The sequence below is a fragment of the Rhizobium sp. 2YAF20 genome (assembly GCF_052114685.1).
GTDB lineage: Bacteria > Pseudomonadota > Alphaproteobacteria > Rhizobiales > Rhizobiaceae > Rhizobium.
In genome coordinates, this window is sequence record NZ_JBFRFF010000040.1 from 1 (window position 1) to 52,551 (window position 52,551).

Below are 52,551 nucleotides of genomic sequence, written 5' to 3' on the forward strand. Positions count from 1 at the left end.
ATAGATAGTTCGCGTTGTTCGAGGATCTCAAGCATAGCAGGGTCGAACGCGCTTGCGCGACCGCGCCCTTCTTTCTTTGCAGCATAAAGCGCGACATCGCACGCCTTCATGAGCTGTTCGGGACTGGCACCATCGTGGGGAGCCACAGATATCCCGATGCTGGTACCCACGAAAACCGCGATGCCATCAATCGTAAAAGGCCTTTTGAAAGCCTTGACTAAGGCTTCCGCAAGCCGATGCCCTTTGGCGGGCTGTCCGTGCCCCATCGAAATGATCGTGAATTCGTCGCCTGCCAAACGATAGGCCCTGTCGTCGTCGTCGAGGCACCCTTTGATGCGAATTGCAGCGAACTGCAGCAGCTTGTCGCCAGCGAGGTGGCCGAGGGTATCGTTCACGGGTTTGAAATCATCAAGGTCGAGCTGCATCAAGGACAGAATGTCTTCAGTGCCCTCAATTTCCTGCAAAGAGGCCGTTAGATCATCGCCGAACTGGCGGCGGTTAGGCAGCCCAGTGAGCGCATCGTGGGTGGCTTGATGCAAAAGTGTTGCGCGCTCATCATCAGGACCATTATGCACGGACTCGATGACGGCGATAAGATCTGCAATCCGATAGATCGTTAGGTTGGAAAATTCGCTTCCGTCCACATTGTGCGTCACCCGAAGAGGCGGCGCATTCTCACTAATGGAACGAATAGCGAGCTCGATCTTCGGTCTATCCAGGTTGGGGAAATGGTCCCAAAAAGATTTATCAGTTTTGACCGAGACTGGTAGCTTTATGTCCAACAGATTTTCAACTGGTTTGAAGTCGCGATCAAAAAGGAAAAGCTTTACTGCAGAGACCGAAGCCGCCGCCTTTATTTTGTCAAAGGTCGGCAAACCCTCACGACTTTTCCTCATATTTAGCGCCTTCCGTAGTCAAACGATTGCCCCGTCTACTGCGGGTTCTTCCTCTGGCACGACCTAAGCGATTTAAGCTCTTCATTAGCAAATTCTGATTAACAATCCGAAAAAGAATCGGATTGCGTCATGATACACCATGCGACTATTGAGTGTAACCAGGTCAAGCGTCTCAAGTTCCGAACAGTTCGTGGGTTATGTGGCGGCCCAAGTCAGAATGCGCGACGCGGCTTTATTTTGAGCAACGACCAATCTTGGCACGGTGTAGTCGCTGCCACCATAGCGTTCGGCCCATTCCGCTCTGAGGAAAGAACGGTCTGTTAAGTCTCGTGTCTTTTTGACCATTTTCCCGTTCACAGCGAACCACGACCGATATGAATAAAGCAAACTGTCGTAAGGGTTCCCGCCGATTTTGATGGGTCATCGCCAAATGAAACTCCGGGTGAAATGGCATGGAACTCAACGCCGTTAGCTTCTAAAGGATTGAATCAGCGCAATGCCCCGCCTCGACCTCATTGACGCAGCCATTGTCGTTTCCTATTGACTAGATCTACTTCTTCTGAGCCCGATCAAGCAAGATGCGCATCTCGGCGAATCGTCGCTTGCGATCGGCATCGCCGTCGTCAGCGGCATAACAGGTGGTAGAGGCGCAAAAGCGCGTCAGATTGAATGGCGGCTCCGTCGATTGAAATTCGCACGCGAAGGTGTCGGACATGTCGCTCTTGGGAGTGCCCTGCCGAAGTCCGTAGGTCATCCTGACGCCAGGTGGTTTTAGCTCCGGAAAGGATTGCACGATGCCGACGTTGAGATTGTCGGTAAGGAGAAAATTCTTCGCGACTGTCGTGCAAGCATTTTCGATCTGCGAAGATTGTGCGGCTGCCGGCGAAGCCAACAGCATCAAAAGAATCCAAGATGTCTTCACATGCCCCTCCGATTGTTTGGCCCGGTCCAACATCAGATAGAGCGCGGGAGCGGCAAGCCAAGGGCGAACCGTTCTGTCTGTTCGGATCACACGGTTGGGTCGCTGCGTCGCGTTCAAAGTCGAGCAGCAGTCGGCGGAGCCGAAAGCCGGGAGGGCCATCAGATGTCCGGCTGGCTTTGGTCTTGGCGCAGCCGGATTCGGCGTCCTTTGGAACTAATGACGCGCGAAACTGTTCATATTTAACTTTGATACGACGCTGACGTCGTGCCAGGCCGGCTGGGTAAGCGGCGCTCTTGAGGAGTATCTCATCATGAAGATTTCGTCTGGATTTCGTTCTGTCACGGTTGCCGTTGTCGCCGCTGCGGGAATTAGCTTTGCCAGCGCCGCGCATGCCGACAGCGGTACGATCCGTTTCGCCGTTTACAAGGCGGCCTTCTTCGTCGGTGGCTCCGGAGGCGAGGGCACGCTGACCTTTCATGGTCACCGATATCCCCTCTCGATTGGCGGCATCTCGGGCGGCCTCGCCTTCGGGGCCTCCAAGACCTATTTCCAAGGTAGCGTGCGCCACATTCGCCGCGCCGGAGATGTGACGGGGGTATACGGTGCAGCGGGCGGTGGCGGCGCGGTCGGCAAAGGGGCTCAGATGATCGTTATGACCAATGACAAGGGCGCCCAACTCGAACTCACAGGCAGGCAGGTAGGCCTGCAAATCAACGCCGATATCAGCGGTATGAGCATCACGGTGAAGTAAGGTCCATCAGTCCGTTCGTCATTCCATGGATGGGCCGGATTTGCTAAATTTAGCGATAGCGCCCCTCCAGGAAAGGCACACCGGGAGTGCCGTGCGATTGAAGAAGCGAGCCCCTATGGTTCGGTGGGGTTAGGGGATTGGTAAAATTGGGGGCCGGTGCTCTTCAGCGATAGTGCGTGCACTATGAAGTCGCCCCACCCCCCAACCTCGGGGCAAGCCCGGCCCGAAATACGGTGTAAAAATTGATGACGACTAGGACCGTCTCCATACTCGCGCGACATCTATTTCGATAAGCTGGTTGAACAAGTGGGCCGGACGTAGACGGTCCATGTGGTGGTGGAGTACAATGAGCTCCGATCTTGCCACAGTCGATGAGGTGGCCGATTGAGCCTCTCCCGTCACGACGGCAGCGCGACGAGGAAATGGACCAAGAGCGATGTGGGAGCATCGTGGAAGGAGGCCGAAATGATCAGTTCGTCCGTGCGTGGCAGCAAAACGAGACCACGGCTGGACGATGCCCACATCATGTTCGCCGACCATGTCCGAGAGCTGACCGTCCACGCTGATGTAATCGCCTTGCTGCCAGATCCGCCAACCGTACGGCTTTGCCTGGATATCGCCGAAGACGCGGCGCGTGCGATTCAGGGCACCATGGCCGCCGCCCACGTCGGCGCGGATCCGCAAGGAATGTTCGCATCGGCGGAGGAAATGGATCTGCAGATGCTGAGAACCCGTGACGAAGGATCGCCGCTGCAGCGGTTGGAGCGGGTCGCGCGTGCCTTCGAGGACTGGAAGCGGGACAGGCCCGACAGAGCGGACCTCTTCCTGGACGATTGCCGCGGCGATCTTGATCGCTGTGTGACGGCCGAGTGCCACGATACGGCGCTCGTTGTTGCCCCATGCCACGGCAATATGGACGCCCGCGACGCATTTCACGACGTTCTATTCAACGAACGCAAGTTGGTGCTCGTACCGCCTCCCGCCGCTTACGACGGTAATCTTCTGGGTCATGTGGTGATCGGCTGGAAACCACATGACCACGCACAACGGGCCGTGGTCGCGGCCAGACGCTGGCTGGCGGCTGCCGATCGCGTCACCGTTGTGTGCGTCGATGACAAATCTGACAGAAGGTATCAGTTCACGGCCAGGGAACTGCTCAACCAGCTTGGCCTTAAAGGCGACGTCGTCGCGATCAATTCGAAGAACCGGTTGGTTGGGGAGGCCATCCTCGAGTTCGCCAGATCCGCGAAGGCCACCTGCCTGCTGATCGGCGCGTTCAAGCACGGATATTTCCTTGAACTGCTACTCGGCCGCGTCACCCGTTATCTGCTGACCCATGCTACGCTTCCCCTAATGATGAAGCACTAACTGCGTTGGCCGAACCATCATTGGCGGTTAGGATTCCGTTGCGCATCTCATCTATCCTTCTTCATCACAAGCGCCGGTTGGCCAATCTGCGCGATCGGATTGAAAGTCGGTTAGAACCAGCGTCAATCGCGTTTGCGAACGCATTTTCAGAGCGTTGGTGGCAATGTTTAATCTCCCAAGATAGCTTGGTCTTCCATTCGCAACCACACGGGGAACTGAAATCGTGAAGCCTCAGATTGTTGGCGCATTGTTGCTTGCCTGATACTTGACCTCCGGTCGGGAGCCTGTGGCGTATGTTCAAGTTCTCCAGAACTAAAGGTTAAAGGCCATAGGGCAGCCATGTACGGTTTTCTAAGTCCCCAATCAGCGTGGCAAAGTTGACGGCAATGTCGGCGGGCTGACACTGCTGGCATCCACATTCGTTCACGCTTCCATAGTTTAAAGCGAAGGCTACATCTCGCAATTGCGCTTCAGGTGGCGCCAAGCCTTCCTTCCGGCAGGTGTGAGCCAGACCTCAGCGAGCCTGTGCGAGCGGCCGGCCTCATAGCTCACCGCGATGTAGCCACGCTCTTGCAATTGCTTCTGGATGTCTGGGCTAAAGTTCATCAGATAGCGCCAATGGACCCGCACATGCGCGCCCTGCTTCACCAGAAATTCAATCGCGCCCTGTTCGCGTTCATTGAGTGGAAGCGAGATCGCAGGAGGCGGCGCGTCGGCCGGCGCTATGATGGGCGCAAGCTTGCCACCATCAACCACCGATCGCGCCGCTCCAAACGCCTCGTCGCCGGCTTGGTAGGTTTGGTGACCTTCGATTTCATCGTCGAAGTCGCTCTCGACATACCGGGTTGTCCGCAATTCTCTGCCTACCTGTCATGCGCTATAGATGTTTGGGCCAGGCGCAGTATCTGTGAGGGGGCACACACTGCACCTGGCAGTCCAACTGTGCAAAGTGCGCGGTTTTGTGCGAAGCTGGACGATATGTAATCCCTAGATCGCCTCAAGGTTCCGTTACGTCAGTCGATCCCCTGCGCTTCCGGCTGTGCGATGCGGCGGGGCAATCAGCCTCGATGAGAAAGCCGCGCCATCATCCACATGTCGGAGATCGACGTCAGCGAAATCAAGTTACACGCCCAAGGCGATGATAGAGGTTCGAATACTTGACCGCTTCCGGGCGATCCTTCACCTCGCTGAGATAGTGCTCGATTGCCGCGCGCATGAGGCCAAAATCCTCTTGTGAAAAGACGGCACGCGAGCGCTGCGGCTCGTTCGAAACTCTCTCACTATTCTCCGACATTTCTTCCTCCTGTTTGAAAGCGAGCGGGCAATCGTGCCCAGACCTTGTGTTGCACTTATGCAGCGAACTGGTTCATCGTGTTGTGTTCGCCGCTGGCCTTGAGTGCGGCTTCGCCGGCGAAATATTCCTTGTGATCATCGCCGATGTCCGAACCGGCCATGTTTTGATGCTTCACGCAGGCGATGCCCTGGCGTATCTCCTTGCGCTGGACGTTCGCGACGTAGCCGAGCATGCCTTGTTCGCCAAAGTATTCCTTCGCAAGATTGTCCGTCGAAAGTGCTGCCGTGTGGTAGGTCGGCAGCGTGATGAGGTGGTGGAAGATGCCGGCCCGAAGCGCTGCGTCGCGCTGGAACGTGCGGATCTTCTCGTCGGCCTCTATCGCCAACTGCGTGGCGTCATACTCTTCGCTCATCAGCCTTGCGCGATCGAAGCCGGAGACATCCTTGCCGCTCATCTTCCAGGCGTCGAAGACCTGCTGGCGGAAATTCAGTGTCCAATTGAATGAAGGCGAGTTGTTGTAGACGAGCTTGGCGTTCGGGATGACCTTGCGAACCCTGTCGACCATCCCGGCAATCTGGTCGATGTGCGGCTTTTCGGTTTCGATCCATAAAAGATCGGCGCCATTTTGGAGTGCGTTGATGCAATCCAGGACACAGCGGTCGGCGCCCGTACCCTCACGGAACTGATAGAGGTTCGATCGAAGCCGCTTCGGCCGCAGGACCTTCGAGCCTCTCGTGATCAGCACCTCGCCGTTGCGCCGCTCTCCTTCGCCGACCTCTTCGCAATCCAGGAACGAATTGTACTGGTCGGCGATATCGCCTTCGTTGGCGCTGAACGCAATCTGTTTGGTCAGACCCGCGCCAAGCGAGTCGGTGCGTGCGACGATGATGCCGTCATCGACACCCAGTTCGAGGAAGGCGTATCGGCAGGCGCGGATCTTAGCGACAAAATCCTCGTGCGGAACGGTGACCTTGCCGTCCTGGTGCCCACACTGCTTCTCGTCGGATACCTGGTTTTCGATCTGAAGGGCGCAGGCACCAGCCTCGATCATCTTCTTTGCGAGCAGGTAGGTGGCTTCGGCGTTTCCAAAGCCGGCGTCGATGTCGGCGATGACAGGAATGACATGGGTTTGGTATGTGTCGACCGATTGTTGCAGCTGACGTGCGCGGGCAACGTCACCCGCTTCTCGCGCGCGGTCGATTTCCCTGAAGATCATCCCGAGTTCACGGGCATCAGCCTGGCGTAGGAAAGTGTAGAGCTCTTCTATAAGTGCTGGAACACTTGTCTTTTCGTGCATGGATTGGTCAGGAAGTGGCCCGAATTCGGATCGCAGCGCTGCAACCATCCAGCCGGACAGATAGAGGTATCGGCGCTCGGTTGAACCGAAATGCTTTTTGAGGGCAATGACTTTCTGCTGGCCTATGAAGCCGTGCCAGCAACCCAGCGACTGCGTGTATTGGCTCGGATCCAGGTCGTAGGCGGCCATGTCCTTGCGCATGATCGCCGCTGTGTGGCGAGCGATATCGAGACCCGTGCGGAACCGGTTTTGCAGGCGCATGCGGGCGACCGCTTCGGCGGCAATACCCGTCCACTTTTCGTTGGCCCCGACAAGTCTGTCGGCATCTTCAACCAGGGCTTGGTACGACATGGTTCCTCCAAAAATCTCGTGCGGCGATGCAAAGGGGATAATCGAGGAGGTACGAGGCGTGAAGGCCTGTTAATGTCATGTTGTCAAGCTTTACAAAAATTTGATGTAATGTTGTAATGTCTTTATGGAAAAGCAGGGTGTCTATCTTGGGCCGCGCTTGCGACGGCTGCGGCGTGATCTCGGTCTTACGCAAGCCAATATGGCGGCGGACCTCGAGATCTCGCCATCGTATATTGCCCTGATGGAGCGCAACCAGCGCCCGGTGACCGCCGAAACGCTGTTGAAATTGGCCAGAGCCTACAAGGTTGATTTTTCCGACTTTGCCGACGAGACCGGTCCTGATCTGATCGCTCGGCTTCAGACCGTCATGCGCGATCCGATCTTCGCCGATATCGACATCCTGCCGCTGGAGATCGCTGACGTCGTGCACAGCTTCCCCGGCGTTGCCGAGGCGATGCTGCGTCTACACACGGCTTACAGAGAAGAGCAGTTTGCTCTTGCCGACCGCAGGCAGGAGGGTTCTGGGAACAGTGTCGAGATATTATCTGATCCGGTTGCCGCCGTGCGCAGCTTTCTGTCTGCACGCCGCAACTGTTTTCCGGTGCTTGACGCTGCCGCCGAAAGGCTGGCGGCCAAGGTTGCCGAGGCGGGAGGTCTCGTTTCATACTTCAAGCAGCGTCATCAGTTGCGGGTGAGACGACTGCCGGCCGATGTGATGACCGGCTCACGTCGACGGCTGGATTGGCACAGAAAGGACCTGTTGCTCGACGACAGCCTGGATACGGCAAGCCAGAATTTTCAACTGGCCCAGCAGCTCGCCTATCTCGAATTCGACCAGGACATCCGAAATGCAACTCAGGAAGGGAATTTTGAAAGCGAGAGTGCGCGTCGCCTGGGCCACCGGGCACTCGGCGCCTACTGCGCCGCGGCGATCATCATGCCCTATGCTGCCTTCGCAAAGGCAGTAGAGGCCCGTCGCTATGACATCGAAGCACTGTCCCGGCAGTTTGGAACGAGTTTCGAGCAAACGGCGCATCGCCTGACCACGCTGCAAAAGCCTGGACAGGAGCGAGTGCCGTTCTTCTTTATCCGTGTGGACCCCGCCGGAAACGTCTCCAAGAGGCTGAACACGGGCACATTCCCCTTTGCCCGGCACGGTGGCGGCTGTCCGCTCTGGAAGGTCCACCAGGTTTTCAGAACGCCGCGCAAGGTCGTCACACAGTGGCTGGAACTGCCCGACGGCCAGCGCTTTTTCTCAATTGCCCGGACCGTCAATTCCGGCGGCGGCGGATTTGGTGTCCCGAGCGTCGAACGCGCCGTGGCACTGGTATGCGAAGCGCAGCACGCTGAACGGCTGATCTATTGCAACGATCCGGATCGAGCCGGTGGCCCTACGCCGATCGGCATCACATGTCGGCTCTGTCATCGGACGGAGTGCACGTCGCGATCGGAACTACCCATTGGTCGTCAAATCCTGCCGGACGAATATCGTCGCACCGAAGCGCCGTTCGGGTTCTCCGATTCATGAAGGGCGTGCCGCCTCCGACCACGCAGCCGGCGCGCCAAACATTCATGAAACGGCGTTGGGGCAGATCACCGCGAGTTGCGGTGATCTGCCCACACTGTCCGGTGTGTCAGAACTCTTCCCAATCCGCCGACGCGGCTGCAGCGGCCTGGCCCTTGCCGCCGGAGAAAGCCGACGATACTCTTTTGATCATGGCAGCAGCCGGAGAGGGTCGCGGTTGCGATGTGGGGCCGGCGGGCCTGATCGGATTTGCCTCGGCTCCGTCGAAACTGAATTGTGCAAGCTGAGCCGAGAGGGCAGCAGCTTCATTTGCCAGTTTCTGCCCGGCAGCCGATGTCTCCTCGACCATGGCGGCGTTCTGCTGGGTTGATTGATCCATCGTCCCGACGGCTTTGTTGATTTCCCTGAGCGCCGTCGATTGTTCATTTGCCGATTCGACGATCGAATTGACGTGGCGGTTGATCTCCTGCACCTCCGAAACGATTTCGGTCAGTGCCTTGCCGGTTTCATCGACCAAGGCAACACCGGAGCGGACCTGCTCTGCGGACGTATGGATCAGTTGCTTGATTTCCTTGGCAGCCTTTGCCGAGCGTTGCGCTAATTCCCGCACTTCCTGAGCAACGACAGCAAAGCCCTTGCCGGCTTCGCCCGCACGTGCGGCCTCGACCCCTGCATTGAGGGCCAGCAGGTTCGTCTGGAAAGCGATCTCGTCGATGACGCTGATAATATTGTTGATCTCGTTGGACGAGTTTTCGATCTGTCCCATCGCGCCGACCGCCCGCTTGACGACTTCGCCGGAACGTTCGGCATTTTCGCGGGTCTTGGCAACGACTGTGCGGGCCTCCTCCGCCCGTTGGGTCGATCCGGTGACCGTTGCCATGATCTCATCAAGTGCGGCGGCCGTCTCTTCGAGCGAAGCTGCCTGCTGCTCCGTCCGGCGGGCAAGGTCGTTGGATGCTGTGCTGATCTCTCTGGCGCCGGCATCGATTGAAAACGCGTTGCCGCCGATAGCCTTCAGTGTCGATTGCAGCTTGTTTGCGGAATTGTTGAAGTTGACGCGTAGCGTGTCCAGTGTCGATCCAAAAGAATGTGCAAGACGGAAGGCGAGATTGCCGTCGGCCATTTCTTCGAGCGCCTTGCCCAGCTGATCGACCGCATCGTTGGTCTGTGCGGCCACCGCTTCACGCTCTCTGGCGGTCTTTTCCAGCTGCTCGCGTTCGACTGCTGCGCGCTTTGCGTCACTTTCAGCCTGGCGCTCGGCTTGTCCGCTGAGGGCGCTGCGCACAGCACCGACGGCGCGCGCAAGGCTACCGATTTCGTCACGGCGCACGTCGAGAGCCAGATCGCTTTCCGCGCTTTCTCCCTCTGCCATGCGCTGCAGGGCGATCTGGAGTTTTGCAATCGGCCTGGTGATCGAGCGGCTGGCCAGAAAGGCCGCGACAATTGCCAAGATGATGGCGCCGGCCAAGGAACTGAACGCAAGTGTCTGATACCCGCTGGCGGACGAGCGGACGTTGCCGCCGATCTTCTGGTTCAGAGCTTCCTCGTAGTCGATAAACTTGTTGATCGCACCCAGCCAGGCGACAAACAGGGGACGCGCCTGCTCAAGCAGGATTTTCTTTGCCTGCGCCGCATCTCCATGCGTCTGGAGATCGATGATCTGGGCGACCAGCGGATTGGTTTTGGATTGAATATCGGCGATCTCAGCGACGATTGCTTTTTCCTCGGCGGAAGCCCCGACGGGCGAGGAAATCATGTCAGCCATCTTCTTCTCGTTGATGGCATAGTTATCGGCAAGTTTCGCGATCCGGTCCACTGCCGCCTGTCGTTCCTCGGCGGTTTCGACAAGAGTGACATCGCGGATCGCAATGGCACGATCGTGGACGCTGCCGCGGAAATTGATCGCGAAGCGCTGCTTGACGCTGTTCACGTCGTTGATCTGCCCGAGGTCGAGATTGATGTCATTGACCCGTGTCACAGACAGCTGCGTCAGCACCAGCATGAGCACAACCAGAAAGCCGAAACCGATGCCGAGGCGTGTTCCTATTCCGAAGCGAATTGAGGATTGCATGAGGGATATCTCCGAAGACGACATTTTGCGATGTGCCAGCACTGGCGTTCCCGAAGACCGTCCTCATGTCGGATGTGGAACTAACCGCTCTCACTCGGATCGCTAATATTGGGACGCGTATGGTTTAGAAAATGTAAATGGCATCGATAGACTGCAAATCACGTCGCGCGCACCGTATATCCGAGCGCTTTTAGTGTTCGGTGGCCAAAGTGCTATTGACCCGATCTATTCTGATCTCGATCGAGCGTTTCTTCAGCAATCTCAAACAAGTTCGAGGCATCGCCGCGCGCTGCGACAATGACCCGCAAGCCTTCTTGCCGCCGTCGAACTCGCCGCCGCCGGATTTCGGATCAGGTCATTATCAGCCTACGACCTAATACTTTCGGACAGGGCTTGGGTGAAGGAGAGAGGATCGAGGGCGAAATGCCTACACCCCTTAACCCTTAAGACCTTCACCGATCCGCTGCGGTTATCACAATGATCAACTGGCGATTTTCACACGGCATGGAATTCTGCAGGCGGAAAAAGCGCACTGACGCATCTTTAGACGGCGAACGTCGCGTGAGGAAACATTGATGACTGATCTCTATCCGAAAACGGTGAACCGCCAATCGGTGGTGATACAATTCGATCGAGACCGAAATCTCCAAAGTATGGTTCGCCAGCAGGCAGAGGCCGCGCCTGACGCGATCGCGATCGATTTCGACGATCGGTCGATGACATATGCCGAGCTCGATCGTCTCTCGGAAAATTTTGCTGCCCACCTTCAGAGGCTCGGCCTTGTCAAAGGCGACACAGTTGCTCTGATCTTGCCGCGTGCACTCGTCACGGTCGTCGCCAAGCTGGCGATAGCAAAGTCGGGTGCGGCCTATATTCCCCTCGACACGGCACTTCCGCCCTCCCAAATCGAGCAGATCCTCGTGGAATGCCGGCCTAAGCTCATTGTGACCGGAGCCGGGTACGCCACGGCGCTCCCGGCGCACAGCGCGCCGGCCGTCAATATCGAGGATGCGCTTGCTGCCGTGTCATCGATCCCTCTTGCCGAGAAAAGCGCAACCGATGTTGGCGGCGGCGACACCGTCTACGTGATGCCAACGATCGGTCCCACCGGCCAGATCAAGCGTGTCGCGGTGACACACCGCGCCATTTCACGTGTGATTCTGGACCAGAACTACATCAAGTTCAATCAAGGCGACGTGTTGCTGCAGACCTCGGCAACCTGGTTTGATGCTGAAGCCTTCGAGATGTGGGGCGCGCTTTTGACGGGCTGCTCCCTGGTCGGCCTGCCTGTCGGGCCGTTTTCCATTAGCAGACTGTGCGAACTCATCCGGAAGTCGGGGATCACCACCATGTTTCTGACCACCGATGTCTTCAACCGCCTTGCTGACGCGAGCAGCAAAGGCCTGCAGTCATTGAAGCACGTGATCTTCGGCGGTGAGATCGGGTCTGCGGAACATGTCGGCCGCTTTCGCAAGGAGTATCCCGACTGCAAATTGACGAACGCCTACGGGCCGAACGAATCCAGCGCCTTCGAGGCGACCATCGCGGTTCCGACGACGCCTGTCGACCGTGATGTGGCCGGGCGGGCATTCGCCCGCGCTGCGGCCGCACCTTCACGCCGGGATCCAGGCCGCAATGACGCCCCCGCCGGGATCGATGGAACCAGCGCGGAACTTGCCGAGATCGAGGCGGCTCTGCGCCAAGATCCGCGCCTGAGCGACAGCATCGTCGTCTGCCACGATCACGGATCGCCGGCCAGGCGGATCGTCGCCTATCTACGCCCGCATCGCGCCGATGCCGGCAAGGATCCACATTTCGTGCGGCAGGTCATGGCAAATCTTCGTAGCACGTTGCCGGCCTACATGATCCCCGACTGTGCCGTCGTGCTTGACGAATTTCCAATGGACCAGGCGGGTGAGATCGAGAGCGAGAAACTGCCGGTTCCGGCCAATGCTTCAAAAGCGGATGACGTTTCATCCGCGCCCGCCGTGCAGACTGAAGTCATATTGACCGAGCTGTGGCAGGGCATACTGGGGCGGTCGAACATAGGGCTCGATCGAAATTTCTTTGATCTCGGCGGGACCTCGTTGCAGCTGATCCATGCTCACGCCCGACTTGAAGCCAGGCTCGGCCGGGCGATCGATGTCGTCTCCCTGTTTACCTATTCGACCATCCGCGACCTGTCCCGCTTCCTCGATGGCAAGACGGCCGGATCGGCACGTTCGATGTCGGCGACCCAGCGCGCGACCTTGCAGAGACAAACCAGATTTCAATTTCGTAGGAGTGCTCTATGAGCCACGGCGATGAACGCGATGAGCTGATCGATAGCAATGCCGTCACCGAAGGAATGCAGGATGGCGGTATCGCCATCATCGGCATGTCCGGACGTTTCCCCGGCGCGCCTTCGGTCGATGCGCTCTGGAGGATGGTGTCAGAGGGTCGCGATGCCTTCGGAAAATTCGCCCCCGACGAGATCGAGGACGCTTTCACCGACACCGAACGCGCCGACGAAAATTATGTCGCTGCCCGTCCTCACGTCGACAAGGCCGAGATGTTTGACGCCGAATTCTTCGGCATGTTTCCGAAAGAAGCTGCGGTTACCGATCCACAGCACCGCATATTCCTCGAGATCTGCTGGGAAGCCCTGGAATCGGCTGGCTGCAACCCGGCAACCTACCCAGGGCTTGTCGGCGTTTTTGCCGGCGCCTCGATGCCGACCTATCTGATCAACAACGTCCTTACCGATCGCGTCAAGGCCGAGGAATTCACGTCCAATTATCAAGTTGGCTGTTTCAACCAGCTGGTCGGGTCGCTGAGCGATACGCTGGCGACAAAGGTTGCCTACAAGCTCAATCTGCGCGGGCCAGCCTTTACCATCCAGTCTGCCTGTTCGACGTCGCTTCTGGCCGTCGCCCAGGCCTGCCAAAACCTTTTGACCTACAGCTGTGATCTGGCCTTGGCCGGCGGCATTTCCGTGACTTTCCCGCAGAAGCGCGGCTACATGTACCAGGAAGGCGGCATGGCTTCGCCGGACGGCACGTGCCGGCCGTTTGATGAAAATGCAGCTGGAACCGTGTTCAGCAGCGGAGCAGGCGTCGTCCTGTTGAAGAGGGTCGAGGACGCCCTTCGCGATGAAGATCGAATCTACGCCGTCATCCGCGGCTATGGCGTCAATAATGATGGCTCGAACAAGGTCGGCTTCACCGCTCCGAGCGTCGAGGGCCAGGCCGATGCGATCGCCGCGGCAATCGCATCGGCGGGTGTCGATCCCTCGACGATTGGCTATCTCGAATGCCATGGAACCGCCACACCGCTCGGTGACCCGATCGAATTCGGCGGTTTGAAGAACGCCTTTGCCGACATCGCCGGGCTGCGCCGCAACTGCGCTCTCGGCTCGCTCAAAGGCAATGTCGGTCATATGGATGCCGCAGCCGGCGTGAGCGGCCTCATCAAGACGGCGCTCGCATTGCAGCACGGCAAGATCCCGGCGATGGCCAATTATGCTGCGCCAAATCCGCGGATCGATCTGGCCGGCAGCCCGTTCTATATTCCGACCGAGATGGTCGACTGGCCGACTTCCAGTACCCCTCGGCGTGCAGGCGTCAGTTCGTTTGGCGTCGGCGGAACCAACGTCCATGTCGTCCTGGAAGAGCCGCCGGCAACGAAACCGCAGCCTGAGGCGAAGAGCGCTGGCCCGTACATTCTGCCGCTTGCCGCCCGCAACAACGGCGCTCTCTCTGATATGCGCGCCAACCTTGCAGACCATCTGAGCGGCCACCCTGAGATCTCGTTGCCGCAACTTGCCCACACGCTTCAGAACGGCCGGCAGGAATTCAATCATCGGCTGGGCTTCTCCGCCTCCAGCGTTGAAGAGGCAATCGAGCGCCTGCGTGCCGATCGCTTTCAGCCCGCCATTGCCGCCGATAGCCCGCCGCCGATCGCTTTCATGTTTCCGGGGCAGGGCGCCCAATATGTTGGCATGGGCGCTGCCCTCTACAGCCGTGAACCGCAGTTTGCCAGATGGATCGACCGTGGCGCCGAGCTCGTCAAGATGCAGCTCGGTCTCGATCTTCGGGATTACATCTGCCACACGGGACCGGTGACCCCGGCCATGGCGGAAGAGCAGCGCGAGACGCGAATTGCCCAGCCTTGCCTCTATCTTGTCGAATACGCCATGGCTCGCCTTTGGCTTAGCCGCGGCGTGAAGCCTTTCGCCATGATCGGCCACAGCGTCGGTGAATTCGTCGCGGCCACCATCGCCAATGTCATTTCGTTCGAGGATGCGCTTCGGCTCGTCGTCGCGCGGGGCCGACTGATGCAGGGCCAACCGCAGGGATCGATGGTATCGGTTCGCGCGGATGTCGATACGGTATCCGTCCATCTCCGCGACGGGGTCGAGATCGCCGCGATCAACGCCCCGAAGCTCTGTGTCATCTCTGGGCCATTCGACGGTGTCGATGCGGTCTGTGCGGCGCTCGCCAAGGCCGAGATCGCCTTCAGCAAGCTCCATACCTCGCATGCCTTCCATTCGCCGATGATGGACAACGCTGCAGAGGCGCTTCGCGACGAAACCGCACGGGTCACCTACGGAACGGCGACGATCCCCTATATCTCGGGCTTGACAGGAGATTGGCAGACCGGCGAGCGCGGCGTCTCTCCTGACTATTGGGCAAGGCACTGCCGCGAGACGGTGCATTTTTCCGATGGCCTTCAGGCCCTTTGCCGCGATCGCAAACCGGTCCTCATGGAAATCGGGCCGGGAAGGGCGCTCTCAGTCTTTGCCTCGCAAACCATCAGCCGCGACAGCCTTGCCGCAATCATCCAGACACTTCCGGAACATGACAGAGCCTCCTTTGCCGGAGAGACGCTTGCTGATGCCACCGCCAAGCTGTGGATGTCCGGCTGCGAGATCGAGTGGCCAGACCTTGGTCTCTCTTCCAAAACGCCGCTGTCGCTGCCGACCTATCCGTTCCAGCGCAATCGCCATTGGATCGATGCGCCTCCCTCCGCACGTCGGACGCCGGCGCCGGAGTTTAGTCCGGTGCAGGTTCCGGTCCAGCAATTAGTCGTCTCTCAGGTGCAACCAGTCGATGAGATCAAAGCTATGAATGTTGTCACAACAGTATCCGCAATCAACCGCGTCCCTTCGCTTGAAAGCTCTCTTCTGGCGCTTCTGAGCGAGATGTCGGGGGAAACGCTCGATACCGGCGAACGCTCGGCTAGCTTTCTTGAGCTTGGGTTCGACTCTCTGTTCATCGGGCAGTTCGCTCAGCGAATAGAAAAGACCTACAAGGTCAAACTCTCATTTCGCGAACTGCTGAGTAATATCACCTCTGTGGCCGAGCTGGCACTGCACCTCGATCAGGAAATGCCGGCCGAACCGGCTCCTGCGGAAGTGGTCGCGGTACCTCTGCCAATGGAAGCGATCCCCCAGCCCACCATTCAGCTTGCAGCCGTTGCCGCAGCACCTCAGTTGGCAGCCGGGCCGGCGCTTGCCGCCGCCGCGGCAACCGGCTTTGAATCCGTCATGCAATCGCAGCTGCAGCTTGCGCAGTCGCTGTTCTCCCAGCAGCTTCAAATCCTGCAGTCGCTGAAGGGCGATGCCACGCAGGCGCTTGCTGCGGCCACTATGCCTGCCATTCAGGCGATGCCGGCACAGCAGACGGTTACCGCCGCCGCTGCCCCGACATCATCTGCAGCCGCACCGGCTGCCGATGCCGAGATCGGCACGGCGCGCATAAAACTCTACCGGCCCGGCGCCAAGGGGGCGGAAATTACGCCGGAGAAGCAGGCATTCATTGCCGCGCTCGTCTCGGCCTATGAAACCAAGCATGCAAAATCGAAGGCCTTTGCCAACAAGTACCGGCCGCAACTTGCTGATCCGCGCACTGCCGCAGGTTTCCGTGCCGACTGGAAGGAGATGGTCTTCCCCATCGTCTCCGATCGATCGAAGGGCTCGCGTATCTGGGATGTCGACGGCAACGAATATATCGATCTGGTCAACGGCTTCGGGCAGACGGCATTCGGCCACGCGCCCGATTTCGTCATAGAAGCGATGCGGGTGCAAATGGAGGCCGGCTATGCGATCGGTCCGCAGAGCCCTCTCGCCGGCGAAGTGGCCGACATGATCTGCGAGATGACCGGCCACGAGCGCATGACGTTCTGCAACACCGGCTCGGAGGCGATGATGGCGGCGATGCGCGTTGCCCGCTCCGTCACCGGCCGCGACAGGGTCGTGATGTTCGCCAATGACTATCACGGCCAGTTCGACGAAGTCCTCGTCAAGGGGCGCAACGGTTTCGACAAGCCGGTAGCGCTGCCGATCGCCTCGGGCATCCCGGCAAGCTCGGTCGGCAACATGGTCGTATTGCCCTATGGTTCACCAGGCAGCCTTGAGTGGATCAAGGCCAACGCCGACACTATCGCCGCCACGATCATCGAGCCAATCCAGAGCCGTCACCCCGAATTGCAGCCGATCGAATTCGTCCGTCAATTGCGGGATATCGCAACCGAGTGCGATTTTGCGCTGGTTTTCGACGAGGTGGTCACCGGTTTCCGGGTCGATCCCGGCGGCATCCAGGCCCTCTGGGGCATCCGCGGCGATCTGGCCGCCTACGGCAAGGTCGTCGGCGGCGGCATGCCGATCGGTCTGCTTGCCGGCGACGCCCGCTACATGGATGCGCTTGATGGCGGCCGGTGGAACTACGGCGACGATACCGTGCCGATGACTGCGCCGACATTCTTTGCTGGTACTTTCGTTCGCCATCCCATCGTGCTGGCCGCTTGCCGCGCCATCCTGCATCACATCAAGGGCGAGGGTGCTGCCCTCTACGGTCAAGTCGCCGATCGCACGCAGAAGCTCGTCGCCGAGATCAACGCCGATCTGGGGGCTCGCGGTATCGACAACGCGGTACACGGATACAAGAGCTGGTTCTATGCCGATTTCAGCAGCGATCCGCTCGGTGCGCTGATGTATCCCCTGCTTCGCCAGAGGGGCGTCCATGTCCAGGAACACTATCCCTGCTTCGTCACCACAGCACATAGCGAAGCGGACTTCCAGGCGATCGCGGCCGCATTCAGGGAGAGTGCTGCAGCACTTCAGTCGGTCGGCATTCTCGGGACGAGCGCTGCTCAGCCGCTTCGCATCGAGACGCAAGTAGTACCGGTTGCCGCCCGAGCCATATCGGCCCCGTTGACCGAGGCGCAGACCGAGGTTTGGCTGGCCGCACAGGCCGGAGACGAAGCCTCTTGCGCGTTCAACGAATCCTTCTCGCTGACGCTCGAAGGCGCATTCGACGAGGCGGCGTTCCAAAAGGCGATCGACACGGTCGTCGCCCGTCATGACGCGCTGCACATCCGCTTTGAACGAAGCGGCAAGAGCTTTGAATTCATTTCCGATTTCAAGCTCGATGCTCCCTTGCTGGACTTCTCCAACGAGAGCGACGGCGAGGCGATGCTTGGCCAACTTCTCGACGACGAGGCTCGGACGCCCTTCGATCTGGTCGACGGACCGCTCGTCCGCACGGCGGTCGTGCGTTTGGGGCCGCAAAAGCACGTCTTCGTCTTCACCGCGCATCACATCATTTGCGACGGCTGGTCGATTAACGTCTTCATAGACGAGCTGGCGACCGCCTATTCGGCTATCATCGCCAATGAGACGCCTGCGTTCGAGACGGCGCTTTCCTACGCGACCTATTCGACGGACTTCGCGCCGAAGGCCGAAGCTTCGCCAAAAACCGAAGCCTTCTGGCTCGAATGCTTCAAGGACGTGCCGGAACTGCCGGAGTTCCCGCTCGACCGATCGCGTCCGGAACGCCGCACCTTTGCCGGCGGAACGCGTACCGGATTTATCGATGCCGATGTTTACAAGGCTTTGAAGAAGGCCGGCGCAAAATCCGGAGCGACGCTGTTTTCGACCCTGCTGGCAACGCTGCAAGTGATGGCATCGAAGCTTTCGGGCCAACACGATCTGGTAGTCGCCATTCCCTCTGCCGGACAGACCCTGATCGGCGACAGGATATTGATGGGACATTGCGTCAATCTTTTGCCTGTCCGCCAGTCTATGGCGTCGGCCGACAGCTTCAGGAAGCATCTGAAGACGACCCAGCAGCATGTCCTGCAGGCGTTCGAACACCAGGATTACACCTATGGCACGCTTGTTCGCAAACTTGGCATCAAGCGCGACTCCCGCCGCCTGCCGCTGACGGAAATCCAGTTCAACCTCGAAAGGGTTGGCAGCGGATCGAACTTCGGATCGCTCAAGGCCTCGGTCGAGCCGAACGCCAAGGCATTTGCGAACTTCGATATGTTTTTCAATATGATCGAAGGCAATGACGGCATTCGCATCGACGTCGACTACAACGCCGACGTCTTCGATCCCTCAACGATCGATCGCTGGATCGGCCACTTCAAGACGCTCGCTGCTGCCGTTGCCGAAGACATGGGTCGCTCCATCCACGAGCTGCCGCTGCTCGACGAGAAAGAAAGGAACTGGATCGTCAGCGATCTCAATCAGACCACGAGCGAGTATGATCATCACGAATTCGCCTTCTCGCTCTTTTCTCGCAAGGCGGCGGAACAGCCTGAGGCCATTGCTGTCGAATTTGCCGGCAACAGCCTGACCTATCGAGAATTGGATGCCAGATCGAACCAGTTGGCGCTCTTTATCCAGATGAAGATACCGGAGCCAGGCCAGCGCGTCGGCCTCCTCGTTGATCGGTCGCTGGACATGCTGGTGTCGCTGCTTGCGATTATGAAGGCCGGCCATGCCTATGTGCCGATGGACCCGACGCATCCCGAACAGCGGCTGCGCCAGACATTCGATCTCGTCCGGATGGGCGCCATGGTTTGCGACAGCCAGGAAGCAGCCCGCCTTGCGCCCGCCGATATGCCGGTGATCCGTCTCGATGAGGATGCAAAGGCAATCGCCTCGATGACGAAGGCTGCGTTGCGCGGACTGCCGACCGATACGAAGGCGCCCGCCTACATCATCCTGACATCCGGCTCGACCGGCTTGCCGAAGGGGGTCGAGGTTCCACACCAGGCATTGACCAACTTCCTGCTCTCGATGGCGCGTGAACCCGGATTTACCGCCACTGACACGATCGTCGCCGTTACCACCATCTCGTTCGATATCGCCGCGCTGGAAATGTACTTGCCGTTGGTATCGGGAGGCAAGGTTGTGATCGCCACCAAGCAGCAGGTCCAGGACGGCTTTGCCCTGGTAAAGCTCATTGATGATTGTGCTGCGACCGTCATACAGGCAACGCCGACGCTCTGGACCATGATGATCGAGGCGGGGCTCCGTGATAAGGCCGGCTTGAAGATGCTGTGCGGCGGCGAGCCTTTGCCCAGGGATCTGGCGAAATCGCTGCTCAAAGTCGGATCCGAACTCTGGAACATGTATGGTCCGACCGAGACGACGATTTGGTCATCGGTCGCAAGGATTATCGACGCGGACGCACCGATCACGATCGGTCATCCCATTGCAAACACGCAACTCTACATTCTCGATGCCGAAAGTAATGTTGCTCCGATCGGGGTCACCGGCGAGTTGCACATCGGTGGCGATGGCCTTGCCAACGGCTATTTCGACCGCCTCGACCTTACGGAAAAGGCCTTTGTCCCGATCTCGGTTGGAACCGGCAAGCCCAAGCGGCTCTATAAGACCGGGGATGTCGGCAGGCGCCTGGCGGACGGGTCGTTGCAACTGCTCGGCCGGCGTGACCAGCAGATCAAGTTGCGCGGCTTCCGCATCGAGCTCGGCGATATCGAATCCGTCATTGCAAAGACGGCAGGGGTGCGCCAGTGCGCCGTTGTCGCCGCCACCAACGACAAGGGTGACAAGTCTCTCGTCTGCTACATCGTCACTGACGTTCCCGGGTCGGAAATCTCGCCAAGGGCACTCTCCGAACACGCCAAGGCCGATCTGCCTGGATATATGGTGCCGACTTTCTGGGTCTTTGAAGATGAACTGCCCCAGACCCAGAACGGCAAGCTGAACCGCAAGAATCTCGAAGACCGGGGCGTGCCGGCACGCGAGACCAATGTGATCAAGCTTGCGCCGCGCAATGCAACGGAAGAACGGCTGATGCAGATCTGGCGCGAAGTGCTGAGCCTGCACGACATGGGCGTCGACGACAATCTTTATGCACTGGGCGCGGATTCGCTGACGATATTTCGCCTTGCTGCCCGCATGATCGATGCCGGGCTGCCTCTCGAAGCCAAGCACCTGCTGCGCCATCCCTCAATCGCGGAGCTGGCAATCTTCGTCGAACAACAGAATGACATGAAGGAAACCGCCGTCCAATACAGCGTTCCGTCGCTTGCGGACTTCCGCAATGGTGCCCGTCGCGGATTGAGGGGAGCACTATGAATACCATCGAAACCAGCTCCACCAGGCAGGAAGACGATCTGGCTCTCATCGGGGAATTTCCCTGCACGCAGACGCAACTGCGTTGCTGGATCCTCGATCAGCTTAACCCCGGCAACCCGGCGCTCAACGTCGCCGTGCGTTGGGAGATCCGCGGGGCCTTCAAGGCCGCGAATGTCGAGGCTGCCTTTCGCAAGGTCATTCAGCGCCACGAGGTCTTGAGAACAAGGCTTGTCGAGCGGGACGGCAGACCGATGCAGCAGGTCGTCGAACAGATCGATTTCAAGATGGCCGAGATCGATCTTCGAAATGTGGCGACGGAACAGCGCCAGAAGCGGATCCTCTCAATTGGAGAGGAAACGGCACAGGCACCGTTCGATCTGAGCAAGGCTGGCCTCTTTCGCGCTTCGTTGCTGATGGTGGAGAATGATTTCGGTGTGCTCTTGATTACGGCGCACCAAAGCTGTTTCGACGGATGGTCAATCCGTGTTCTCGGCCGAGAGGTCGGCGAAATTGCTGCCGCCATCGACGCCGGCCGTCAGGCGGTCCTGCCAGAACTCTCGCTTCAATATGGCGACTATGCCCTTTGGCAGCACGAATATCTGGAAAGCTACGGCTTCGAAATGGAAAAGACATTCTGGCGCGAAAAGCTGGTCGGCGCGCCCTATTTCGAGGTGCCGCCGGACCATCCTCGCGCCTCGGTCAAGACCAACCATGGTGACATCGTTTCGGTCGGCCAGCCACTTGCGTTCAGCGAACGAATGGACGCGGCTGCGCGCAAACATCGGGTGTCGCAATATGCCTATGGTGCGGCGATTGCAAGCGTCGTGCTGCGCCGCTTCACGCAGGCCCAGACGATCCTGTTCGGTTCGCAGGTCGCCGGTCGCGAACATTCGGATCTGGAAAACCTGATCGGCGTCTTTATCAACAACCTGGTCCTGCGGTTCGATTTTGACGCAGACATGAGCCTTGCCGACCACATCCAGTCGGTTCGCGAAACCGTCGAAGCGGTTTTGAACCATCAAAAGATGCCGTTCAACAAGCTTGTCGAGCTGGTCAATCCGGTGCGGGACCCGTCCCGTAACCCATTGATTTCGGTAAATTTCAATCTCCAGAAAGCGTTCCTGGAAGACCACCAGTATGGCAGCTTCCAACTTATAAGCGCACCTTCCCAGTCGCCGGGCGTGATCTACGACCTGAGCTTCATCATGGTCGGGCGTCCCTCCGGCTGGAGGATGTCCATCGAGTACAATTCCGATCTTTTCGATGCTGCGACCGTCAAGACGCTGCTGGCGCTTTGGCAGGAGACATACGAGATCGCGCTCGAAAATCCCGACATGTTGCTGTCGGCGCTTTCGGTCCCCGCGCGCAAGGCAAGCGTGCCCGCAGTGATCGACGAGCATTCGAGCCCGGTGGAGCAGTTGCTGAAGAGCCATGCTTCGCTAAGCGATGCCGCTGTTATCGAGCGAGACGGGCGCACCTATGCCTTCGTGACGCCCAATGCCGATCTGAGCGAGCCGCTGGATCGCCTCCCCGGCATCCTGATGCAATATCTGGCCGAGCGGCTGGCCTCCGATGCCTTGCCGGTAGGCGTAAGCGTTCTGCTTGCCCTGCCGAAGACGGAGGGCGGCAGCGTCGATCGCGATAAACTGCGCATTCCGGCGCCGATGGTTGCAGCGCCGCAGGCCGCCAAATCTGCGCCGGCCGAGGTTCAGGGTTTTGATGGGCTGCAGGAAAAAGTGGCGGCGCTTGGGGCAATCTGGAGCGATCTTCTAAACGCTTCGTCTGTCGGTCCGCAGGATGATTTCTTTGCGCTCGGCGGCCATTCATTGCTGGCGCTCAGAATGCTTTCGGCCGTGCGGGCCAGATTTGGTGTCAAGGTGAACCTGGAAACTCTCTTCAAAGAGCCGACACTCGGCGGGTTTGCGGCGAAGATCTTCGACTTGCCAAAGCCGGTCTCAGCCCTCCCATCGCCTGTCGTCGAAGCGCGATCGAATGCCTGGGAGCTGGTGACGTGCAAAGCAGGATCGGGCGGCCTTACCGTCTATACGCTGAACCATCCCTTCCTGTTTTACCGCCTGGCAAACGAATTGCCGGAGGCGGTCTCCGTCTACAACGTCAATATGTTCAACGCCAATCTCGACGACGGGTTGCGCGGCATGGCCTTCGGCCAGATCGCCAAACAGGTGATCGAGGCAATGAACATCGATGACAAGGCGGGGCCCGTTGCAATCGTCGGCCTTTGCGTCAATGGCATCCTTGCCATGGAAGTGACGCGGCAGTTGCGCGAGACGGGCACAGACGTGAAATTCACCGCCCTGATTGATGCCTGGGCGCCCGGCTTCGTTCGCTCTCAACCAAAACTACGTCAGAAGCTGTGGAAAATCGAACGACGAACCAAGCGGCTACACTATTTCACGCGGAAGCTTCTTTCCGGCCGGATGAGCATTCTCCCCTATCTGAGAGAATTCAAGCTGACGCTTTGGCTCGTTCAGAAGTTCGGCGTCAGCGGCAGCGAATACACTGCGGAGGAAGCGGCCAACGCGTCGGTGACCGAACTGCTGGTGGCTGCTGCCCGCGGCTATCGCGCAGCCCAGGTCAAGGACGAACGCGTCATCCTGCTGCGCAGCGAAGCGCAATCGTCAAGCGCCCGCAAGCTGCTGTTTGGCTGGGGAGACGCGATTGCGACAACGACACCGGTGCTCGACATCAATGGGTGGCACGAGGATTCTTTGACAAGTGACGGCATCCGCCAGCTCGCGACTGCCGTCTCTGAAAAGCTTGAACAAGCCTAGATCTGCGAAAGCCGGGAAGGAAAGCACTGCGATGGACATCGTCAGGCCGCCTATGAGGATCGGCATTCTTGCAGGGTCCAGGGATGAGTTCGAGAACTGGGAGTTGATGGCGCTTGATCGGATTCTGAACGATCCTCGCTTCCTGCTTGTCACGATCCTGGTGCATCCGAAGCCTTTCGCCGACCGCCGCGCCTCCTCGCTGTTCGGGCTCGGGTCACGGCTGGAGCGGAAGGTGCTTGCCCGACAGGCCGGATACACTCCCAGCCACTTTGACCCAGCCCATCAGCGCTTTGACGATCTGAAGCCAACGTCGGGTGACGGCAGCTTGGGAAAAACCCCGGTCCAGACGCTCGTCGGCAGGATGGGGCTTGATCTGGTCATCCGGTTGACGGTGGAGGGCCTTCCAGATGACGCGGTTGGTTCGCTTGCCTTTGGTGAGTGGGCGTTCAATTTTTCCGATCAAAGATCGGAGCGCGCGGATTGGTACGGCTATAGCGACGTCATTGAAAAGCGACCGGCGACAAAGCTGGTGCTTTATACACGCCGTGGAAACGATGCAAAGGGCGTGGAAATCTCATCGGCCTCCTTCAATCTCAAGATCAGCGCGGCACGCAACGCGGCTTTTATCAAGGAACGCGCGGTGACGCTGTTATTGCGTGAACTCGGCCGGCTGGCAGACACACGCAAGCTTGTGACCGTTCCACTGCTGGACAAAACTGTCGCCCCGCCGTCCATCTTTGAACTTGCCCGCTATGCCGGTGGTCTTTCGGCCCATCTTGCCGTACGCGTTGGCAAGGCCGCGAAAGCAAAGGCGCGTTCGGGGTCGGCGGTCTGGACGCTCTATACGGGGCAGGGGCGTATCGACGAATTCGATCCGACGCTCTCGGTCGAAATCCCGCCGATCGCCGGCGATATCAAGGCTGACCCCTTCCTGTTTCAGCACGAAGGTGAGTGCTACCTTTTCTACGAAGCCTATGCCAACGGCGACGCCAAGGCTCATATCGCAGTCGGGCGCTTCAACGGCGACAAGGTCGAGCCACTGGGTGTCGCGCTCGACTGCGACCATCACCTGTCTTACCCCTTCATTTTCCGCGATGGCGAGGACATCTTCATGATGCCGGAGGCGCATCAATCGCAGCGGCTCGAAATATGGCGCTGTGTCGATTTCCCGTTGAAATGGGAGCTCTATTCGACCGCGCTCGAGGGCCTCTCGGCTGCCGACAGCATTCTCACCCAACATGGCGGCAAATGGTGGCTTTTCACCAACGTTTCGGACTTCCATGCCTATGAAGACCATTGCAGCGAGCTCTACGTCTTTGAAGTCGACGGACCCAAGCTCAATCGCGTAACCCCTCACAAACGCAATCCGGTCGTGATGGGAAGCACCGATGCGCGCAATGCAGGTCGCATTTTCGAGCGCGACGGTCGTCTCTACCGCCCGTCGCAGAGAAACGCCTATGGTGTCTATGGCTATGGCCTGAACATCATGGAGATCGAGCAACTCGACCTCGAGACCTATCAGGAAACCTGTATCCGCACGATCGCACCGGACTTCAAGGCAGGTCTGCTCGGCTGCCATCACTTCGATGCCGCAGGCGGCAGATATGTGCTGGATGCGCGCCTGACCGTATGAGAACTCTCAGCGGTATCGCAAGCGCGCCGTGTTGCCGAAAGTCTGTGCGGCAACTGCGCCTGCGAAATTCGGCGGTGTCTGCATGTGGAATAGGCTCCAGGTGACCGGCGCCTCGGGGTCGCCTTCAAGTCGCTCGAGGCGGGGAGCGTCTTCTTCCCCAAATGTGACGTCAAAGGCATCGAGAGGGAGGGAGAGGCCAGCCCCATGCGCTTTGACGAAAGCCTCCTTTCGCGTCCAGCACCGATAGAAATGGTCGAGATAGCGATCGACGGGAACCTCTTGCAGGCTAGCTCGCTCCTTGGCAGAAAAGAAATGGGCTGCGACATCTTCCTGCAGCGCCTTCTTTTCTTCGATATCGACACCAAGCTCGTAGTGCAGCGACACCGCAAGGACCGCCAGATCAGCGCTGTGGCTAAGGTTGAAATGCAGCCCCAAGCCATGCCGCTCGCCGATCCGCGGCTTGCCATGACCGTTATAGTCAAAAGTAAGCTCGCAGGGATCAATCCTTTCGCCGTAGGTCGCAAGGATTTCCCTGAGCCGGCCCCGCCCGACGATGAAGAAGCGCCGGTCGCGGTCATGGATGAAACGTGCCGAGCGCGCCGTCTCGTCGTCGGAAAGCAGTTCGCTAAAGCTCGCGAGCTGGCCTGTATCGGCGTCCAGGCTCCAGGTCCAGATGTCAATGGCGTCGGTGGCGATTTGATCAGGTTGCATAGGAAAGCGTACGGTCTGGCGTCGAGCGCTTTGTTGCCATGCGCCGTGCAAAATAGGCCATGAGCGCCAATGGATAATTCTCGCCGAGACCGATACGGCAGGTCCGTTTCAAGATATCCAGCGACTGCGCGCACATATCAGGCGAATACTCGATTTTTCGATCCGTCCACTTATATGGGTTCATGTCCGGGTGGGCCGTGCGCTGTTGAAGCACCGATTGCCAATTGGTGTAGACATGACGGCTTGAATCGTAGAGCCGATAGACACCCCGCTTGTTCTGCGCGGCAAAATCATTGGCCTGCTCGGCGGTCTCGAAGATGACATGCAATCCTGCTGCGGCCGCAACGTCGTTGTGCGGGCCGATCCGTATGTCGTCGCGTGCCGAGAGGATTTCCTTCATGACCTCGTAGCGCCGACGCATGCGGGCGATCATCGGATCGAGCCGTTTCAGCTGTACGTTGAGCATTGCGCCTTGAATCTGGCTTGCCTTGAGGTTTATGCCGATGAAGGGCGCCTCGTTGGCATTGTCGAGGTGCCCTCGAAACATCGATCCGATGTCGTGATACATCCGCGCGCGGGCAAACAAATGTGGATCGTCGGTGACAAGCGCACCGCCTTCGCCGATGTTCATATTCTTGAACTGATTGAAACTGTAAGCCCCGGCATTGCCGATCGTGCCGGTGCGTTTACCCTTGTAGGTCAAACCCACGGACTGGCAGGCATCTTCTATGACGAGCAGATTATGCTCGCGGGCGATCCGCATGATGCTGTCCATGTCGCAGACCAGATTGGCCATGTGAACCGGAATGATGGCGCGCGTGTTGGGCGTGATCTTGCGAATGATGTCGGCCGGGTCCATCGTCAATGTCTGGTCAATGTCGACGAGAATAGGAACGGCGCCCGCTGCCAACGGCGCGCCCGCGGTCGCAATCCATGTATAGGCGGGAACCAGGACTTCGTCACCGGGACCGATGCCTGCGGCGACCAGAGCCGAAACCAGGGCACCCGTGCCGCTGCTCATCGTCAAGGCGTGCTTGACGCCAAACTTGGCGCTGAAATCGGCTTCGAACTGCATCAACGGACCGCCGCCCGCGTCGCCGTATCGGGCCAGTTTACCCGAGGCAAAGACAGGTGCCAGTGCCAACCATTCTCTTAAGCCCACATGCGCCACAGCGTGCCCCCCCGGTGCAACACGGCGGTCGGCCAGAGCTGAACCTAGCCGCGCCTTTTTGGGCGATCTGGCCGTTTGGGTCGGCGGATCGCACACTCAGAGACTAGACCGGATCGGACGTGTATTTCAGTTGGCCTTTCAGCTAGACGGGATGGCGTTAGATTGGCGGGTGACTATCCGAAATCGGTAGAGAGCCGAGGCGGCTATGTACATTGGACGATTTTCGCCTGTGACGGTATTTTGCTATCAACCTATTAGACCGCAAGGATTTTATGTGAATGACGATTCGAGACCTCCGCCATGCTCCGCATAATTCGATTTTGCGAGCCGATGTCGCCATCATCGGCGGCGGGCCGGCAGGATTGACCATCGCTCGCGAGCTGGCCAATACCAGGATCAGGGTGCTCGTCGTCGACAGCGGCGGTCTTGAATATGACAGCGAAACGCAAACTCTGAACGCCGTCGAGAATGTCGGCGAACCGGTAAAGCGCAGTGGCGCTGAGGAGATTGGCCGCGGATACACCGACGCGCTCTCCTGGCTCAACGATATCCCCGCATTCGAGCTGCGCAATCGCCTGTTGGGTGGCAGCAGCCACACCTGGCTTGGCAAATCCGCGGCCTTCGATGACATGGACTTCGCATCGCGCCCTTGGCTGCGCCATACGGGCTGGCCCTTCAAGCGTCGCGACATTCAAACAGCGCTTGATCGCGCTTCCGAACTGTTGAATCTCGGGCCGAATATCTACGACGAAGGCCTGGAGCAACTATTGCGCTCGCCCCCGGCCGACCTCGGGATAGACCGCCAACTCCTGCGCAGCTTCTTCTGGCAATTCAGCAAAGAGCGCGATCGCGGCAGGCAACCGATGCGGTTTGTCAATCTCGCTCGTGACGCGGATGCAGCCAATGTCGATTTCCTCACCTATGCGACGGTGACCGAGATCAATCTCGACCCCTACGGGCGGCGCGCCCATTCGCTCGACGTCAGCAGTCTTGACGGCCAGAGTGCCAGGATTCGCGCCGATACGATCGTCCTTTGCGGTGGTGGCATCGAAAATGCGCGGCTGCTCCTGTCATCGAATTCTGTTGCTAACGAAGGGATCGGAAATGACAGGGGCGTGGTCGGGCGTTATCTGGTCGATCATCCAAGGGCGTCGTTGATCCGCTTTACTGGAACCGGAATAAAGGCTGTTGCTTCGCAGTTCAATTTCTTCGGTCTGACGGATAAGGGCAAGGCACGCTACTACTTGCGTGGCCTATCCCTAAGTCCCGATGTCCAGGCGAGGGAAGGTCTGACGAATTGCGCCGCTTACCCCGCGCAGGTCCATTCCCAGAACAATCCTTGGGCCGCACTCGCGCGGCTTTCGCGCGGCGAGAAGCGGACAGCACTTGCAGACGTTTCCTGCGTGCTGGCGTCGTCGGGGATGATCGCATCCGGGCTCTATAACCGGCTGGTTCACAAGCACGGGCTGCCGCATAAGTCCGTCGAATTGCGTTTCGATGTGATGGCGGAGCAACAGCTCGATCCTGACAGCCGCATTACCCTGTCGGAAAGTCGGGACCCTTTCGGCATCCCGCGCGCGCGGGTCGACTGGAAGATCGGCTCGGTAGAGGTCGAAAGCATGAAACGGCTGGGCCGTCTGCTGTTTGCGGAGTTCAACCGCGTTGGACTGCCCGGATCCCAACTCGCCGAGTGGATCGAGCAGGATGATCCGGGCAAGGCCACATTCATCGACATGGCCCATCCTTCATGTTCGACGCGCATGGGCAATGACCCAGCAAATAGCGTCGTCGATGCCAATGCGATGGTTCACGGCATCGACGGTCTGTTCATCGCCGGCAGTTCGGTCTTTCCAACCGGCGGGCACGCCAATCCGACCTTGATGATGCTGGCGCTGGCCATCCGTCTTTCGGATCACCTGAAGACGAGGCATAGAACCGGGATGACCATGCCTCAACCCCTTGTCGATGTGGAAGCATCCGAGGCCGACCTCAGTGGAGTTTAGCTGTTGATGGAACCTACCTTGTCGGATCGAACCGCCAGAGCCAGTATTTGGACGGTTGGCAGCAAGCTTGTTTCGAAAGCGATAGATCTCGTCACGCTGCTGTGTCTGGCACGAATGCTCGGTCCATCGGATTTCGGCCTGGTAGCGATGGCCATGACGTCGGTTCTCATAACCGAGGCGATATTCGAGCTGCCAGTGGGGGCGGCGTTGGTCAGGCTTCCCGATATCACCAAGGACATGTTCGATACTGCGCTGACCCTCGGGATTCTGAGAGCCATCTTTATCTCAGCGCTCCTGTGTCTGCTGGCCTATCCGCTGGCGCTTTTCTACCAGGAGCCGAAACTTACGGCGTTGGTCTGCGTGCTGTCGCTTGCCCCCGTCCTGCGCGGGCTGAGAAGCCCTCGGATGATCCTCTTTACGAAGCGGCTCGATTTTCGTCCGGATTTTGTCATGGACCTGACCGCCAAGCTCACCTCCTTGATTGTGGCCGCGGGGGCCGCCTGGATGACGGGAAGCTATTGGGCGATTGCCGCCGGCACCATTGCCGGGCCGGCGCTGACAGTGAGCATGTCCTACGCTTACTCGCCGCTACGGCCGCATCTGACGCTGAAGGAACTGCATCGCTTTGCCCAGATGATCGGATGGAACATGGTCTCCCAGGTTCTCCAGTCATTGAACTGGCAGCTTGAAAAGCTGCTGCTTCCGCGTTTCGTCGATCTGGCGTCGTTCGGCCATTACTCGGTCGCAAACGACATTACCGGAGTCCCGTTTCAAGCAATCGTACAGCCGCTTTTCCGCCCATTCCTTGTCGCCTTTGCGCATATGGGTACCACTGAAAAATTGGGAGAAGCATATCTCAAGGCCTCATCCGCCATCGTTCTCCTCGTCGCGCCGGTACTGCTGTTGATCTCCATATTGTCGGATGTGGTGGTCGATGTGCTCCTCGGGCCATCCTGGACCAACACGGCCTACCTTCTTCGGTATTTGCCGTTGATTGCCATCCTCGCGCTCCCGACGATCCCCATTCCCTCGCTGGCGATGACGGTCAACCGGATGCATTTCGTCACGATCAAGAACATGTCGGATCTGGCGAGCAAGGCGGTTCTGGTCATCGTCCTCGGCTATGTCGCCGGCATGCAGGGAATAGTCGTTGCCCAGGCGCTTGCAGCGACTATCAGCCTGATCGTTTCGATGTTGATCATCAAGTCGATGATCGGCCTCAGCCTCATGCGTCAATGCAAAGAGCTGACTCGCCATTTCCTGCCGATGTTTTTGATGGGCCTCTTCATCATTCCGGCAGTGTATATCAGAAACTACGACCTTGGCTTCGTACGTTTCACCTCGCTCGCATGCCTGATGGCTGCAATGTCGATCATCGCCTACCTCGCAGGCATCGTCCTGACATTCAAGATGACCAACGCGAGGCGTCCTGCGGAATACGATCTCCTCGTCAGGCTATTCAAGCACAAATTCAGGCCCGCCGTATGACGGCAAGGGAGGAATCATGAGCACCGTCCCTGTGACAACAAATTCCCAAACGATTGCGGCCAAAGTCATCAGCCTTAGCGGAAGTTTTCGCAGGCGTGACGCGGTTTCAGCGAATTTAGAGGGTGCTAAATCGTTAAACTGGGAGTTTTTCGATGCAGCGACGTCGGAACGGCCCGTCGCCCTGACCATTGAGCCCAAGAGGCAACTTGCCAAATGCGGGCGCATATTGAGCAATGCCGAGATCGGCTGCTTCAAAAGTCACTTCGAGGTCTTGAAGCAATTCGTTGAACGCAGCCAACACAGGTGGCTCCTCGTCCTTGAGGACGACGTCTGGGTGGATCCTGAATTCGACTTCCATCTTTTGACGAAGGAGCTGGAAAATCGGCAGATTGACTGCCTCCGTCTTTTCGCGCGCAGGATTAAGCGGGCCGACGTGATTGGGTATTTTGGTGAGCAGCAGGTCGTCCGCTTCAGGAGCGATCCCTACGGGACGCAGGCCTATGTCATAAGCCGGGAAGGTGCGACCCGATTCCTTGCCACGATCAAAGCCATCGACATGCCCATTGATGTGGAACTCGGACGCTTTTGGAACCACGGGCTGGCAATCTATGCGATCTTTCCGTTCCCGTGCGTCGAAAGGGCGTTCACATCGACAATCCTACAGGATCGGGAGCACAGCAAGGGCGCTGTCCAGACTAGCTCGCTGCAACACTACATCTTCCGAATCGAGAACAAGTTTCACAAGGAAATGGCCAACCTGCTGTTTTTGTGGTCGCGCCTTTGGAAACGTGCGGAGTGCTGATCCGTCGTCTTTCTACGAGCTGCAAGCCTGTTTCCAAGGCTGCTTCGCCCGGCAAAATAGTTGGCAGTGGGACAATTGGGAATTTGAACCAATACGGGCTTGCATCGAGAGGGAAATCATTTATATGACGTCCTCGTCAGCGAAAACGACCCGCGCACTTTGGCGGTGCGCCGTTTGGGGAATAGTTCAACGGTAGAACGACGGACTCTGACTCCGTTAATCTTGGTTCGAATCCAGGTTCCCCAGCCAATTCTCGCTAAATCCCTCTAATTTCTTGATTTTCCAGTCGTGCCGGATCCCGTTTTGGCATCAATGGCGACCTGATGCCCAGAACTGTAGCCCACAGGTGATGCCCACGCAGAAATGAATGCGCGGCGTCGCAGGTGGCAGGCAAGGGCGAACGCCTGCGCAGGCCCGTTGGCGAGCAGGCTCCATAGATTGCGTAACTAATCGGAACAAGGCGCCGGGTCCGCTTAGGGGCCGGAAGGGGAATGCCGGCTTTCAGTGTTCGATTGGGCGAAGCCGACATTCACCCGTAGTGTTCACGCCAGCGCTTACGGCCCGGAGCGGGAGATCGTCTCGAGGAGGAGCGGCTCGTGCAGCACGCCTGCGATATGCAACTGTAATGCATCGAGCGTCACGTGAACTGGGGCAAGTCGTCGTGTATGTCGTACCACTCGGCCTTCGAGGCGACGAAATAATGCGCGGTCGGCGGCGCCGGCAACGGCGTATCGAGGGTCCCTAGCCGCAAGCGCACGACATCCGGCATCGAATCGCGGCGACTAATGATCGGCGAACCGCAGTTGGAACAGAAGAGGCGATGAACGCCTGGCGAAGAATCGAATACCGTCAGCGCCGACTCGCCCTCAATGAAGACGAAGTCACTGGTCGCGACGGGCGCATTGGTCGCGAATGCGGTAGCGGTCGCCTTGCGACAACGCGAACAGTGGCAATAGATCGCCGCACCTAGCTTGCCGCGAACTTCGTATTTCACTGTGCCACAGAGACAACTGCCTTTATGCATAAATGCTCCCGTCATTGATCCGCCATCACGGCGTGAAATTAGTATCGAGGATACTAATCTTCGCTCACGCGGTCCCGGCGCGGTTTTGGGCTACGATGTCATCGTGAGTAAGGCTGCTGCCTTTTTCCATGAAGACCTTGACCAGCGCCTCGCGGTTACCCGCAGAGCGGATTTTGTCAGCTTTTTCGAGCGCCGATTGCAGCTCACCAGCAGTCAGTTCCGTGCAATAGGCAAGGGTGCCTGGCTGTTGTCGCCAGGAGGTCACAAGACCCCCGGCATCAAGGGCGTCGAAGCCCGTTGCCTCTACCAGTTGCATGACAAGCGACTTCTTTTCGAGGTCATCACCCGCTACCGGAAGGGCAATGCGGCCGGGTTGCGACTTCTCTACGCCCTTTTCCGCAAGGGTCGCAGCAAGCACCGCGTTCCAGGCTTTGATGATGGGTCGTTTGATCTGCTCGGTGACCCACACCGCTTCCGGTTTGCCACCATCGACGTCGCTGATCGCCCCGTCACGGAACGGGTAGTAGTTGGACGTGTCTACGACGACGACGTTATCGGGAACATCTTCAAACAACCCGGCAAGGTCGCGATAGGCTGAAAACGGGATGGAGAGGATCACAGTATCCACCCCTGTCACGGCATCTTCCTTGGTCATAGCCGTCGCACCAACTTCAGCAGCGAGGTCGCGGATCGATTCCGGGCCTTTGGAATTGGCGAGCTTGATCTCGTGGCCTGCGGCTCCGAGTTTGCGTGCGAGTATCGCGCCGATGTTCCCTGCGCCGATAATTCCGATCTTCATATCATTTCCTTGCGGTGAGTATGGAATTCACGCGCACTCGTACGGAGACGTGATTTGTTGTACTCCGAAGAATAGGTATAGCTATCCGATACGGCAAGAACCGACTAATAAGTGGGTAACCTACCTTGAGGTAAGTATGGCAATTGAGCGAGACTGGCGCTGTGACGACCCCAAGCAGCGAATGGTATGGGCGACGGCAACCCGGGATGCTCTGCGGGTCCTTGAAGGGAAGTGGAAGATCGTCATCATCTGCCAGCTTTTCGCCGGAAAAGGTCCGCTAAGATTTTCGGAACTCGAAAAGCGCGTAGAGGGCGTGAACCAGAAGATGCTGATCCAGCAACTCAAGGAGTTGGAGAAGGACGGTGTCGTGACAAGAACCGTCTATCCACAGGTCCCGCCAAGGGTCGAATATGCACTGAGTGAGATGGGAATCGCACTCGGTCCATCCATGGCGGAACTAATCGACTGGGCGTTCATGCGACGTGACGCGCGTGCCGCGGTGCCGCAAGATTCGCCGTAAGCGATGAAACCATTTCGGTGACTGCCCGTTGTGCATCGCCTGATCACAAGGAAGCCGCTGCCTCGAGCGACGCTGGCGCCGGGGCCGTCTACCCCACTGTGACACGAACTTCAGGTTTCAGACGACGAGATCAACGCATTCTCGAGCAACACTCTGGCTGCATCGCGGGTTGTCTTAACAAGTCCTGGATCGGGCGTCGATTGCGCCATCACAATCGAGCCCTGGATGAGCGACAGGATCTGGATCACGGCTTTTTCGGGGTCGCTCAATGCCAGGGGCTCAATGAGTGAGGCAACAAATTCATGTAAGCCCTTAAAATAGAAGGCGATGGTTGCCTGTACGTCAGGGGAGTTTGCCTCCGGTCCGAACTCGGCCAGTCCTTTCACGAACGGACAGCCACGGAAAGAAGGCGCACGGAAAGGTTCGTCTAGCGCGTCAAAAATAGCGAGGACGCGCTCCAGCGGCGATAGTCCGGTTCTTTCAGTGGAGGTTGCGAGCATCTGAAACCAGATGTCACTTTTGTAACGCAAATAGGTGGCGATCAGGTTGGCCTTCGACGGAAAGTGTTTGTAGAACGTCATCTTGGCCACGCCGCTTTCGGCAATGATGCGATCGATCCCGACAGAGTGGATGCTGAACCGGTAAAACAAGTCCGATGCCGTCTTTAGTATACGGTCTCGCGGGGCGAGGGCGTTAAGCGGTTGTCCCTCCACATCCACAATTTCAAGCACGCTGCGCGTTTGCATTTTCCAAACCTCAGATTCTTCGTTCGCATCTAGACAGACTATTCTGTAAATTTTGGGATTGCAAATACATACAGGTCTGTCTATTGATAATCGCACCCAATGGATTTCAAAGAAAGGTCTTGAGATGAGCGGAAAAGTCGTTGTTGTGACAGGCGCGAGCAGTGGTTTTGGAAAACTCACGGTATTGGAGCTTGCAAGGCGGGGTCATACCGTTGTTGCGACCATGAGAGACGTCGAAGGACGAAACGCCCAAGTGCGGAGCGAGCTCATCGACGCGGCGAAAGCTGAGGGGCATGGGCTGCAAGTCTTTGAAATGGATGTCGCCGACGAGGCCTCGGTCAATTCCACGATCGACCAGGTCGTTATGCAGCACAAAAAGATCGATGCCTTGATCAACAATGCCGGAATAATGCCCGTCGGGGTCACGGAAGCCTACACGGTCGCGGACGTCGAACGGCTCTTTGCGGTCAATTTCTTCGGCGCGGTGCGGGCCGACCGCGCCGTGCTGCCGCATATGCGTGCCGCCGGCAGCGGTCTCCTGGTTCATGTGACATCCCTGATGGGGCGGGTGGTCTTTCCGTTCTTCGGCACCTACTCCGCGAGCAAGTTTGCGCTCGAGGCGCTTGCCGAGGCCTATCGGTATGAACTGAAGGGCTTTGGAATCGACTCCGTCATCGTCGAGCCAGGGCCATTCCCGAGCAACCTCATCTCGTCGAGCCCGGAGCCATCCGATCAGGCCGTGCTTGCATCCTACGGCGAAGTCGCGGTGATCCCGGGTCAGATCAAGGCCAATGCCAACGCCGGACACGACGAGGCCAATCCCCCGCGGCCCCAGCGCGTGGCCGATGCCATCGTGCAACTGGTCGAGGCCACGGAGCGGCGTCCATTGCGGACGGTCGTCATGCCTGAAGGCATGGATTTTGGTGTTCAGCGACTGAACGAGGCCGTAAGCCCAATTCAGAACGACCTGCTCAGCGCGCTCGGCATGTCGAGCATGATCTGACACTCTGCGGTTGGCGGGTGGTGCCAGTGCCGCCTTTTGGGCGGAGCGCTGTGGATCCGTTTGTGCGCTAACGTCGTCGCATATAGCTTCGCTGCCGCGTATAGTGTCCGAGGCCACTGCTACCGCCGCAAGGCGCAGATGACACCCTGCGCCAAAGCGCGCGGGATCGACAACGCACAGCCTGCGGCCAAAGGCGATAACGAGCGGCCAATCAATTGAGTTTTTCAACGATATCGGCGCACAGATGTCATGGCTTCAAACATCAATGCGATGGCCGCTTTCGGGCAGATGCAACAACTGCCTCTATGACTGAGAAGAAGGCGCTTTGCTGCCGTTCGAGGTCGATCCGAGGAATGTGCGGTATGTGCTAGAATGCGGCCCGAAGGCGGAATGCGACAGAGGCACTGCGAGGGGCGGTGTGATCGTACCGGAATTCGCGCGACCGAGAGCCGACGTTGTGCTCTTGAAAGGGGAGACGAGGACGATGCCGACACCACAGCAACCCAGTCTAATAGTTCGACAGAAATCCCCACAGAACATCGAGTTTCCGTTTGCGTCGCTCTCCGATTGGCTGATCCCAACCGAGCTGTTCTTCGTGCGAAACCATTTCCCGTCGCCGGACCTCGATGCGCGAGACTGGAGATTGCGCGTTGGCGGGGCGGTGGAGCGGCCGATCGAACTTGACCTCGACAGCATCAAGGCGATGCGGAGCACGACTTTCACCGCCGTCGTCGAGTGTGCAGGGAACGGGCGCGTCTACTATGTGCCGCCGAAGGAGGGGTTGCAGTGGCAGAACGGAGCCGTCGGCAATGCCGCGTGGACAGGTGTTCTTCTGCGCGAGATTTTGGAAATGGCGGGCGTTAAGCGAACCGCACGTGAGGTTCTGCTCGCAGGCGCCGACAGCGGCGTCGTCGACACAAACAAGAAAACGGCTTCTCCCGGCCCCATCGCTTTTGCGCGCAGTTTACCGCTTGAGAAGGCCATCGCTGACAGCACGATCCTTGCCTATTCGATGAACGAGCAGCCGTTGACGCGCGATCACGGCTACCCGCTACGCGCGGTCGTGGGTGGCTGGTTCGGCATGGCTTGGGTCAAGTGGATCACGCATATCACGGTTGTGGAGCAACCGTTCCTTGGCTACTGGCAGGCGCGCGACTATTTCCGTTGGGAGCGCAGCCTCGGGGAACCCAGGCTGGTCCCCCTTGCGGAGATGGAGGTCAAAGCGCAGATCGCGCGTCCCGTACACGGGGCGCATCTCATCGCCGGCCAACCGTACCGGATTTTCGGAGCCGCCTGGAGCGGAGAGGCTGTTATCCGGCAGGTGCAGGTCTGCACCGGAGATGGCAGGGGCTGGCGCGAGGGAAGGCTCCTCGAAACAGAACGTCCCTTTGCTTGGCGCTTGTGGGAGTACATGTGGACCCCTAAAGAAGTGGGGCGATATATACTGCGATGTCGCGCGATCGATAGGGCGGGGTGCGTGCAACCCGACCTCCAGCGTTCCGACTGCGAGAGCTACGCGGCCAATTGGATCGTTCCGGTGGAGGTTACAGTCGTTCCCGAGCCACAGACGTACGAGGAGGAATTCGTGATCTAATCACCCGCATGGGGCGGAATGGCGGCTTTTGGCGCAACTGCGACCCGCGTTGTCACTGCGTCATGCCCGCTTTGCAGCAACAGCGACGGTTGGCTCGATGATCACTATGAGGGCGCAGAGCGGCCATGCATGCGGTGATCCGCCATACGGCGCCTTTGGCCCCGGTAGCGGAAATAATTGCCACTCGACCCCTCCCGTTGACTGAGGCCCAAAGCCAGGGCACAAAGGTGGCATCCACGGCCGCTCGCGATGGAAAAGCACCGAGAATTTCAAGGCAATTTCAATAAGCCATTGAAATAACGTTGGAATCTAGATTCCTCAGCCAAAAACATTGTCTTCTTTCCAATAATTTGCGTCCAGTCGTCGGTGTTGGGAATAACCCCACATCACCCACCAGCCATCTTGTTGATTAGTGATAGAAAGACGACTTTCTGGCCAGTATTTGCTGTTCGAAACCACGCACACGATTGGCCGGAAATTGTCTATTGCGGAACCGAAGTCAGTCGACTCCGCGTAGCACCGTGTCTCCCCACCAGAAATTATATATCCATTATAATCATCAATTTAGTAGAAAATGCTTTCTAACCGCGGAACCCCGAGGTTAGAAGGACCTCCCGGGACAGAGGCCTTGCGGCGCCTCATCGATATAGCATCTCAAACAGCGGAATTTGACGCGTGAAATGCATGTCGGGCCAGTACTCGCCCATCATATCGCCCGTAAATTAGGCAGATCAAACGACGCATCAAAATTAATCTTTCTCGCTTGACAGATATCAATTTTGGATGAGATGATCTTAATCATACAAAAATCGCATAAGAGAGAAAATGGAAACTCGCGATCTCCAGACCTTCCTCGCAGTTGCTGCCAGCGGTAGCATCACCAAAGCTGCTGATATGCTCGGGCGTTCCCAGCCGTCGGTAACCCGCACCATTCAGGATCTCGAGGCCGAGCTCGGCTTCGAGCTGCTCCATCGCGTGGGTCGTCGCGTGCAGCTTTCGGAAGAGGGTGTAGCTTTCGAGGAGGAGGCGCGGCGTTTGCTGATGTCCTTCACCGAACTTGCCGCGCGGGCAAAGATGATTGCTGCCGGTAAGGGTCGGATCCTGCAGATCGCCACGACATCTGCAATCGGCACCGGGTTGATCCCTAAGGCCATGGCAGAACTGAAGGACGTCGAACTGCCGCACGAGACGCATATCGGCCATTTCCTTGCGTCAATCGTGGCACAGGAACTGCGAAGTGGGCGCGCCGACATCGGTTTCTCCAGCCTGCCACTCGATCTACCTGGCCTTGATGTTCTGCGGCTTTATTCGGCGCCGACCGTGATTGCTCTTCGCGAAGACGATCCGCTCGCAGCGCTTGATGTCGTGCCACTGGCCGCCTTTGGTGGCCGTCGTCTCGCCACGATGCTCAATCCGCTGCGCTTCCAACTCCATATTGCTCGGGCGCTGGCAGCCCGCGGCATCGAAACCGGCCCGGTGATCCGGACCAATATTTCCTACGGCGCGTTGCAGATCGTGCGTCAGGTAAGTGGTGTCGTGGCAATCATCGACCCCGTCACCTCGTATGGCGTTAGCATGCCCGGCGTCGTTATCCGCCCGATTGATATAGACGTCCCATTCTATTGGGGCGTCCTGGCGGCCGAAAAACGGCCGCTTCGCCCCGTTGCGCAGGCGTTGATGGACGCGGTCGAAGTGGTGGCGGAACGGTCGATCTCCGGTTTCAAGAGGCTCGATCCGGCCACGGCCGGCCAATTGGTGACCGGGCAGCCATCGGGCACAGATCACGGAACTAGACTATGAAGCATACGCCCACCCACTCAATGTCAACCGGACTTGCCGCGCTGGAAGCCCAGCTTGCGCAGGATCTCGACTATCTCGAAATGCCCGCAAAGCCTTGGGTCCCCGAGCGCATGCATCATGGCGCACCTGTCCGGGATGTCGTCGTTATCGGTGCCGGCATGTGCGGACTTGCGGCCACGGCAAAGCTGATGCTGACGGGGATGAGCAATGTCGTCGCCTATGATGCTGCTCCGGAGGGGTTCGAAGGGCCGTGGATCACTTTCGCCCGAATGCAGACGCTTAGGTCGCCGAAGACCCTGCACGGTCCGGCGCTCGGCCTACCGCAACTGACATTCCGTGCCTGGTTCACCGCGCAGTGGGGCATCGACGCCTGGCAAACTCTGGACAAGATTCCAAAGAGCCAGTGGATGGATTACCTCGTCTGGTACCGCAAGGTGCTTGATCTTCCGGTACGCAACGGCGTGCGGATGACTGGCATTTCGTCGGTTGGCGATCTCATTGCCATCGATATCGAAGGTGCCGAAACGGGCCGGGTGCTGACCCGTCATCTGGTTCTGGCCACCGGCCGCTCAGGGCTGGGTGGCTTTGCCGTGCCCGAGTTCCTGAAAGTTGTCGATCATGCCTATTGGGCTCATTCTGCCGACGACATCGATTTCAATGCGTTAAAGGGCAAGCGTGTCGCCGTGATCGGCGCCGGCGCCTCGTCGATGGACAACGCCGCGACCGCACTTGAAGCAGGTGCCGGAGCTGTGGACCTGTTGATCCGCCGCCAGGAAATGCCACGTATCAACAAGATGACAGGCATTGGCAGCCAGGGGGTCGTGCACGGCATGCATCGGCTACCCGATGCCTGGAAGTGGAAGTTCGTCGAATACACTGCCACGACCCAGACGCCGCCGCCGCGCTCGTCGACGCTGCGGGTATCCCGACATGAGAATGCCCGGTTCTTCCTCGACTGCGGCATCGTCGCGGTCAGAGAGGAGGCCGACGGCCTGGTCATCGAAACCACGCAGGGGCCGATGCGCTACGATTTCTTGATCGCTGCAACCGGCTTCACCAACGACTTCAACGGCCGTCCGGAATTTGCAGCACTCGCCCCTCATATCCGCAGCTGGTCGGACGGCCGGCAGACGCCTGATATGGGGCCGTTTCGCCGCGGCATGTCGGAGGCGCCGGATCTCGGTCCTGCCTTCGAATTCCGCGAGAAGGTTCCCGGTTCCTGCCCGATGCTTTCGCATATCCACTGCTTCAACGACGCCGCCATGCTGACCCATGGCAAAGTGTCTGGTGATATTCCGGCCGTCAGCGCCGGCGCCGACCGGTTGGTCCGCGGCATTGCCGCATCGCTTTTTGCCGAAGATGTCGAAGCCCATTTCGCCAACTTGGTCGCTTATGACACCCCCGAACTCCAAGGTGACGAATGGGTGGATTCAACGCCATTTCTTCAGAAGGGGACGTTATTGTGATCGATGCCATGGACAAGGCAGCCGGCCTTTCTCCGGACGATGCGGTTTTCATAGCGCGACGGTTCCGGCCGGAATTCGTAAAGGGCGCAGAACTTTGCCGCCTCTCCGTGTTAACACCGGCGCATGGCCTGGGTTTGGCAATAGCGCTGCGGGTCGCGCTGGCCCGCCGGATCGCGGCACTGAATACCGATCATGCACTGATTGCAGAATATGACGCACAGTTGGCAGAACTCGAACCGACGGGGCAGTTGCTGGCTCTGGCTCAAGGCGAGACCGATCTGCAAGGGCCACTGGCGACCATCGCCCGTCACGTCGATCTGATTACGCTGACGCCGATCAAGGCAAAAGCGAGCGATATCGCCCGACTTGTTGAGGCGGGATTGGATAATCCGCAGATCGTAGCACTTTCCGAGCTGATCGCCTTCGTCAACTTCCAGACGCGGGTCGCAACCGGCCTGAGATTGATGAGGTCCGCATGATATCCTCAGTTCGCCTGAAGCCGCTGAACTGGCATCCGCACATTGCACCGGTCGAGCTTTCCGAAGCAACACCGGAACAGCTCGAGGCGATGAAGGTCACGCCATCTGCCAAGAAGGTTTCGGAATATGTGCGCACGCTCGTCCATGATCCCGAGAGCTACGTTGCCCGCACGGTGTTGTTCAATGCGATCATGTATGTCGACGGCGGCCTTGCTCGCCCCGATCGTGAACTTGGTGCGCTTGGTGCATCGATCGTCAACGGCTGCATATTTTGTGCTGTTACCCACGCTCGCCGGCATGCGGAGCTGACCAAGAACGATGACGTGGTCACCGCACTCTATCTCGACAAACCCGAGGAGCTCGGGCCGCGCGATGCTGCGATCTACAGATTTGCCCGCCGCCTGTCGGTGACGCCGTCAGAGGCTGCGCCTGAGGACATAGCGTCGCTGCGGTCCGTCGGCATGGATGACGTCGAGATCATCGACCTAATTCATGCCATCTCGATCTTCGGCTGGGCAAATCGGCTGATGCACGTCCTCGGCCACGCAGACAGCGGCAAATAACGGGCATGCAATCAACGCACCCGGCTCGGGTGTCTTCGGCAGGCGCCAATCGGAACGGCTGGCTTATAAAAACAAAGGAGGTCTGAAATGCGCATGAAATCCTGGTCGCAACGCCTCACGCCCGAAAGGACACCAATCAGAAATGCTTGAAATCAAAGATCTAAAGCTGTCCTATGGATCCTCGCAGATCCTGAACGGCGTCAATCTCTCCGTAAAACGCGGTGACGTGGTGTCGATCATCGGGCCCAGCGGCACTGGCAAGACCACGCTGCTGAAGTGCATCAACTATCTGGCCAAGCCGGCATCCGGAACCATCACGTTCGACAGGATCCAGATGGATTACCAGCACGCGGACAAGAACGCGGTCCAGGCGATCCGGCTGCGGACGGCGATGGTGTTCCAGCAGTTCAACGTCTTCAAGAACATGACGGTTCTTGAGAATGTGATGGACCCGCTTGTGGTCGTGCAGCGCAAGTCGAAGGACGAGGCGCGGGACATCGCCCTCCAGGAGATCGACCGCGTCGGTCTTTCCAGCAGGAAAGACCACTACCCGTCCCAGCTCTCGGGTGGGCAGCTCCAGCGCACAGGCATCGCACGAGCGCTGGCGGTCAAGCCGGACATGATGCTCTTCGACGAACCGACTTCGTCGCTCGATCCCGAACTCGTTGGTGAAGTTTTGAAGGTGATCAAGGACGTCGCATCCTCGGGGATCACTTCGTTGCTCGTGACCCATGAGATGCAGTTTGCGAAGAACATCTCAAACCGCATCGTCTTCATGGACAAAGGCGTCGTCGCTTCCGACGGCAGCCCGGCTGAAATCTTCGACCAGCCGTCCAATCCACGCCTTGCGCAATTCCTCAACTCTGAACTCGTGCACTAACATAAAGGGAAACCAAGAAATGTCTGCTATCACTTCGACATTCCGCCGTCAGTTCAGCCGCGCCGTCGTCGGCGGCATTGCAATCGCCCTGGCAACCGTAGGCGCCGGCCACGCTCAGACAGTCCGAACGATCAAGATCGCGACGTCGGCAGAATCCAAGCCGCTGGCATGGGGCGCAATCGGCGTTGAGCCTCAGGGTTATGAGCCCGACCTCCTCAAGGCGATCAATGCAAAGCTTCCGCAGTACAAGTTCGAAATGGAAGGCGTCGCCGATATCGCGCAGGAAACTGGTCTTGCGACTGGCAAGTATGACATGGCCGTCGGCGGCTACTACAAGTCGGACGCACGCATGAAGCAGTTCCTCATCCCGGAGAACCCAGAGGGCGCCAGCCTGATGAAGATCTATAGCAAAAAGGATAGCGGCATCAAGGAAATGAAGGACCTGGTCGGCAAGCAGATCGTGCCGGTCACGGCCGGCGGCGGCACCTACAAGTTCATGATGGGCTGGCAGGACCAGAACCCAGGCTACAAGCTCAACGTCACTGCATCGAACGCCGGCGTCCCTTACCCAAACCGCCTGAACGAAATTCAGCAGGGAAAGTACGACGCGCTGGTTCTGCCGTCGAACTTGGGCGAGCAGACCGTCATCGACCAGCAGAAGCTCGACATCGTGGCGTCCGAGCCGGTCTCCATCAACAACACCTTCGTCCTCATTCACAAGTCGGATGAAAACAAGGTCCTAGCAGACGACGTGAACAAAGTGCTCAAGGAACTGAAGGATGACGGTACGGTCGCCAAGCTCTCGCAGAAGTGGTTCGGCGAAGATATCTCCACCTACATGAAGTAATCGAAGCTCACCCTGGAAGAACCGCTGCATATGCAGCGGTTCAAGGTTGAACCTGTAAGAGGGAGTGTTTCAAAGTGGATCTTTCTGCAATGGTTCCCGAGCTGCTCTCGGCGATGCCGCTGACGCTCGCGATCATGTTTACCGCCATGATCGTCGGTTTCTGTCTGGCTCTCATTGCGACGACGTACCGCGTCCGCAGGTTGCCGGTGATCAGCCAACTGGCCGATCTCTACGTGTCCTATGCCCGGAGCGTCCCCGTCGTCCTCCAGTTGTTCGTGGCGTTCTACGGACTTCCCTTGTTGGGAGCACTGGTTGGGGTTCCAGATTTTCTGTCAGCTACGGTCGCTTCGATGGTAGGGCTCAGCCTCTATCACGGCGGGTATCTGTCAGAAGTCATGCGGCCTGCATATCTGGCCGTCGACCGTGGTCAACATGATGCGGCAGACAGCCTGGGATACACCTTCCGACAGAAGATCACGCGGGTCGTCGGGCCACAGGCTGTGCACATCGCATTGCCAGGCTACGGCAACTCCATCATCTACCTGATCCACAATGTCGCGCTGGTCATGTACATCGGGGCAGCGGACGTCATGGCGACTGCGCATCTGATCATGGAACGGGACTATAACCAGTACCAGTTCCAGACCTATCTCGTGCTGGCGGTCATCTATTCGGTGATGTGCCTGATCACGTGGCTCATCGTGCGCGCCTTCGAGCTTCGCTCTTCCAGGTATTTACCGAACGTGGCCCCGGTTAAGAACGTCCTCATGGCAAGCGTCTGACAGAGAGAGTAATCAACACATGTTTGATATGGATGTTTTACTCCCGGACTTGTGGGATATCCTCGGCGCCGTGCCCGTCACGGTCGCCATGGCGCTGACGATCTTCGTCTTCTCGACGATCATCGGCAGTCTTTTTGCGCTCATTGAACACAGGCGGATACCTGTGCTTCGGGAACTCGTCGTGGCATACAAGGTCATCTTTAAGGGCGTCCCGATGGTCGTCGTGATCTTCCTTGTATACTACAGCCTTCCGTTCATACTTCAGTACCTTGCCTCACTGGTCGGAGTGAAGATGAACGGCTACGGAACCCCTAACTGGGTTATCCTCGTCGTTGCGCTGATCGCATGCGTGGCCGCGTTCCAAGCGGAGGTCGTAAAGGGTGCCCTGAACTCGTTTGACACCGGTCAGGCGGACGCCGCTCACTCGCTTGGCTACACCGGCAGCCAACTGTTTCGGCGGATCCTGTTTCCTCAAGTCGTCGTCGCCGCCATTCCGGACCTTGCCAACTCAGTCATGGTGATCATGAAGGCGTTGTCTCTCGGGTTTGCAATCGAGGTCGTCGACATCTTCGCCCAGTCGCAATTGACTGCCGCGCTGAACTTCTACTACCTCGAAGCCTTCGTGATTGCCGTCATCATCTACATGGTTATGGCCTACATCGTCACCCAGATCGCCGACAGGACGGAGAAAGCCCTAAGGGTACGAACCTGACGGCGGCCTCTTCGAAGCTCTCTCAAAAAGTCGTCCTTCGACGCGGATTGAGGAGACTGGAATTTGCCGGACCTCAGTTTTCCAAATCTGCTCCGATGAATATTGACAAGTGCGCACTTGCGAGGGCCTACGGCCTGGCATCGGCTGTTGCGGCGGACGCCTAGCGGTGGCCAAGGTTGCTCATGACGCGCTGGTTCATTCTAAAGATTGCACGAGGAGGAAGGATCCAGATGCGCGTCGCTATTCTTGGAGCCGGATCAATCGCGTTCGGCCTCGCTGCCTTTCTGGCCAAGCATGGCCATGTGCCAGTCCTATGGTCACCTTCAGGCAAGCGCACTCGGGGGCTTGCTAAGGGCAAGCCTCTCGTCGCTGAGGGCGCATTCGAGTTTTCCGCAAAGGTCGCGGTCGCGGACGACTGTGCTTCTGCGCTCGCCGAGGCAGATGGTGCGATTATCGCGATGCCCGCAAATGGTCACCGCGCAGCGATGGATGCGGCCGCACCCTATCTCCGTGACGGACAGCCGGTCATCATCAGCTCCCACAGTTCGTTCGGCGCGCTATACCTTTCCAAGAAGCTTGCCGAGCGCGGCACCGTGCTACCGATCATCGTCTGGGGTACGACCATCCTCACGGCGCGCCAGCAGAGTGACCACAAGGTGCAGATCAATACGGTGCGCCAGAAGGTCGACGTCGCCACCCTGCCGAATTGCGCGAGCGATTTGGGTATGGAACTCTGCACGCAGCTCTTCGGGGATCGTTTCATCGCGCGTGATGGGCTCCTTGCGATCGCGCTCAGCAATCTGAACCCGCAGAACCATCTCGGCATTGCGCTGATGAACCTGACACGCATGGAGAAAGGCGAGACCTGGGGACAGGGCGAGCACGTCACGCCAGCTGTCGGCCGCTTCATCGAAGCGCTCGATGCCGAAAGGCTTGCGATTGCCCAAAGCTTCGGACTTTCGGTCAGGACGGTGCGAGAGCATTTTTCGCTGTCCTTCCATGTTCCGATGGGAAGCGTCTCGGGTATGAACCAACAGATGCATGCCGAGGGGCGCTGCGGGTTCGGACCCAAGAGTGCAGATAGCCGCTATGTGCTGGAAGACGTCCCGTTCGGCCTGTTGCCGACAGTCCTTCTTGGCCACTTGAGCGGTCGACCTGCCATTCTTCACGAGGCAGGAATCCGCATTTTCTCCGCCGCCTATGGCATTGACCTGGCAAGTGCAAACGACCTGTTGCTGGACCTCGCATTAGACGGGCTGTCACCCGAGGATCTGAAGTCGCTTTGCAAGCAGGGCTATGCCGCTTAAAGCACCGTCCGCCCCGCGCCATAACACACTGAAGATGCAGGTTCTGGTCGCGAACTTAGTCCAGCAGAGTATCGGCGTTATGCGTCGCCGCCGAACCCGATTTCTCGTCGAAGTCCACAACCGGATCGATAATGGCGCAGGCCTTGGTCTGCGGGTCGCTCACCACGTATTGCATCGCGCGGCTCGAAGAAGTCTGCGAAGTCGGGTCTACGCATAGGCTACTTCCCGCAGATCCGATGCAAGCGGCGAGAAGATCGCCCGCGAAGGATCGAACGTATAGTGCGCCTGATACGAAGAGGCATCCCGCGCCAATTGCACAACAGAGTCGAGAATGAAGGCGATCTTTTCGTCCGACAGCAGGACGCTGAAATTGAGTCTTGTGAATCCAGGCTTCTCGATCTCGTTGCCGTCGAAGATCGCCTGCCGCATCCGATCCGACATCTCGGCGTCGATGGAGAGCAGCCGATGCACATAAGGGCCGGCGCAGGCACAGCCGCCGCGGGCTTGGATGCCGAAGCGGTCGCTGAGCATCCGGGTGATCAATTGCTGATGGATATAGCCGCCCTTGCCGTCTCGGACGCGAAATGAAAAGATCGGCAGCCTTGCCATCGAGGCAGAACCGAGGAGCTCAATCTCCGACACATCCTGCCAAGCGGCGAAAGCTCTCTGGGTAAACTCGCCGTTCAGCCGCTGGATCTCGTCCAGTCCGATCGCGTCCTTGACGAGGAATGCCAGTGCGGCGCGGACGTCGCCTATGACATTGGGGGTACCGGCTTCCTCCCGAGCTTCCAAGCTGTCGCTGTAATCGTGGCCGGTGGGCGAAACGAATTTGACAGTGCCGCCGCCGGGCCAGGACGGCTTGCTGGTTGCGACGGCATCGTGCCGCACGATCAGCACGCCCGACGCTCCGGGGCCGCCGAGGAACTTATGCGGAGACACAACGATCGCATCGATTTCAACACCTTTGTCAGGTGTCATCGAAATCGGCATGTAGGGCCCGGCGCCCGCATAGTCCCAGACGACCTTTGCGCCAGCCGTCTTCGCAATCCTCGTGATCGCCGCGATATCAGTGGAGATGCCGGTGACGTTCGAGGCCGCCGAAAACGAGCAGATCGTAAGGTCTGCAGCGACGCGCTCAAGAGCTTCGTGCAACAGGATAGGATCTGGACCACCGTTGCTACCCTCGGCGATTTCGATGACGTCTGCGCCGCTTTCTCGCCATGGCAGAATGTTCGAATGATGCTCATAGGGGCCAATGATGACACGGACCCGCCGGCCGGAAGCGACGGCATCGGTGACGCCCAACAACTTGACGAGGCGGTTGAGGCCGGCAGTTGCACCGGATCCGGCAAAGATGACGGCGTGCTGCTTGTCGACTCCACAGCATTCCCCGATCACCGACCGAGCCTCGCGGCGCAGCCGGGTCATCATGCCCCCGCAATACGACGCTTCGGTGTGGCTGTTTGCGTAATAGGGCAGCACCTCTTCGAGAACGAATTCCTCGACTTGTCTTAGCGCGCGCCCAGAGGCGACGTAGTCCGCATAGACCAGATCCTTAAGGCCGAATGGCCCGTCGACTTTCGCCTTCGAGCCAATGAGCCCATCTCTCAGTGCGGCGATTGGATCGGCCACATCAAGGCTTGTTTTGAACCTGCTGAGAACGGTGACGAGTTCTTTTGATTGGGAGCGGTCGGATCGTTCGCGCATTGTCAGTCTCCACATAGGAATTGACAGCGATACTAATCCCCCTCAGGGTCGAATACCTCACCGTTTTTGAGGGGGTTTTGCGCATATATGGGTCAAATGATCGAAAAAGGTGTTAAAATTGATGAGATTGATCTGAAGATCCTGACTTGCCTTCAGCGAAATGCATCCCTGGCACAGCGTGATTTGGCCGAGCAGGTGGGGCTCTCGCAAAATGCATGCTGGCGGCGGCTTCAAAGGCTGCAGACAAGTGGCGTGATCGGCGGATCGCGCACCGAGATCGATCTCGAACTGCTCGGCTTTGATTTGACCGCAATCGTCATGATCCGTACTCGCCACCATTCCAAAGAATGGTCTGAGGATTTCCGCAAGCACGTCGACAGGCTGCCCGAGGTCATCGACTTTTACCGGATCGGCGGGGATTGGGACTATCTGATCAAGGTCGTGACACGCGGAATATCCGGCTACGATGCCTTCTATCAGAAGCTGATCACGAATTTCGATCTGGCGACGGTGACAGGCTATTTTGCCATGGAGGCCATTATTCGCAATCGCGCCGTGGATCTGGGCCGGATACGATAATCCGACGCCGTCAAGCGGGGAGATTGTTCGCTTGCGATCGAGATTTTGATGCTTGCCTGCGACGCCTTCGAAAGCTTGGCCTGAATGACCGCCCACAGGACACCACATCCAAACCATCATCGCTTCGCGCACATCAGCTCGGGCATCTGCCCAACGTCGGCAAACCCTTTGATCTCGACGGCTGGAGCTTCGAGATTGGCAAGCGCATTGTCAAGCATCGGGCAAACTACGGGGCTCAGGTCAGCGCTTGCGTTGCAGGGCCGGCACAACGTCGCGAGACGACTTCGCAATGGCCACGAGTAGGATGAAGGTAGAGAATGGCTCTCGCACAATACCAGCCACCATTATAATCGGATCACCCGATGATCGGAACCCGGTTCGCCAGAAGAGACCATTTCCCGTACCGTCGATACCGGGAACGAGCGCGGGAGAGAACGTCTCGCCAATCGGAAACCACCGTTCTCTTCGCGCAAAAGCGGAAATAGTTGCCTCTCAACCATCATCTTGACTGAGATCCTAAGCCAGGGCACAAAGGTGGCATCCACGGTCGCTCGCGGCGGCAAAACCAAGGGAATTCAAGGGATATCTCGATAAGCCATTGAAATCATGTAAAATCCGGGTTCCCCAGGCGGGCTATTTTTGGGCCCATATTGCACACCCTTTGACGCCCAATTCCCAAGGCGAAAAGCATTGTCTTTGCAGCTAGTTACAGACAATTCGCGGCAAACCGTTCTGTGATTTCCTAGGTTCGAAACGCTGCCTGTCTCCGCGCGGAAGCTGGCCGGGGATCCTGTTTCAGCCGCGATCATTCTGTGGCCATGGTCGCGCCAGTAGCGGGCGTCGACTCACTTGCGATGGATAACCGTCTTGGGGCCGGAAGAGACTGTTAGCACCTGGACTGGCAACTCGATAAGCCGACATCATGGACCGCCTGTGGACAGTCCATGATCGCCCTAAGTCGCAGGCTAGCGTTGGAAGGTGAGGTGGATGGTGCCACTCGGTGACGTTTCCGCCTTGACTGTGCAGCCAGCTTCCAAGCCGCGCAGATCGTCCCACAAGCGGATGCCGCGCCCGAGCAAAATCGGCACGATCGCAACATGAAGGCGGTCGACAAGGCCAGCTTTGAGATAGTCGCGAACGACGGTAGGACCACCGCCTATCCTTACATCCTTGCCGTTTGTGGCGCTTACAGCCTGCTGGAGCGCATCGACAGGGGTGGTATCGAGGAAGTGGAAAGTGGTGCCACCGGCCATCTCTATGGGGGGGCGTGGCTTGTGGGTGAGGACGAAGACAGGACACCCGAATGGTGGCTCGTCGCCCCACCAGCCGCGCCAGTCCGGATCGTCGGGAAAGTTGTGCAGTCCGAACATGCCGGCGCCCATGATCTCGGCGCCCACATTCTCGAAATATTCCTTCGCATAATCGTCGTCGACACCTGTGGTTCCTTCCCCCGTCGTATCCTTGAGCACGCGCTCACGGAACGTTCGCGTTGCCGCATATGTGCCGACGAGACGCGGCCAGTCCTCGCCGAACGGGGTTTCGGGCGTCTGGTCCGTCGTTGTCGCGAAACCATCGAGCGAGATCATGAGATCGACACGAACTACCACTGGAAATCCTCCTTGAAAAAAAGGTGTTGCACCACAACCGCCCCTCCATTCGGGGCTGGACACTAAGGCAAGTACCTTCATATCCGGAGCCGGATACTAAGGCAAGTGCCTTTTTGTCCTTGACCGGCGCCCCGGACCACTTTACGGATGCACATGCCTTACCATTCGACCCCCCTCGACCTCGCCTTTCACGCTCTCAGCGACCCGACCCGCCGCGCGGTGGTGTCGCGGCTGGTCGAGGGCGAGTTGCCGGTCAGCGCGCTCGCCGAGCCTTTCGACATGGCGCTGCCCTCCTTCGCACAACATCTCAAGGTGTTGGAAGATTGCGGGCTGATCGCCAGCGAGAAGCGCGGGCGCAGCCGCTGGTGCCGGCTGGTGCAAGCGCGCTTCGACGAGGCGGCGGACTGGATGATAGCGGAGCGCCGCCGCTGGACCGAGCGGTTGGTTCGCCTGGAAGTCTACCTGGACAAAACGGAAGAGGATGATGAAGGACATGGCAAACCTGTTTGAGACCTGGTCGCTCGACCGCGAAATCGTGCTGGTCAAGGTGCTCAACCACCCACGCGACAAGGTCTTTGCCGCCTGGATGGACCCCAGGGCGCTCGCCGAATGGTACGGCCCAGCCGGCCTAAGCATCGAGAGCCACGAGGCCGACATCCGCGAGGGTGGGCTCTGGCGGTTCGACATGGTGGGCGTGTTCGAGGGCCGGGAGCAGCGCTTCCCGAACCTCATGCGCTTTCTGGAGATCGTCCCGAACGAGCGGATCGTGATGGATTATGGCACGCCCGATCCTGATGACCCCGACCGTTTCCGCACCACGGTGACCTTCGATGAGCAGGCCGACGGCAAGACGGTGCTGACCTTGCGCCAGCTCCATCCAAGCCGCGAGCGGCGTCAGTTTGTCATCGGCTTCGGCGCGGTGGAATACGGGCTGCAGACGCTGGATGGACTCGCCGCCTGGCTGGACCGCTGAGCCTCCGGCCGATCGGTGCCGCTCGCGCCAGTTGGCGCTGGCCGAGGCGGCGTGCAGATCGAGCTGCATGATCGCCCAGGTCACAGCTTGACGGAACAGGATGGCCAGACACGATGTCTGCTCTCGAGCGGCCGCTATCATGATCTGTTGACGGCATGGGGGCGCAAGTAGCCAGCCCACGCCTGGGTAGAGGGCGTCGTAATCAAGCCCATAGCCGCCGTGTGGTTATTTCGTCAGGCGTAGTAGCGCATCGACATTGCCACTGACTGCTTTCGTAACTTGCGTAGAGTTGTTCCGACAAAGGGTGGGCTGCTTTGGGCGCTTTCCGGACGTGGCCAAAGGCGAAGCGGATTGACCGCTTTTAGGTACTCCAGCGCGTGGTTCGGACGACCGAAATGACGGCGAACTTGCGGCATCGGTATCCCGCACATCGAAGACTCGCCCTCCATAACTGAGCCTCGGCAAGTAGTTCCGAGTTCATAGATCTCACGCAGAGGGCAAAGCCGGATGGGGTTCAACAAAGCCGGCCAATGGATCGGGTTGGCAGCTTGCCGAGGCTTTTTAGTTGTGGTCTAGTCCTCGTTGACTTGGCACCCAAATGTGCGTCGCAAATGGTCACGTAGGCAGATAAACCCGGCAAATAAATAGTTGCGCTGAGACGCTTGGGCGAGCGTTTCGATCAACGAGCGACGTAATTTCCGACATGGGAGGGTATGATTTGAACGAGACCGAACAACTCTGGGAATGGCGCGAGAAGATCGCAAATCTCTACTACGAGGTACGTTCTAGCCGGGACGCGCGTGCTGCTTGGGGGCTTTGGTGTGACACCCGTTCGACCATGTTTCGCGACCATCCTCAGTCGCCAATTGAACCTGCGGACCGCAAAACGTTCGAAGGGCCGACGATATATCCTTATGATCCCTCGTTGCGCCTGACGGTACAGTTTGTCCCGGTAACCCCGGAAAGGATAACCGTCGCAACAGGAGTGGACGGTGACTTGTCGATGCATACGTTCGCCCGTACAAAGGGGCTGGAGGCCAGATTGGGTGGCGAATTGACCCTTTACTGGATTGAGGGGTACGGCGGTGGCGTGTTCCTGCCGTTTGTCGACGCGACCTCCGGGACCGAGACGTATGGCGGTGGCCGATATCTTCTCGACACCATTAAGGGAGCGGATCTCGGAGTTGTCCGCCCGGAGGGCACCCTCGTGCTGGATTTCAACTTCTCCTATTTTCCTTCGTGCGCCTATTCTTCCCGCTATGTCTGCCCATTAGCGCCATCGAGCAATCGACTGAAAGGCGCTGTGAGAGCCGGAGAACGGCTTCCTATCTCGAAATGATAGTTACGGCCAATTGAGGGTGCCGAGCAGTTCCAAGAAGATTGAACTACAGGGTCAGCCGCGGTATTTCCGTCTAGCCTAATTAGCGTCCGCTTTTCGGGTGTGGGTCGAGTGCTCGGAATGTCGTAGATGGTGAAGGGTTTCGGGTGCCGTCAGGCGTACGAAAGCCTCTCATGCAGGAACCCGCGGTCGGCATTCTCTGAGCTATGGGGTTTTGTGTATCGGATCTTCCGGCGGGCCGCCGATCGCAGCGGCGTTTGTTAGTCCCGGCGGGGCGAAATTGGTGTTTGTACGTGTGATTGCCGAGTTTTTTGTGGTGATTGTGAGCGCGTTTGCTCGGCTGAAAGCCGTCGCCATAGGGACTGGCGCAGACC

General features: G+C 58.5%; 39 protein-coding genes, 1 tRNA gene and 1 pseudogene. 27 read left to right on the forward strand and 14 right to left on the reverse strand.

Going from position 1 to position 52,551, the window contains the following annotated elements:
• A partial coding sequence (locus AB4Z52_RS29545) for a diguanylate cyclase domain-containing protein (RefSeq protein WP_442221445.1) occupies positions 1-896 on the reverse strand: 896 nt, incomplete at its 3' end.
• Positions 897-1,446: 550 nt separating this feature from the next.
• Positions 1,447-1,818, reverse strand: a complete 372-nt coding sequence (locus AB4Z52_RS29550; RefSeq protein ID WP_442221446.1) for a hypothetical protein — start codon at positions 1,816-1,818, stop codon at positions 1,447-1,449.
• A gap of 310 nt (positions 1,819-2,128) precedes the next feature.
• On the opposite strand from AB4Z52_RS29550, the gene AB4Z52_RS29555 reads away from it, so the two are divergent.
• Together AB4Z52_RS29555 and AB4Z52_RS29560 are read left to right on the forward strand one after the other, a co-directional pair.
• On the forward strand, positions 2,129-2,569 hold the full coding sequence (locus AB4Z52_RS29555) for a hypothetical protein (RefSeq protein WP_442221447.1): 441 nt from the start codon (positions 2,129-2,131) through the stop codon (positions 2,567-2,569).
• A gap of 525 nt (positions 2,570-3,094) precedes the next feature.
• Positions 3,095-3,937: a universal stress protein gene (locus AB4Z52_RS29560; RefSeq protein WP_442221481.1), complete on the forward strand. Its 843-nt coding sequence runs from the start codon at positions 3,095-3,097 to the stop codon at positions 3,935-3,937.
• A 450-nt stretch (positions 3,938-4,387) separates the two neighbouring features.
• Here AB4Z52_RS29560 and AB4Z52_RS29565 read toward each other — a convergent pair whose 3' ends face one another.
• The 3 genes from AB4Z52_RS29565 to AB4Z52_RS29575 form a co-directional block, all read right to left on the reverse strand.
• Positions 4,388-4,792, reverse strand: coding sequence for a hypothetical protein (locus tag AB4Z52_RS29565; RefSeq protein ID WP_442221448.1), 405 nt, complete (start codon positions 4,790-4,792; stop codon positions 4,388-4,390).
• Between the two features lie 262 nt (positions 4,793-5,054).
• A complete protein-coding gene (locus tag AB4Z52_RS29570; RefSeq protein WP_442221449.1) occupies positions 5,055-5,231 on the reverse strand; it encodes a hypothetical protein in 177 nt (58 codons plus the stop codon).
• A 55-nt stretch (positions 5,232-5,286) separates the two neighbouring features.
• Positions 5,287-6,879, reverse strand: coding sequence for an isocitrate lyase (locus AB4Z52_RS29575; RefSeq protein ID WP_442221450.1), 1,593 nt, complete (start codon positions 6,877-6,879; stop codon positions 5,287-5,289).
• A gap of 124 nt (positions 6,880-7,003) precedes the next feature.
• Here AB4Z52_RS29575 and AB4Z52_RS29580 point away from each other — a divergent pair, with 124 nt between their 5' ends.
• Positions 7,004-8,407 (forward strand): helix-turn-helix domain-containing protein, encoded by a 1,404-nt coding sequence (locus AB4Z52_RS29580; protein ID WP_442221451.1) that lies wholly within the window; start codon positions 7,004-7,006, stop codon positions 8,405-8,407.
• Between the two features lie 106 nt (positions 8,408-8,513).
• Here AB4Z52_RS29580 and AB4Z52_RS29585 read toward each other — a convergent pair whose 3' ends face one another.
• Positions 8,514-10,475 (reverse strand): methyl-accepting chemotaxis protein, encoded by a 1,962-nt coding sequence (locus AB4Z52_RS29585; protein WP_442221452.1) that lies wholly within the window; start codon positions 10,473-10,475, stop codon positions 8,514-8,516.
• A 575-nt stretch (positions 10,476-11,050) separates the two neighbouring features.
• On the opposite strand from AB4Z52_RS29585, the gene AB4Z52_RS29590 reads away from it, so the two are divergent.
• From AB4Z52_RS29590 to AB4Z52_RS29605, 4 genes are read left to right on the forward strand one after another with little or no spacing between them, the layout of a single operon-like run.
• Positions 11,051-12,769: a non-ribosomal peptide synthetase gene (locus AB4Z52_RS29590; RefSeq protein WP_442221453.1), complete on the forward strand. Its 1,719-nt coding sequence runs from the start codon at positions 11,051-11,053 to the stop codon at positions 12,767-12,769.
• Positions 12,766-20,850, forward strand: a complete 8,085-nt coding sequence (locus AB4Z52_RS29595; RefSeq protein ID WP_442221454.1) for an amino acid adenylation domain-containing protein — start codon at positions 12,766-12,768, stop codon at positions 20,848-20,850. The genes AB4Z52_RS29590 and AB4Z52_RS29595 overlap by 4 nt, the downstream gene beginning before the upstream one ends.
• Entirely contained in the window at positions 20,847-23,642 is a 2,796-nt protein-coding gene (locus tag AB4Z52_RS29600) for a condensation domain-containing protein (RefSeq protein ID WP_442221455.1), read from the forward strand. Before AB4Z52_RS29595 ends, AB4Z52_RS29600 begins: the two co-directional genes overlap by 4 nt.
• A 31-nt stretch (positions 23,643-23,673) precedes the next feature.
• Entirely contained in the window at positions 23,674-25,275 is a 1,602-nt protein-coding gene (locus tag AB4Z52_RS29605) for a glucosamine inositolphosphorylceramide transferase family protein (protein WP_442221456.1), read from the forward strand.
• A 6-nt stretch (positions 25,276-25,281) separates the two neighbouring features.
• On the opposite strand, the gene AB4Z52_RS29610 is transcribed toward AB4Z52_RS29605, so the two are convergent.
• Positions 25,282-25,986 (reverse strand): 4'-phosphopantetheinyl transferase family protein, encoded by a 705-nt coding sequence (locus AB4Z52_RS29610; protein ID WP_442221457.1) that lies wholly within the window; start codon positions 25,984-25,986, stop codon positions 25,282-25,284.
• Positions 25,976-27,157: a DegT/DnrJ/EryC1/StrS family aminotransferase gene (locus AB4Z52_RS29615; protein ID WP_442221458.1), complete on the reverse strand. Its 1,182-nt coding sequence runs from the start codon at positions 27,155-27,157 to the stop codon at positions 25,976-25,978. The genes AB4Z52_RS29610 and AB4Z52_RS29615 overlap by 11 nt, the downstream gene beginning before the upstream one ends.
• 278 nt (positions 27,158-27,435) lie before the next feature.
• Between AB4Z52_RS29615 and AB4Z52_RS29620 the strand changes: the two genes are divergently transcribed.
• The 4 genes from AB4Z52_RS29620 to AB4Z52_RS29635 all read left to right on the forward strand — a co-directional run bounded on the left by AB4Z52_RS29620 (position 27,436) and on the right by AB4Z52_RS29635 (position 31,699).
• The gene (locus AB4Z52_RS29620) at positions 27,436-29,160 is read left to right on the forward strand and encodes an FAD-dependent oxidoreductase (protein WP_442221459.1); all 1,725 of its coding nucleotides are present in this window, start codon (positions 27,436-27,438) and stop codon (positions 29,158-29,160) included.
• A gap of 18 nt (positions 29,161-29,178) precedes the next feature.
• Entirely contained in the window at positions 29,179-30,648 is a 1,470-nt protein-coding gene (locus tag AB4Z52_RS29625) for an oligosaccharide flippase family protein (protein ID WP_442221460.1), read from the forward strand.
• Positions 30,649-30,664: 16 nt separating this feature from the next.
• Entirely contained in the window at positions 30,665-31,450 is a 786-nt protein-coding gene (locus AB4Z52_RS29630) for a glycosyltransferase family 25 protein (RefSeq protein ID WP_442221461.1), read from the forward strand.
• Positions 31,451-31,625: 175 nt separating this feature from the next.
• Positions 31,626-31,699 (forward strand) — tRNA-Gln (locus AB4Z52_RS29635).
• A gap of 388 nt (positions 31,700-32,087) precedes the next feature.
• On the opposite strand, the gene AB4Z52_RS29640 is transcribed toward AB4Z52_RS29635, so the two are convergent.
• Positions 32,088-32,474, reverse strand: a complete 387-nt coding sequence (locus tag AB4Z52_RS29640) for a GFA family protein (RefSeq protein ID WP_442221462.1) — start codon at positions 32,472-32,474, stop codon at positions 32,088-32,090.
• Positions 32,475-32,538: 64 nt separating this feature from the next.
• The gene (locus tag AB4Z52_RS29645; RefSeq protein ID WP_442221463.1) at positions 32,539-33,273 is read right to left on the reverse strand and encodes an NADPH-dependent F420 reductase; all 735 of its coding nucleotides are present in this window, start codon (positions 33,271-33,273) and stop codon (positions 32,539-32,541) included.
• Positions 33,274-33,409: 136 nt separating this feature from the next.
• On the opposite strand from AB4Z52_RS29645, the gene AB4Z52_RS29650 reads away from it, so the two are divergent.
• On the forward strand, positions 33,410-33,793 hold the full coding sequence (locus tag AB4Z52_RS29650; RefSeq protein WP_442221464.1) for a winged helix-turn-helix transcriptional regulator: 384 nt from the start codon (positions 33,410-33,412) through the stop codon (positions 33,791-33,793).
• Positions 33,794-33,903: 110 nt separating this feature from the next.
• On the opposite strand, the gene AB4Z52_RS29655 is transcribed toward AB4Z52_RS29650, so the two are convergent.
• The gene (locus AB4Z52_RS29655; protein WP_442221465.1) at positions 33,904-34,539 is read right to left on the reverse strand and encodes a TetR/AcrR family transcriptional regulator; all 636 of its coding nucleotides are present in this window, start codon (positions 34,537-34,539) and stop codon (positions 33,904-33,906) included.
• Between the two features lie 124 nt (positions 34,540-34,663).
• Between AB4Z52_RS29655 and AB4Z52_RS29660 the strand changes: the two genes are divergently transcribed.
• From AB4Z52_RS29660 to AB4Z52_RS29710, 11 genes are all read left to right on the forward strand, one after another.
• Complete coding sequence (locus AB4Z52_RS29660) at positions 34,664-35,542, forward strand: SDR family oxidoreductase (RefSeq protein WP_442221466.1); 879 nt, start codon at positions 34,664-34,666, stop codon at positions 35,540-35,542.
• Between the two features lie 484 nt (positions 35,543-36,026).
• On the forward strand, positions 36,027-37,136 hold the full coding sequence (locus AB4Z52_RS29665; protein WP_442221467.1) for a sulfite oxidase: 1,110 nt from the start codon (positions 36,027-36,029) through the stop codon (positions 37,134-37,136).
• Between the two features lie 825 nt (positions 37,137-37,961).
• Positions 37,962-38,936, forward strand: coding sequence for a LysR family transcriptional regulator (locus tag AB4Z52_RS29670; RefSeq protein ID WP_442221468.1), 975 nt, complete (start codon positions 37,962-37,964; stop codon positions 38,934-38,936).
• Entirely contained in the window at positions 38,933-40,402 is a 1,470-nt protein-coding gene (locus AB4Z52_RS29675; protein ID WP_442221469.1) for an NAD(P)-binding domain-containing protein, read from the forward strand. Before AB4Z52_RS29670 ends, AB4Z52_RS29675 begins: the two co-directional genes overlap by 4 nt.
• Positions 40,399-40,881: a CMD domain-containing protein gene (locus AB4Z52_RS29680; RefSeq protein ID WP_442221470.1), complete on the forward strand. Its 483-nt coding sequence runs from the start codon at positions 40,399-40,401 to the stop codon at positions 40,879-40,881. Before AB4Z52_RS29675 ends, AB4Z52_RS29680 begins: the two co-directional genes overlap by 4 nt.
• Positions 40,878-41,444, forward strand: coding sequence for a peroxidase-related enzyme (locus AB4Z52_RS29685; RefSeq protein WP_442221471.1), 567 nt, complete (start codon positions 40,878-40,880; stop codon positions 41,442-41,444). The genes AB4Z52_RS29680 and AB4Z52_RS29685 overlap by 4 nt, the downstream gene beginning before the upstream one ends.
• A gap of 142 nt (positions 41,445-41,586) precedes the next feature.
• The gene (locus tag AB4Z52_RS29690; protein ID WP_442221472.1) at positions 41,587-42,324 is read left to right on the forward strand and encodes an amino acid ABC transporter ATP-binding protein; all 738 of its coding nucleotides are present in this window, start codon (positions 41,587-41,589) and stop codon (positions 42,322-42,324) included.
• 19 nt (positions 42,325-42,343) lie between these two features.
• Complete coding sequence (locus AB4Z52_RS29695) at positions 42,344-43,171, forward strand: transporter substrate-binding domain-containing protein (RefSeq protein WP_442221473.1); 828 nt, start codon at positions 42,344-42,346, stop codon at positions 43,169-43,171.
• Between the two features lie 74 nt (positions 43,172-43,245).
• A complete protein-coding gene (locus AB4Z52_RS29700) occupies positions 43,246-43,953 on the forward strand; it encodes an amino acid ABC transporter permease (RefSeq protein WP_442221474.1) in 708 nt (235 codons plus the stop codon).
• 19 nt (positions 43,954-43,972) lie between these two features.
• Positions 43,973-44,665: an amino acid ABC transporter permease gene (locus AB4Z52_RS29705; RefSeq protein WP_442221475.1), complete on the forward strand. Its 693-nt coding sequence runs from the start codon at positions 43,973-43,975 to the stop codon at positions 44,663-44,665.
• Positions 44,666-44,895: 230 nt separating this feature from the next.
• The gene (locus AB4Z52_RS29710; protein ID WP_442221476.1) at positions 44,896-45,972 is read left to right on the forward strand and encodes an NAD/NADP octopine/nopaline dehydrogenase family protein; all 1,077 of its coding nucleotides are present in this window, start codon (positions 44,896-44,898) and stop codon (positions 45,970-45,972) included.
• 58 nt (positions 45,973-46,030) lie between these two features.
• On the opposite strand, the pseudogene AB4Z52_RS29715 reads toward AB4Z52_RS29710, so the two are convergent.
• Together AB4Z52_RS29715 and AB4Z52_RS29720 are read right to left on the reverse strand one after the other, a co-directional pair.
• Positions 46,031-46,147 (reverse strand): annotated as a pseudogene (locus AB4Z52_RS29715) (MBL fold metallo-hydrolase); the annotation flags it as partial.
• Between the two features lie 32 nt (positions 46,148-46,179).
• A complete protein-coding gene (locus AB4Z52_RS29720) occupies positions 46,180-47,679 on the reverse strand; it encodes an aminotransferase class V-fold PLP-dependent enzyme (protein WP_442221477.1) in 1,500 nt (499 codons plus the stop codon).
• Between the two features lie 96 nt (positions 47,680-47,775).
• Here AB4Z52_RS29720 and AB4Z52_RS29725 point away from each other — a divergent pair, with 96 nt between their 5' ends.
• Entirely contained in the window at positions 47,776-48,258 is a 483-nt protein-coding gene (locus tag AB4Z52_RS29725; RefSeq protein ID WP_442221482.1) for an Lrp/AsnC family transcriptional regulator, read from the forward strand.
• A 965-nt stretch (positions 48,259-49,223) separates the two neighbouring features.
• On the opposite strand, the gene AB4Z52_RS29730 is transcribed toward AB4Z52_RS29725, so the two are convergent.
• Complete coding sequence (locus AB4Z52_RS29730) at positions 49,224-49,865, reverse strand: dihydrofolate reductase family protein (RefSeq protein ID WP_442221478.1); 642 nt, start codon at positions 49,863-49,865, stop codon at positions 49,224-49,226.
• A gap of 153 nt (positions 49,866-50,018) precedes the next feature.
• Between AB4Z52_RS29730 and AB4Z52_RS29735 the strand changes: the two genes are divergently transcribed.
• The 3 genes from AB4Z52_RS29735 to AB4Z52_RS29745 all read left to right on the forward strand — a co-directional run bounded on the left by AB4Z52_RS29735 (position 50,019) and on the right by AB4Z52_RS29745 (position 52,177).
• On the forward strand, positions 50,019-50,375 hold the full coding sequence (locus AB4Z52_RS29735) for an ArsR/SmtB family transcription factor (RefSeq protein ID WP_442221483.1): 357 nt from the start codon (positions 50,019-50,021) through the stop codon (positions 50,373-50,375).
• The gene (locus tag AB4Z52_RS29740) at positions 50,350-50,838 is read left to right on the forward strand and encodes an SRPBCC family protein (protein ID WP_442221479.1); all 489 of its coding nucleotides are present in this window, start codon (positions 50,350-50,352) and stop codon (positions 50,836-50,838) included. The genes AB4Z52_RS29735 and AB4Z52_RS29740 overlap by 26 nt, the downstream gene beginning before the upstream one ends.
• A 703-nt stretch (positions 50,839-51,541) precedes the next feature.
• Positions 51,542-52,177: a DUF1684 domain-containing protein gene (locus AB4Z52_RS29745; protein ID WP_442221480.1), complete on the forward strand. Its 636-nt coding sequence runs from the start codon at positions 51,542-51,544 to the stop codon at positions 52,175-52,177.
• Positions 52,178-52,551 lie beyond the last annotated feature (374 nt).

Bases quoted from the DNA above. Each gene is read 5' to 3' on its own strand.
- AB4Z52_RS29555 (WP_442221447.1), top strand. From the start codon at position 2,129: ATGAAGATTTCGTCTGGATTTCGTTCTGTCACGGTTGCCGTTGTCGCC.
- AB4Z52_RS29560 (WP_442221481.1), top strand. From the start codon at position 3,095: ATGTTCGCCGACCATGTCCGAGAGCTGACCGTCCACGCTGATGTAATC.
- AB4Z52_RS29570 (WP_442221449.1), bottom strand. From the start codon at position 5,231: ATGTCGGAGAATAGTGAGAGAGTTTCGAACGAGCCGCAGCGCTCGCGT.
- AB4Z52_RS29575 (WP_442221450.1), bottom strand. From the start codon at position 6,879: ATGTCGTACCAAGCCCTGGTTGAAGATGCCGACAGACTTGTCGGGGCC.
- AB4Z52_RS29580 (WP_442221451.1), top strand. From the start codon at position 7,004: ATGGAAAAGCAGGGTGTCTATCTTGGGCCGCGCTTGCGACGGCTGCGG.
- AB4Z52_RS29585 (WP_442221452.1), bottom strand. From the start codon at position 10,475: ATGCAATCCTCAATTCGCTTCGGAATAGGAACACGCCTCGGCATCGGT.
- AB4Z52_RS29590 (WP_442221453.1), top strand. From the start codon at position 11,051: ATGACTGATCTCTATCCGAAAACGGTGAACCGCCAATCGGTGGTGATA.
- AB4Z52_RS29595 (WP_442221454.1), top strand. From the start codon at position 12,766: ATGAGCCACGGCGATGAACGCGATGAGCTGATCGATAGCAATGCCGTC.
- AB4Z52_RS29600 (WP_442221455.1), top strand. From the start codon at position 20,847: ATGAATACCATCGAAACCAGCTCCACCAGGCAGGAAGACGATCTGGCT.
- AB4Z52_RS29605 (WP_442221456.1), top strand. From the start codon at position 23,674: ATGGACATCGTCAGGCCGCCTATGAGGATCGGCATTCTTGCAGGGTCC.
- AB4Z52_RS29610 (WP_442221457.1), bottom strand. From the start codon at position 25,986: ATGCAACCTGATCAAATCGCCACCGACGCCATTGACATCTGGACCTGG.
- AB4Z52_RS29620 (WP_442221459.1), top strand. From the start codon at position 27,436: ATGACGATTCGAGACCTCCGCCATGCTCCGCATAATTCGATTTTGCGA.
- AB4Z52_RS29630 (WP_442221461.1), top strand. From the start codon at position 30,665: ATGAGCACCGTCCCTGTGACAACAAATTCCCAAACGATTGCGGCCAAA.
- AB4Z52_RS29640 (WP_442221462.1), bottom strand. From the start codon at position 32,474: ATGCATAAAGGCAGTTGTCTCTGTGGCACAGTGAAATACGAAGTTCGC.
- AB4Z52_RS29645 (WP_442221463.1), bottom strand. From the start codon at position 33,273: ATGAAGATCGGAATTATCGGCGCAGGGAACATCGGCGCGATACTCGCA.
- AB4Z52_RS29650 (WP_442221464.1), top strand. From the start codon at position 33,410: ATGGCAATTGAGCGAGACTGGCGCTGTGACGACCCCAAGCAGCGAATG.
- AB4Z52_RS29655 (WP_442221465.1), bottom strand. From the start codon at position 34,539: ATGCAAACGCGCAGCGTGCTTGAAATTGTGGATGTGGAGGGACAACCG.
- AB4Z52_RS29660 (WP_442221466.1), top strand. From the start codon at position 34,664: ATGAGCGGAAAAGTCGTTGTTGTGACAGGCGCGAGCAGTGGTTTTGGA.
- AB4Z52_RS29665 (WP_442221467.1), top strand. From the start codon at position 36,027: ATGCCGACACCACAGCAACCCAGTCTAATAGTTCGACAGAAATCCCCA.
- AB4Z52_RS29670 (WP_442221468.1), top strand. From the start codon at position 37,962: ATGGAAACTCGCGATCTCCAGACCTTCCTCGCAGTTGCTGCCAGCGGT.
- AB4Z52_RS29675 (WP_442221469.1), top strand. From the start codon at position 38,933: ATGAAGCATACGCCCACCCACTCAATGTCAACCGGACTTGCCGCGCTG.
- AB4Z52_RS29685 (WP_442221471.1), top strand. From the start codon at position 40,878: ATGATATCCTCAGTTCGCCTGAAGCCGCTGAACTGGCATCCGCACATT.
- AB4Z52_RS29690 (WP_442221472.1), top strand. From the start codon at position 41,587: ATGCTTGAAATCAAAGATCTAAAGCTGTCCTATGGATCCTCGCAGATC.
- AB4Z52_RS29695 (WP_442221473.1), top strand. From the start codon at position 42,344: ATGTCTGCTATCACTTCGACATTCCGCCGTCAGTTCAGCCGCGCCGTC.
- AB4Z52_RS29705 (WP_442221475.1), top strand. From the start codon at position 43,973: ATGTTTGATATGGATGTTTTACTCCCGGACTTGTGGGATATCCTCGGC.
- AB4Z52_RS29710 (WP_442221476.1), top strand. From the start codon at position 44,896: ATGCGCGTCGCTATTCTTGGAGCCGGATCAATCGCGTTCGGCCTCGCT.
- AB4Z52_RS29720 (WP_442221477.1), bottom strand. From the start codon at position 47,679: ATGCGCGAACGATCCGACCGCTCCCAATCAAAAGAACTCGTCACCGTT.
- AB4Z52_RS29725 (WP_442221482.1), top strand. From the start codon at position 47,776: ATGATCGAAAAAGGTGTTAAAATTGATGAGATTGATCTGAAGATCCTG.
- AB4Z52_RS29735 (WP_442221483.1), top strand. From the start codon at position 50,019: ATGCCTTACCATTCGACCCCCCTCGACCTCGCCTTTCACGCTCTCAGC.
- AB4Z52_RS29740 (WP_442221479.1), top strand. From the start codon at position 50,350: ATGAAGGACATGGCAAACCTGTTTGAGACCTGGTCGCTCGACCGCGAA.
- AB4Z52_RS29745 (WP_442221480.1), top strand. From the start codon at position 51,542: ATGGGAGGGTATGATTTGAACGAGACCGAACAACTCTGGGAATGGCGC.